The organism is Brevundimonas sp. TWP2-3-4b1 (assembly GCF_049897665.1).
GTDB lineage: Bacteria > Pseudomonadota > Alphaproteobacteria > Caulobacterales > Caulobacteraceae > Brevundimonas > Brevundimonas subvibrioides_B.
In genome coordinates this window covers 1-54,759 of sequence record NZ_JAFCWQ010000018.1, presented here as the reverse complement: position 1 = coordinate 54,759, position 54,759 = coordinate 1, and the positions used below count along the sequence as shown (strand labels likewise).

Annotated in this window: 60 protein-coding genes (1 of these 60 only partly in view); 41 read left to right on the top strand and 19 right to left on the bottom strand. The window is 68.2% G+C overall.

The window, feature by feature from the left end; all coding sequences use genetic code 11:
• Together ACP7A5_RS13430 and ACP7A5_RS13425 are read left to right on the top strand one after the other, a co-directional pair.
• On the top strand, positions 1–1,721 hold the 3' portion of the coding sequence (locus tag ACP7A5_RS13430) for a DEAD/DEAH box helicase (protein ID WP_426042379.1). It extends 424 nt beyond the left edge of the window; only the last 1,721 of its 2,145 coding nucleotides appear in the window; the start codon falls outside the window, past its left edge; it ends in the stop codon at positions 1,719–1,721.
• Between the two features lie 246 nt (positions 1,722–1,967).
• Positions 1,968–3,056, top strand: coding sequence for an ABC transporter ATP-binding protein (locus tag ACP7A5_RS13425; RefSeq protein ID WP_426042378.1), 1,089 nt, complete (start codon positions 1,968–1,970; stop codon positions 3,054–3,056).
• Positions 3,057–3,224: 168 nt separating this feature from the next.
• Here the strand turns inward: ACP7A5_RS13425 and cysS are convergent, their stop codons facing one another.
• On the bottom strand, positions 3,225–4,634 hold the full coding sequence (gene cysS, locus ACP7A5_RS13420) for a cysteine--tRNA ligase (protein ID WP_426042377.1): 1,410 nt from the start codon (positions 4,632–4,634) through the stop codon (positions 3,225–3,227).
• Between the two features lie 156 nt (positions 4,635–4,790).
• Here cysS and folE point away from each other — a divergent pair, with 156 nt between their 5' ends.
• The 9 genes from folE (at position 4,791) to ACP7A5_RS13375 (ending at position 10,872) form a co-directional block, all read left to right on the top strand.
• Positions 4,791–5,405, top strand: coding sequence for a GTP cyclohydrolase I FolE (gene folE, locus ACP7A5_RS13415; RefSeq protein ID WP_303694410.1), 615 nt, complete (start codon positions 4,791–4,793; stop codon positions 5,403–5,405).
• A 275-nt stretch (positions 5,406–5,680) separates the two neighbouring features.
• The gene (locus tag ACP7A5_RS13410) at positions 5,681–6,121 is read left to right on the top strand and encodes a biopolymer transporter ExbD (RefSeq protein WP_426042401.1); all 441 of its coding nucleotides are present in this window, start codon (positions 5,681–5,683) and stop codon (positions 6,119–6,121) included.
• A gap of 201 nt (positions 6,122–6,322) precedes the next feature.
• The gene (locus ACP7A5_RS13405; RefSeq protein ID WP_426042376.1) at positions 6,323–7,156 is read left to right on the top strand and encodes an aldo/keto reductase; all 834 of its coding nucleotides are present in this window, start codon (positions 6,323–6,325) and stop codon (positions 7,154–7,156) included.
• A gap of 39 nt (positions 7,157–7,195) precedes the next feature.
• Positions 7,196–7,444, top strand: coding sequence for an XRE family transcriptional regulator (locus tag ACP7A5_RS13400; RefSeq protein WP_426042375.1), 249 nt, complete (start codon positions 7,196–7,198; stop codon positions 7,442–7,444).
• Positions 7,444–8,109, top strand: coding sequence for a Pr6Pr family membrane protein (locus ACP7A5_RS13395; RefSeq protein ID WP_426042374.1), 666 nt, complete (start codon positions 7,444–7,446; stop codon positions 8,107–8,109). The genes ACP7A5_RS13400 and ACP7A5_RS13395 overlap by 1 nt, the downstream gene beginning before the upstream one ends.
• Positions 8,110–8,143: 34 nt before the next feature.
• Entirely contained in the window at positions 8,144–9,673 is a 1,530-nt protein-coding gene (locus ACP7A5_RS13390) for a UbiD family decarboxylase (protein ID WP_426042373.1), read from the top strand.
• Between the two features lie 34 nt (positions 9,674–9,707).
• Positions 9,708–9,983 (top strand): hypothetical protein, encoded by a 276-nt coding sequence (locus ACP7A5_RS13385; protein ID WP_426042372.1) that lies wholly within the window; start codon positions 9,708–9,710, stop codon positions 9,981–9,983.
• Between the two features lie 78 nt (positions 9,984–10,061).
• Positions 10,062–10,319, top strand: coding sequence for a hypothetical protein (locus ACP7A5_RS13380; RefSeq protein WP_426042371.1), 258 nt, complete (start codon positions 10,062–10,064; stop codon positions 10,317–10,319).
• A 1-nt stretch (position 10,320) separates the two neighbouring features.
• Positions 10,321–10,872, top strand: a complete 552-nt coding sequence (locus ACP7A5_RS13375) for a hypothetical protein (protein WP_426042370.1) — start codon at positions 10,321–10,323, stop codon at positions 10,870–10,872.
• Between the two features lie 4 nt (positions 10,873–10,876).
• Here the strand turns inward: ACP7A5_RS13375 and ACP7A5_RS13370 are convergent, their stop codons facing one another.
• Positions 10,877–11,833 (bottom strand): helix-turn-helix transcriptional regulator, encoded by a 957-nt coding sequence (locus tag ACP7A5_RS13370; protein ID WP_426042369.1) that lies wholly within the window; start codon positions 11,831–11,833, stop codon positions 10,877–10,879.
• A 101-nt stretch (positions 11,834–11,934) separates the two neighbouring features.
• Between ACP7A5_RS13370 and ACP7A5_RS13365 the strand changes: the two genes are divergently transcribed.
• The 10 genes from ACP7A5_RS13365 (at position 11,935) to ACP7A5_RS13320 (ending at position 18,907) form a co-directional block, all read left to right on the top strand.
• Entirely contained in the window at positions 11,935–12,414 is a 480-nt protein-coding gene (locus ACP7A5_RS13365; RefSeq protein WP_426042368.1) for a DUF1579 domain-containing protein, read from the top strand.
• A 210-nt stretch (positions 12,415–12,624) separates the two neighbouring features.
• Entirely contained in the window at positions 12,625–12,960 is a 336-nt protein-coding gene (locus ACP7A5_RS13360) for a hypothetical protein (RefSeq protein ID WP_426042367.1), read from the top strand.
• 68 nt (positions 12,961–13,028) lie between these two features.
• A complete protein-coding gene (locus tag ACP7A5_RS13355; RefSeq protein WP_425990051.1) occupies positions 13,029–13,649 on the top strand; it encodes a hypothetical protein in 621 nt (206 codons plus the stop codon).
• A gap of 40 nt (positions 13,650–13,689) precedes the next feature.
• Positions 13,690–15,513, top strand: coding sequence for a M14 family metallopeptidase (locus ACP7A5_RS13350; protein ID WP_426042366.1), 1,824 nt, complete (start codon positions 13,690–13,692; stop codon positions 15,511–15,513).
• Between the two features lie 5 nt (positions 15,514–15,518).
• Positions 15,519–15,932 (top strand): MAPEG family protein, encoded by a 414-nt coding sequence (locus tag ACP7A5_RS13345; RefSeq protein ID WP_426042365.1) that lies wholly within the window; start codon positions 15,519–15,521, stop codon positions 15,930–15,932.
• Positions 15,933–15,971: 39 nt separating this feature from the next.
• Complete coding sequence (locus ACP7A5_RS13340; RefSeq protein WP_426042364.1) at positions 15,972–17,318, top strand: TldD/PmbA family protein; 1,347 nt, start codon at positions 15,972–15,974, stop codon at positions 17,316–17,318.
• A complete protein-coding gene (locus ACP7A5_RS13335; protein WP_426042363.1) occupies positions 17,315–18,109 on the top strand; it encodes a 3'(2'),5'-bisphosphate nucleotidase CysQ in 795 nt (264 codons plus the stop codon). The genes ACP7A5_RS13340 and ACP7A5_RS13335 overlap by 4 nt, the downstream gene beginning before the upstream one ends.
• Before the next feature lie 25 nt (positions 18,110–18,134).
• Positions 18,135–18,380, top strand: coding sequence for a DUF4170 domain-containing protein (locus ACP7A5_RS13330; RefSeq protein WP_426042362.1), 246 nt, complete (start codon positions 18,135–18,137; stop codon positions 18,378–18,380).
• A 75-nt stretch (positions 18,381–18,455) separates the two neighbouring features.
• Positions 18,456–18,698: a hypothetical protein gene (locus tag ACP7A5_RS13325; RefSeq protein ID WP_426042361.1), complete on the top strand. Its 243-nt coding sequence runs from the start codon at positions 18,456–18,458 to the stop codon at positions 18,696–18,698.
• The gene (locus ACP7A5_RS13320) at positions 18,695–18,907 is read left to right on the top strand and encodes a hypothetical protein (RefSeq protein ID WP_426042360.1); all 213 of its coding nucleotides are present in this window, start codon (positions 18,695–18,697) and stop codon (positions 18,905–18,907) included. The genes ACP7A5_RS13325 and ACP7A5_RS13320 overlap by 4 nt, the downstream gene beginning before the upstream one ends.
• A 16-nt stretch (positions 18,908–18,923) precedes the next feature.
• On the opposite strand, the gene ACP7A5_RS13315 is transcribed toward ACP7A5_RS13320, so the two are convergent.
• A complete protein-coding gene (locus ACP7A5_RS13315; RefSeq protein WP_426042400.1) occupies positions 18,924–19,589 on the bottom strand; it encodes a fused DSP-PTPase phosphatase/NAD kinase-like protein in 666 nt (221 codons plus the stop codon).
• Positions 19,590–19,684: 95 nt separating this feature from the next.
• On the opposite strand from ACP7A5_RS13315, the gene ACP7A5_RS13310 reads away from it, so the two are divergent.
• Genes ACP7A5_RS13310 through lpxK form a run of 5 tightly spaced genes read left to right on the top strand, consistent with a single transcriptional unit; the run spans position 19,685 to position 25,101 of the window.
• Positions 19,685–20,251 carry a hypothetical protein gene (locus ACP7A5_RS13310; protein ID WP_426042359.1) on the top strand — a complete coding sequence of 189 codons (567 nt, stop codon included), beginning with the start codon at positions 19,685–19,687 and terminating at the stop codon, positions 20,249–20,251.
• Between the two features lie 39 nt (positions 20,252–20,290).
• The gene (locus ACP7A5_RS13305) at positions 20,291–22,120 is read left to right on the top strand and encodes an ABC transporter ATP-binding protein (protein ID WP_426042358.1); all 1,830 of its coding nucleotides are present in this window, start codon (positions 20,291–20,293) and stop codon (positions 22,118–22,120) included.
• 1 nt (position 22,121) lies between these two features.
• A complete protein-coding gene (locus ACP7A5_RS13300) occupies positions 22,122–22,808 on the top strand; it encodes a lysophospholipid acyltransferase family protein (protein ID WP_426042357.1) in 687 nt (228 codons plus the stop codon).
• The gene (locus tag ACP7A5_RS13295) at positions 22,805–24,097 is read left to right on the top strand and encodes a 3-deoxy-D-manno-octulosonic acid transferase (protein ID WP_426042356.1); all 1,293 of its coding nucleotides are present in this window, start codon (positions 22,805–22,807) and stop codon (positions 24,095–24,097) included. Before ACP7A5_RS13300 ends, ACP7A5_RS13295 begins: the two co-directional genes overlap by 4 nt.
• Positions 24,094–25,101, top strand: a complete 1,008-nt coding sequence (gene lpxK, locus ACP7A5_RS13290; RefSeq protein ID WP_426042355.1) for a tetraacyldisaccharide 4'-kinase — start codon at positions 24,094–24,096, stop codon at positions 25,099–25,101. The genes ACP7A5_RS13295 and lpxK overlap by 4 nt, the downstream gene beginning before the upstream one ends.
• On the opposite strand, the gene ACP7A5_RS13285 is transcribed toward lpxK, so the two are convergent.
• Positions 25,086–26,405, bottom strand: coding sequence for an amidohydrolase family protein (locus tag ACP7A5_RS13285; RefSeq protein WP_426042354.1), 1,320 nt, complete (start codon positions 26,403–26,405; stop codon positions 25,086–25,088). The two genes, lpxK and ACP7A5_RS13285, sit on opposite strands and share 16 nt — an antisense overlap.
• Positions 26,406–26,575: 170 nt before the next feature.
• Between ACP7A5_RS13285 and ACP7A5_RS13280 the strand changes: the two genes are divergently transcribed.
• The gene (locus ACP7A5_RS13280) at positions 26,576–27,208 is read left to right on the top strand and encodes a murein L,D-transpeptidase catalytic domain-containing protein (RefSeq protein WP_426042353.1); all 633 of its coding nucleotides are present in this window, start codon (positions 26,576–26,578) and stop codon (positions 27,206–27,208) included.
• 3 nt (positions 27,209–27,211) lie between these two features.
• On the opposite strand, the gene purD is transcribed toward ACP7A5_RS13280, so the two are convergent.
• Both purD and ACP7A5_RS13270 read right to left on the bottom strand, forming a co-directional pair.
• Positions 27,212–28,489, bottom strand: coding sequence for a phosphoribosylamine--glycine ligase (purD, locus tag ACP7A5_RS13275; protein WP_426042352.1), 1,278 nt, complete (start codon positions 28,487–28,489; stop codon positions 27,212–27,214).
• A 47-nt stretch (positions 28,490–28,536) separates the two neighbouring features.
• Positions 28,537–28,695 (bottom strand): hypothetical protein, encoded by a 159-nt coding sequence (locus tag ACP7A5_RS13270; protein ID WP_426042351.1) that lies wholly within the window; start codon positions 28,693–28,695, stop codon positions 28,537–28,539.
• Between the two features lie 61 nt (positions 28,696–28,756).
• Here ACP7A5_RS13270 and xseA point away from each other — a divergent pair, with 61 nt between their 5' ends.
• The 4 genes from xseA (at position 28,757) to ACP7A5_RS13250 (ending at position 32,224) form a co-directional block, all read left to right on the top strand.
• Positions 28,757–30,364, top strand: coding sequence for an exodeoxyribonuclease VII large subunit (gene xseA, locus ACP7A5_RS13265; RefSeq protein ID WP_426042350.1), 1,608 nt, complete (start codon positions 28,757–28,759; stop codon positions 30,362–30,364).
• A gap of 187 nt (positions 30,365–30,551) precedes the next feature.
• A complete protein-coding gene (locus ACP7A5_RS13260) occupies positions 30,552–30,746 on the top strand; it encodes a DUF2093 domain-containing protein (RefSeq protein WP_426042399.1) in 195 nt (64 codons plus the stop codon).
• Positions 30,743–31,603 carry a M23 family metallopeptidase gene (locus ACP7A5_RS13255; RefSeq protein WP_426042349.1) on the top strand — a complete coding sequence of 287 codons (861 nt, stop codon included), beginning with the start codon at positions 30,743–30,745 and terminating at the stop codon, positions 31,601–31,603. The genes ACP7A5_RS13260 and ACP7A5_RS13255 overlap by 4 nt, the downstream gene beginning before the upstream one ends.
• A gap of 87 nt (positions 31,604–31,690) precedes the next feature.
• Complete coding sequence (locus ACP7A5_RS13250) at positions 31,691–32,224, top strand: response regulator (protein WP_426042348.1); 534 nt, start codon at positions 31,691–31,693, stop codon at positions 32,222–32,224.
• Between the two features lie 250 nt (positions 32,225–32,474).
• On the opposite strand, the gene ACP7A5_RS13245 is transcribed toward ACP7A5_RS13250, so the two are convergent.
• Together ACP7A5_RS13245 and ACP7A5_RS13240 are read right to left on the bottom strand one after the other, a co-directional pair.
• Entirely contained in the window at positions 32,475–33,422 is a 948-nt protein-coding gene (locus ACP7A5_RS13245; RefSeq protein ID WP_426042347.1) for a lysophospholipid acyltransferase family protein, read from the bottom strand.
• Positions 33,412–34,182 carry an SDR family NAD(P)-dependent oxidoreductase gene (locus ACP7A5_RS13240; RefSeq protein WP_426042346.1) on the bottom strand — a complete coding sequence of 257 codons (771 nt, stop codon included), beginning with the start codon at positions 34,180–34,182 and terminating at the stop codon, positions 33,412–33,414. Before ACP7A5_RS13240 ends, ACP7A5_RS13245 begins: the two co-directional genes overlap by 11 nt.
• Before the next feature lie 109 nt (positions 34,183–34,291).
• Between ACP7A5_RS13240 and ACP7A5_RS13235 the strand changes: the two genes are divergently transcribed.
• The gene (locus tag ACP7A5_RS13235; RefSeq protein ID WP_426042345.1) at positions 34,292–35,566 is read left to right on the top strand and encodes an EAL domain-containing protein; all 1,275 of its coding nucleotides are present in this window, start codon (positions 34,292–34,294) and stop codon (positions 35,564–35,566) included.
• A 122-nt stretch (positions 35,567–35,688) separates the two neighbouring features.
• On the top strand, positions 35,689–36,420 hold the full coding sequence (locus ACP7A5_RS13230) for a hypothetical protein (protein ID WP_426042344.1): 732 nt from the start codon (positions 35,689–35,691) through the stop codon (positions 36,418–36,420).
• 48 nt (positions 36,421–36,468) lie between these two features.
• Here the strand turns inward: ACP7A5_RS13230 and ACP7A5_RS13225 are convergent, their stop codons facing one another.
• From ACP7A5_RS13225 to lspA, 3 genes are all read right to left on the bottom strand, one after another.
• Positions 36,469–36,918: a PaaI family thioesterase gene (locus ACP7A5_RS13225; protein ID WP_426042343.1), complete on the bottom strand. Its 450-nt coding sequence runs from the start codon at positions 36,916–36,918 to the stop codon at positions 36,469–36,471.
• Positions 36,919–37,119: 201 nt separating this feature from the next.
• Positions 37,120–37,686: a DUF3035 domain-containing protein gene (locus tag ACP7A5_RS13220; RefSeq protein ID WP_426039241.1), complete on the bottom strand. Its 567-nt coding sequence runs from the start codon at positions 37,684–37,686 to the stop codon at positions 37,120–37,122.
• Between the two features lie 58 nt (positions 37,687–37,744).
• Positions 37,745–38,272 carry a signal peptidase II gene (gene lspA, locus ACP7A5_RS13215; RefSeq protein ID WP_426042342.1) on the bottom strand — a complete coding sequence of 176 codons (528 nt, stop codon included), beginning with the start codon at positions 38,270–38,272 and terminating at the stop codon, positions 37,745–37,747.
• Positions 38,273–38,351: 79 nt separating this feature from the next.
• Here lspA and ACP7A5_RS13210 point away from each other — a divergent pair, with 79 nt between their 5' ends.
• From ACP7A5_RS13210 to ribF, 3 genes are read left to right on the top strand one after another with little or no spacing between them, the layout of a single operon-like run.
• Positions 38,352–39,221, top strand: coding sequence for a TIGR01459 family HAD-type hydrolase (locus ACP7A5_RS13210; RefSeq protein ID WP_426042341.1), 870 nt, complete (start codon positions 38,352–38,354; stop codon positions 39,219–39,221).
• Between the two features lie 41 nt (positions 39,222–39,262).
• Complete coding sequence (locus ACP7A5_RS13205; RefSeq protein ID WP_426042398.1) at positions 39,263–39,715, top strand: MaoC family dehydratase; 453 nt, start codon at positions 39,263–39,265, stop codon at positions 39,713–39,715.
• A 13-nt stretch (positions 39,716–39,728) separates the two neighbouring features.
• Positions 39,729–40,706: a riboflavin biosynthesis protein RibF gene (gene ribF, locus ACP7A5_RS13200; protein WP_426042340.1), complete on the top strand. Its 978-nt coding sequence runs from the start codon at positions 39,729–39,731 to the stop codon at positions 40,704–40,706.
• Here ribF and ACP7A5_RS13195 read toward each other — a convergent pair.
• From ACP7A5_RS13195 to ACP7A5_RS13175, 5 genes are read right to left on the bottom strand one after another with little or no spacing between them, the layout of a single operon-like run.
• Positions 40,694–41,329, bottom strand: a complete 636-nt coding sequence (locus tag ACP7A5_RS13195; protein ID WP_426042339.1) for a zeta toxin family protein — start codon at positions 41,327–41,329, stop codon at positions 40,694–40,696. The genes ribF and ACP7A5_RS13195 overlap by 13 nt on opposite strands.
• Positions 41,307–41,549: a hypothetical protein gene (locus ACP7A5_RS13190; RefSeq protein WP_426042338.1), complete on the bottom strand. Its 243-nt coding sequence runs from the start codon at positions 41,547–41,549 to the stop codon at positions 41,307–41,309. Before ACP7A5_RS13190 ends, ACP7A5_RS13195 begins: the two co-directional genes overlap by 23 nt.
• A gap of 42 nt (positions 41,550–41,591) precedes the next feature.
• Positions 41,592–42,161: a DUF3828 domain-containing protein gene (locus tag ACP7A5_RS13185; protein ID WP_426042337.1), complete on the bottom strand. Its 570-nt coding sequence runs from the start codon at positions 42,159–42,161 to the stop codon at positions 41,592–41,594.
• Positions 42,161–42,748, bottom strand: a complete 588-nt coding sequence (locus tag ACP7A5_RS13180) for a DUF3828 domain-containing protein (RefSeq protein WP_426042336.1) — start codon at positions 42,746–42,748, stop codon at positions 42,161–42,163. Before ACP7A5_RS13180 ends, ACP7A5_RS13185 begins: the two co-directional genes overlap by 1 nt.
• Entirely contained in the window at positions 42,745–43,305 is a 561-nt protein-coding gene (locus ACP7A5_RS13175) for a DUF3828 domain-containing protein (protein ID WP_426042335.1), read from the bottom strand. Before ACP7A5_RS13175 ends, ACP7A5_RS13180 begins: the two co-directional genes overlap by 4 nt.
• A 227-nt stretch (positions 43,306–43,532) precedes the next feature.
• Between ACP7A5_RS13175 and ileS the strand changes: the two genes are divergently transcribed.
• The gene (ileS, locus tag ACP7A5_RS13170; RefSeq protein ID WP_426042334.1) at positions 43,533–46,463 is read left to right on the top strand and encodes an isoleucine--tRNA ligase; all 2,931 of its coding nucleotides are present in this window, start codon (positions 43,533–43,535) and stop codon (positions 46,461–46,463) included.
• A 384-nt stretch (positions 46,464–46,847) separates the two neighbouring features.
• Here ileS and ACP7A5_RS13165 read toward each other — a convergent pair whose 3' ends face one another.
• The gene (locus tag ACP7A5_RS13165; RefSeq protein WP_426042333.1) at positions 46,848–47,774 is read right to left on the bottom strand and encodes a hypothetical protein; all 927 of its coding nucleotides are present in this window, start codon (positions 47,772–47,774) and stop codon (positions 46,848–46,850) included.
• Positions 47,775–48,048: 274 nt separating this feature from the next.
• On the opposite strand from ACP7A5_RS13165, the gene ACP7A5_RS13160 reads away from it, so the two are divergent.
• The 3 genes from ACP7A5_RS13160 to ACP7A5_RS13150 all read left to right on the top strand — a co-directional run bounded on the left by ACP7A5_RS13160 (position 48,049) and on the right by ACP7A5_RS13150 (position 51,342).
• Entirely contained in the window at positions 48,049–48,507 is a 459-nt protein-coding gene (locus tag ACP7A5_RS13160) for a RidA family protein (protein WP_426042332.1), read from the top strand.
• Positions 48,504–49,661 carry a GNAT family N-acetyltransferase gene (locus tag ACP7A5_RS13155; RefSeq protein WP_426042331.1) on the top strand — a complete coding sequence of 386 codons (1,158 nt, stop codon included), beginning with the start codon at positions 48,504–48,506 and terminating at the stop codon, positions 49,659–49,661. The genes ACP7A5_RS13160 and ACP7A5_RS13155 overlap by 4 nt, the downstream gene beginning before the upstream one ends.
• 61 nt (positions 49,662–49,722) lie before the next feature.
• Complete coding sequence (locus ACP7A5_RS13150; RefSeq protein WP_426042330.1) at positions 49,723–51,342, top strand: M20/M25/M40 family metallo-hydrolase; 1,620 nt, start codon at positions 49,723–49,725, stop codon at positions 51,340–51,342.
• Here the strand turns inward: ACP7A5_RS13150 and ACP7A5_RS13145 are convergent.
• On the bottom strand, positions 51,227–51,955 hold the full coding sequence (locus ACP7A5_RS13145; RefSeq protein WP_426042329.1) for a DUF4287 domain-containing protein: 729 nt from the start codon (positions 51,953–51,955) through the stop codon (positions 51,227–51,229). The genes ACP7A5_RS13150 and ACP7A5_RS13145 overlap by 116 nt on opposite strands.
• Positions 51,956–52,017: 62 nt before the next feature.
• Complete coding sequence (locus ACP7A5_RS13140) at positions 52,018–52,368, bottom strand: hypothetical protein (protein WP_426039226.1); 351 nt, start codon at positions 52,366–52,368, stop codon at positions 52,018–52,020.
• A gap of 120 nt (positions 52,369–52,488) precedes the next feature.
• Between ACP7A5_RS13140 and mutL the strand changes: the two genes are divergently transcribed.
• Entirely contained in the window at positions 52,489–54,330 is a 1,842-nt protein-coding gene (gene mutL, locus ACP7A5_RS13135) for a DNA mismatch repair endonuclease MutL (protein ID WP_426042328.1), read from the top strand.
• Positions 54,331–54,759: the final 429 nt, after the last annotated feature.

The window sequence follows — 54,759 nt, the reverse complement described above, 5'->3', positions numbered from 1 at the left end:
TGGAACGCGGCGCCCTCGACCTGTCGGAAGCCCGCGCCGTGGTGCTGGATGAGGCCGACGAGATGCTGGACATGGGCTTCCAGGAAGACCTGACCTTCATTCTCGACGCGGCGCCGCCCGAGCGCCGGACCCTGCTGTTCTCGGCCACCCTGGCCCGCGACATCGTCCAGCTGGCCAAGACCTATCAGCGCGACGCCGTGCGCATCGACACGGTCGCCGGCAACAAGTCGCACGCCGACATCGAGTACAAGGCCATCCGCGTCGCCCCCAACGAGATCGAACTCGGCGTCGTCAATGTGCTGCGCTATTTCGAGGCCCCCGGCGCCCTGGTGTTCGCCAACACCCGCGAGCGGGTGAAGCATTTGACCTCGTCGCTGCGCGAACGCGGCTTCTCCGTCGTCGGCCTGTCGGGCGAACTGACCCAGAGCCAGCGCTCCGAAGCCCTGCAGGCCCTGCGTGACGGCCACGCCCGCGTCTGCGTCGCCACCGACGTCGCCGCGCGCGGTCTCGACCTGCCTGACCTGGGCCTGGTCATCCACGCCGAGATCCCGGTCAACAAGGCCGGCCTGCTGCACCGTTCGGGCCGAACAGGCCGCGCCGGCAAGAAGGGCGTTTCCGTCCTGCTGGTCTCCTATACGCGCCGTCGCAAGGTCGAGCTGATGCTGCAGTCGGCCTCGATCGTCGCCGAGTGGTCGGGTCCTCCGAGCGCCGAGATGATCATGGAGAAGGATCGCGAGCGCCTGCTGGCCGATCCCGCCCTGACCGCCCCGGTCGAGGACGAGGAGGCCCTGGAGCTGGGTCGTCTGCTGCTGGAGCGCACCACGCCCGAACAGGTCGCCGCCTCCCTGATCCGCCTCTATCGCCAGAAGCTGCCGGCCCCGGAAGAGGTCTATGACGACGAGCGTATGAAGCGCGCCCAGGTCAGCGGCGTGAACGATCGGGGTCAGGCCGACGGCCCGCTGCGCGACTTCGCGCGCGGCGGCGACATGGTCTGGTTCCGCATCAACATCGGTCGCGACAAGAACGCCGACCCGAAATGGCTGTTGCCGACCCTGTGCCGCCTCGGCCACGTGACCAAGGGCGACATCGGCTCGATCAAGATCTTCGACCGCGAGACCAAGTTCGAGATCACCACGGCCGCCGAAGCCAAGTTCCGCGCCGCCATCGCGGCCGGGACCGAGGACGGCGTGACCGTCAACGACGCCGTGGCCCCGGGTCCGAAGGAACGTCCCGCCAGCCGCTGGGACAAGAAGCCAGCCGGCGATGATGGTGATCGTCCGGAGCGGAAGCCCTGGGCCAACAAGAGCGAGGGCGGTGATCGCGCGCCGCGTGCGGACAAGCCGGCCTGGAAGCCCCGCGAGGATGGCGACAAGCCTGCCTGGAAGCCGCGCGAGGACAAGCCGGCCGGCGAGAAGAAGCCCTGGGTCAAGCGCGAGACGGCTCCGGCCGCCGCCGCCGAGGGTGAACGGCCCAAATGGGTCAAGCGCACGTCCGATGCGCCGACGCCCGAGGGCAAGAAGCCGTGGGTGAAGAAGCCCCAAGCCGACCGTCCGAAGACCGCCTGGGCGCCCGCTTCCGACGCCGCTCCGGCCGCGCCCGGGGACAAGCCCTGGAAGGGCAAGCCCAAGGGCGGCGACCGTCCCTGGGCCGCCAGGGACGCCCACGGCAAGCCGGCCGGCGAGAAGAAGCCCTTCAAGGGCAAGAAGAAGCCAAACGGCTGACCTGTTTCCTGATCCCCTTGCGGGAAAAGGTGGCCGAGCGAAGCGAGGTCGGATGAGGGGTTACACTGACCTCCACCGATCTGCCCTCGGCCCGCCACTTCAAACGCCCGCGTGACCCCTCATCCGTCAGCCTGCGGCTGCCACCTTCTCCCGCGAGGGGAGAAGGATCGTGACCGAAACTCCTTCTCCGCCTCCGCGTAACCGCTTACAGTCCCGGCAAGAGACGACCCCGGGACAGGAGACACGATGGCCGACGTCGCACTCAGCGGCATTCGCAAGAGCTTCGGCGCGACGGAGGTTCTGAAGGGTGTCGACCTGACCATCGCCGACGGCGAGTTCGTGGTCTTCGTGGGTCCGTCCGGCTGTGGCAAGTCGACCCTGCTGCGCGTCATCGCCGGTCTGGAAGAGGCCGACGCGGGCGAGGTCTCGATCGGCGGGCGGGGGGTCAACGCCCTGTCGCCGTCCGACCGGGGCATCGCCATGGTGTTCCAGTCCTACGCCCTCTATCCGCACATGAGCGTGCGCCAGAACATGGCCTTCGGCCTCAGCCTGGCGAAGACGGACAAGGCCGAAATCGAGCGCCGGGTCATGGCCGCGGCCGAAACCCTGAACATCGTCGACTTGCTGGACCGCAAGCCCAGGGCCCTGTCCGGCGGCCAGCGCCAGCGCGTCGCCATCGGTCGCGCCATCGTGCGCGAGCCCCAGGTCTTCCTGTTCGACGAGCCGCTGTCGAACCTCGACGCCGCCTTGCGCGTGCGCATGCGCTACGAGTTCGCCTCGCTGCACGAGCGGCTGAAGACGACCATGATCTATGTCACCCACGACCAGGTCGAGGCCATGACCCTGGCCGACCGGATCGTGGTCCTGAACGGCGGGGTGATCGAACAGGTCGGGGCGCCGATGGCACTCTACGAACACCCCCGCACCCGCTTCGTCGCCGAGTTCATCGGCAGCCCGAAGATGAACCTGATCCCGGCCGAGGTTGTCGACGCGTCGGCGGCAGGCGCGACCGTGCGGACGGCGGCGGGCGAGACGGTGCACGTCACCGTTGACGCGGCCCCGGCCAGGACCGGTCAGTCGGTCATGCTGGGCGTGCGACCGGAGCATCTGACGCTGTCAGGCCCCGGCGACGCGATCCGGGGGAAGGCCGCCTTCGTCGAGACCCTGGGCAATGCGACCTATGCCTATGTCTCTCAGGCCGGTGCGCCCGAGACCCTGACGGTGCAACTGTCCGGCGACATCCGTCCTGTGGTCGGCGAGGCATTGACGCTGCACATCGACCCGGCGCGCGCGCACCTGTTCGACGCGAACGGAGCGGCGTTCAGGCGGCTGTGATTGCCTTCTCCCCTTGCGGGAGAAGCTGGCGAGCGGAGCGAGGTCGGATGAGGGGTCAGGCTCACGTCGAAGGTCAGCGCGGGATCAGCCTGTTCCGGCCGCCGGTGTGACCCCTTATCCGTCAGCCTTCGGCGGCCACCTTCTCCCGCAAGGGGAGAAGGAAACCCGCTACTCCTTCAGCCGCCAGGTCGCACCGGTCGGACCGTCCATCACCACGACGTTCAGCGCCGTCAGCCGGTCGCGGATGCGGTCCGCCTCGGGCCAGTTCTTTTCGGCGCGCGCGGTGACCCGTTCGGCCAGAAGCCCCTCTACCTCGGCCTTCAGCGACTCGTCGGCGCCGCCTTCGAACCACTGGTCCGGGCTGGACAGGAGCACGCCCATGATCCGGCCGCAGGCGGCCAGTTCGGCCTTGGCGATTCCCACCCCATGGTGATCTCCGGCCGTCATCGCCCGCTCGATCTCGCTGGACAGGGCGAACATCGTCGCCATGGCCCCCGGCGTGTTGAGGTCGTCGGAGATGGCCTCAAGGAACTCGGGCGACGGCATGTCGCCCAGCGGCGCGATCGCCTCGGCGCGACGCAGGGCCCCGTACAGCCGGTCCAGGTTCTTGCGCGACTGATCCAGCAGCGACTGGTTCCAGTCCAGCGGCTGACGATAGTGGGCCGACAGAAGCGCCCAGCGCACCACCTCGCCCGGGATCGCCTGCACCAGGTCGTGCAGCAACAGGACGTTGCCGACCGATTTGGACATCTTCTCCGCATCGACGGTCAGGAAGCCGTTGTGCATCCAGTAACGGCTGTACTCCTCGTGCGAGGCTTCGCGATGCGCGTGACCATGGGCGCAGACGCCCTGGGCGATCTCGTTCTCATGGTGGGGGAAGACCAGGTCGATTCCACCGCCGTGGATGTCGATCGGCAGGCCCAGGGTCTTCTCGATCATGGCCGAGCATTCGATGTGCCAGCCTGGACGGCCCTCGCTCCACGGGCTCGGCCACGAGGGCCCGTCGGCCTTGGCCGGCTTCCACAGCACAAAGTCGTGCGGGTTCTTCTTGTAGGGCGCGACCTCGACCCGGGCGCCGGCGATCATGTCATCAAGGTTCCGCCCCGAGAGCGCGCCGTAGGCCGGATAGGAGGACACGTCGAACAGCACATGGCCCTCGGCGACATAGCCGCAGCCTGCGTCCACGATCTCGCCGATCTGTTTGATGATCGCGTCCATGTGGTCGGTAACGTGGGGCGCGATGTCCGGCGGCGACACGTTGAGCAGGGCCATATCGGCCAGATAGGCGGCCTCGTAGCGGGCCGTGACCTCGCCGATCGGCACGCCCTCTTTGGCGGCCTTCTGGTTGATCTTGTCGTCCACGTCGGTGACGTTGCGGGCGTAGATCACGCTCTCGCCCCCGTATTCTCGCCGCAGCAGCCGGACGAGGACGTCGAACACCACGGGCGGGCGAGCGTTGCCGATGTGGGCGTAGTCGTAAACCGTCGGGCCGCAGACGTAGAGCGTCACCCGTTCCGGGTCCCGGGGGGCGAAGGCGCGCTTCTCGCGGCGCAGGGTGTCGTGCAGGTACAGTGTCATTTGATCGCGGTGCAGTCGGTTTTCTTGCGGGACGGGCCCTGCGTCCCATATAGCCGTGTCGACGCGGCGAATAGCCGACGTCATCGAAAAGGGAGAGCGACGCGCGTCAAACCGGAACCTTCGTTCCGGCGCTACTGGTCGCTTAGAAAACACTTCATGGACGCCAACGCCTCCAGACCGACCCTCGTCGGCAACGATCATCTGTCCCGCCCGACCCGCGAGGAGGCCCTGGCCGCCGTGCGCACCCTGATCGCATGGTCGGGTGACAATCCGGATCGGGAAGGCCTGCTGGACACGCCCAAACGGGTGGTCGACGCCTATGGCGAATGGTTCGAGGGCTATGCGGCCGACCCGGCCAAGGAGCTGAGCCGCACGTTCGAGGACGTGCAGGGCTATGACGACATGGTGCTGCTTCGCGAGATCGAGGTCGAGAGCCACTGCGAGCACCACATGGCCCCGTTCCTGGGCAAGGCCTATGTCGCCTATCTGCCGACCGAAAAGGTCGTGGGCATCTCAAAGATCGCCCGCGTGGTCGAGATCTTCTCCAAGCGTCTGCAGACGCAGGAGACCCTGACCCAGGAGATCGCCAAGGCGCTGGAGGACAACCTCAACCCGGCCGGCGTCGCCGTCCTGATCGACGCCGAGCACCAGTGCATGACGACCCGCGGCGTGCATCACCGCCATGTCTCGACCATCACCACCCGCTTCACGGGCGCCTTCAAGTCGGACCCGGCCTTGATCGAACGCTTCCTGAAGCTGGCCAAGGGCTAGAACGCCTTCCCCGTCGGGGAGGAGGACTGCGAAGCGGTGGAGGAGGCCGGCCGCAAACACCGAATTCGCGGTGAGCCCCCCGTCTCTTCGCTGCCCTTCGAGCCAGCTCCCCCAATAGGGGAGGATTATTGCGCGCGGCACGCGAAAACCGCCTCCAGGGAACCGACTTCCTTCCGAGACCGCTTTACAAGCCTCGCGGCAGACGCCAAGAAACCGTCCGAACCGTAACGCGTCGCTCGCGCCCCGCTGGCCGAGCCTCCATGGAGAAACAACGCATGGGCTCCAAGCTCGCAGGTCCCGCCGGACAAGGTGGCAAGACCATCTCCCAGAACGCGGACATCAACGTCACGCCGTTCGTCGACATCATGCTGGTGCTGCTGATCATCTTCATGGTCGCCGCACCTCTCGCCACCGTCTCCATCCGCCTCGACCTGCCGCCGGCGACGCCGCCGACCGGCGAAGAGCCCAAGGAACCGGTCTACATCACGATCCAGGACACGGGCTCGATCTTCATCGCCGAGCAGCAGACCACGATCGATACCCTGGCCGTGGACGTCTGCGCCGCCCTGGGCGGCGGCTCGCCTGCCTGCCAGGAGGAGCGCGTGTTCGTCCGCGCCGAGCCGGAAGTCCGCTACAACGCCTTCATGGAAGTCATGAATGACCTGCAGAAGAACGGCTTCTACAAGGTCGGCCTGCTGAACGAAGACATCGAATAGGCCTCACGCCTTTTCAAACCGATCAGGGCCGCGTCTCGCAAGGGACGCGGCCTTTTTCATCTGCGCCATCCGCGGCTGGGGTCGGAGCCATGACACCCGAAGACCGTGTCGAAGACCGACTTTTACATCGCCTGAAGGGTGGCGTCCCGATCCAGGCCCCCCATATCCGACCTCCCCGATACTTGGCCGGAGCCTTCCCCGATGTCCGAACAACTGTCCCTGACCATCGACGGACTTAGCATTCCCCAGCTCGGCTTCGGCACCTGGCAACTTGAGCCCGCCGACGCGCGCCGAATGGTGGCGGAAGCCCTGCGCATCGGCTACCGCCACATCGATACGGCCTGGATCTACGAGAACGAGGCGGCCGTCGGCGACGGCATCCGCGATTCGGGGGTCGCGCGCGAAGACATCTGGCTGACCACCAAGATCTGGGTCGCCCACTTCGAGCATGACGCCCTGTTGCGTCAGGCCGAGGAATCGGCCGCGAGCCTCGGCTTCACCCCCGACCTTCTGCTGCTGCACTGGCCCAAGACCACCCCGACCTTCACCGAGACCCTCGGCGCGCTGAACGCCGCGAAGGACGCTGGTCTGACCCGGTCGATCGGCCTCTCAAACTTCCCGTCCGGTCAATTCCAAGAGGCTCAGCGCCTGTCGCCTGCCCGGCTGATCACCAACCAGGTCGAATACCATCCCTATCTGTCGCTGAAGAGCCTGCGCGCCACGGCGGATGACCTCGGCTCCTCGATCACCGCCTGGTCACCGCTCGCCCAAGGCAAGATCGCGGACGATGCCGTGATCGGCGAGATCGCTCGCGCCCACGGCAAGTCCAACGGCCAGGTCACCTTGCGCTGGCTGGTGCAGCAGGGCGTCATCGCCATCCCGCGCACGCAGAAGCCCGAACGCGCCGCCGAGAATTTCGACATTTGGGATTTCGAGCTCGCCGACGAGGAGATGGCCCGCATCCACGCCCTCGCCCGCCCCGACGGCCGCCTCGGCGACTGGCTCGACAAGGACTTCAAATGGGACAAGGATTGAGCCCGGACGCGCCAGCATCGGCGCGCGAGGAGGCGACCCATGGGCTCTGTTCTCGGTTTCCCCGGCATCGATCCGGGTGACGCAGCAGTCGGGGCCCGCCTGAAACGCTGGCGCGAACAGCGCGGCGTAGATGTCGATGCCGTCGCCGAGGCCCTGAAGATGACCCCCCAGGAAGAGCGCCTCGCCGAGGCCGGCCGCGCCCATCTGACCTCGCTCCAGATTGCCGCCGCCACCAACCGCCTGCGCTTGCCGATGTGGGCCCTGGTCTCCGACACCCCGGCCTACTGATGCTCCACGGGATGCACGGCGCCGCGCGTGGCTGGCGTATCCTGTTCGCCATTGTCGGCTGGGTCGGGCTCCTCGCCCAGTACGCGCTGTCGCTGGACGCGGGGACGCGGTCCGTTTTCGGCTCGACCGTCGTCTTCTTCAGCTATTTCACGGTGCTGACCAATCTGCTGGTCGCCCTGGCCCTGACCGCTCCGGCCCTGTTCCCCGACAGTCGCATCGGCCGCTGGACGGCCAGCGAGGGGGTCCGCGCCGCCGTGGCCATGTATATCGCCGTCGTCGGCCTGATCTATCACACCCTTCTGGACGCGACCTGGAACCCTCAGGGGCTGCTGGTCTACGTCAATCAGGTGCTGCACACCGTCATGCCGATCGCCTTCGTGCTCGACTGGCTGCTGTTCGTGCCCAAGGGGCGGCTGCGCTGGATCGACCCGGTGAAGTGGCTCGCCTACCCCCTTCTCTACGGCCTCTGGACGGTGATCCACGGCCAGTTGGTCGGCTGGTATCCCTACTGGTTCATCGATATCGGCGCGCTCGGCTGGGCTCGGGCGGGCGTGAACTTCACCGCCTTGCTGGCCTTCTTCCTCGTTCTCGGGCTGATCGTCGCGGCGATGGACCGCGGCCTGAGCGCCCTTGGCAAGGGTGACAGTTCCGTCACGCCGTCCTAGGCAGGCGCCCTGACCGCCCAGCCGAAAGCGACCGATGGCCTACAAATCCCTGCGCGACTTCATGGCCCAGCTGGAGGCCTGCGGCGAACTGGTCCGCGTGTCCGAGCCGGTCTCGACCGTGCTGGAGATGACCGAGATCCAGACCCGGCTGCTGAGGAACGGCGGCCCGGCCGTCCTGTTCGAAAAGCCGGTCATGCCCGACGGCTCGATCAGCCCGATCCCGGCGCTGGCCAATCTGTTCGGCACGGTCAAACGCGTGGCCATGGGAGTGACGCTCGACAAGAAATCCCGGACCACCGCCGCCGAACTGCGTGAGGTCGGCGAACTGCTGGCCTTCCTCAAGAACCCGACCCCGCCGCGGGGCCTGTCCGACGCCATGGAGATGCTGCCGCTGGCCCAGTCGGTGCTCGCCATGCGGCCCAAGGTGGTCAAGTCCGCACCCGTCCAGGACATCGTCCTGAAGGGCGACCAGATCGACCTCGGCAAGCTGCCGATCCAGACCTGCTGGCCCGGCGAGCCGGCCCCCCTGATCACCTGGGGTCTGGTGGTCACCAAGGGGCCCTCGGACGATCGCGAGGACGATTTCAACCTGGGCATCTACCGCATGCAGGTGCTGGGCAAGGACCGCGCCATCATGCGCTGGCTCGCCCACCGGGGCGGAGCGCAACACTATGCCCGCCACAAGAAGGCCCGCCCGACCGAGCCCCTGCCCTGCGCCGTCGTGCTGGGAGCCGACCCCGGCACCATCCTGGCCGCCGTCACCCCCGTGCCCGACACCCTGTCGGAATACCAGTTCGCCGGTCTGATGCGCGGGGCCAAGGCCGAGCTGGTCGCCTGCAAGACCGTGCCCCTGATGGTCCCGGCCCAGGCCGAGATCGTGCTGGAGGGCCATGTGCTGCTGAACGAGCACGCCCCCGAGGGCCCCTACGGAGACCACACCGGCTACTACAACTCGGTCGAGACCTTCCCGGTGTTCCAGGTCAGCGCCATCACCATGCGCCGCGACCCGATCTATCTGACCACCTTCACCGGCCGCCCGCCGGACGAGCCCTCGGTGCTCGGCGAGGCGTTGAACGAGGTCTTCATCCCCCTGCTGCGGGCGCAGTTCCCGGAGATCACCGACTTCTGGCTGCCGCCAGAAGGATGCAGCTATCGCATTGCCGTGGTGTCGATGAAGAAGGCCTATCCGGGCCATGCCAAGCGGGTGATGCTGGGCGTCTGGAGCTATCTGCGACAGTTCATGTACACAAAATGGGTCATCGTCGTGGACGACGACATCGATGCCCGCGACTGGAAACAGGTCATGTGGGCCCTGGCCACCAAGATGGACCCGGCCCGCGACATCACCCTGATCGAGAACACCCCCATCGACTACCTCGACTTCGCCAGCCCCGAGAGCGGCCTGGGCTCCAAGATCGGCCTCGACGCCACCGACAAATGGCCGCCCGAGACCAAACGCGAATGGGGCGAGGAAATCCGCATGGACGCCGAGGTCGTGGAGCGGGTCTCGGATATGTGGGACCGGCTCGGATTGCCGGGTGACGGAACACCGATCTGGAAATAGGGTGGCCGCCTGATCGCGCCGGGGAGGGCCGGTATTGGGCGCGTTCGAGATCTTTTTCAGCTTCTACGCCCTGATTCTCGGCCTCGCCGTGGTCGAGGTGCTGTCCGGCGTCCTGAAGGTGGTGCGGGCCGAGGATCGCCCCAGGATCGGACTTCTGACGCCCTTGCTGACGATCTGGGTCCTGCTCGACCTCGCGAACTTCTGGGGCGGCGCCCAGTACAACACCCGGGACGGAATCGTCGGCTACCCCAAGATACTGTTGAGCCTGATCGTCGCCTGCATCTATTACGTCGCCGCAGGTCTGATCTAGCCGGACAAGGTCGGCGAAACCGACGATCTCGATGATCACTACGACCGCCGCAAGCCACTCATCCTTGGCGGGATCGCCATGGCCAACACCATCGGAAACCTGTTTCTTCCGCTTGTCGGACCGGATCGGGACACGTTCCTAGCGTTGGTATCCGCCAATCCCGGCATGACCCTAGTATTTTTGGTGGTTACTCTCTTCCCGCTGGTCCCTATTTTGGTCCGCAACCGCCGGATCAACGCCATCCTGCTGCTGGTGATGATCGCCTGGTATCTCGCAGGCGGTCTGGACCTGTTCATCCTGCTCGGTCTGGCGCCGGGTACGCCCGAGACGGTTTGAGATGAACGCGTTCGAATTTTTCTTCAACTTCTACGGCCTGATCATGGGCCTAGCCGTGGCCAACGCCGCCGGCGGGTTCGGGGCCATGTGGCGAGACCGGCACGATCTGCAGATCGGATGGTGCGTGCCCCTGCTCAGCGCGCTGATCCTGTTCAGCGCCGTCGGAGTGTGGCTGGCGGCCTGGAGCGGCGCCGAAACGCAAATCATCAATCAGATTCAGCTGTTCGCCGCCCTGGGCGTCGCCGTGCCCTACGTCTTCATCAGCGTCGGCATGTTCCCGCGGGATGCGAGCGGGGGTCGGCTTGATGCGCACTACATATCCCATTCCCGCTCGCTTATCGGAGCGGTGATGGTCAGTCGCCTGACGGCGTTGCTGATGAACCTCTCCGAGGGCGACCAGCCCGGCCTGTTCGACCTCGCGACGAGCCTCGTTCCCCAGTGGACGGTGCTCATCGTGCTGTTCTTCTGGCGGAACCTGCGTGCGCACCAGATCGGCCTGGCCCTGCTGGCGGCTCACAGCCTGTGGCGCGTCTCTCTCTGGAGTCCCTCGTAAGCCGTCAGTCCGAATAGAGCGCCGCCAACTGTTCAGCCATTCGGCGCATCGCCGACCTCAGGTCAGGCGGGGCCAATACCTCGGCCTCGGCTCCCAGCCGCAAGAAGTCGCTCGTGGCGTGGGCGACCGACTCAATCGGAGCGGTCACCTCGACCCAAGCGTCGGCGGCGGGCATCTCCGTCGCCGCCACGATCGCCGCATAGGCCGAGCCCAGCCGCCTCAGCCGCCGCAAGCCATCGGCCGTCAGTCGCAATCGCGCCTCGCCGGTGAACACTTCCGCCTCGAATCGCGCCGAGGCCGCCGCCCACCAGGCCGCGAGGTCGAAGCCCTCCGGCCGCTCGAACCCGTCCTCGGCGACCTCCAGCGTCAGGATGTTCGACACGCGATAGGTCCGGGGCCACGCCTTCGCCTCGCCCGCCGGCCGCGCCCCCAGATACCAGACGCCGCCCTTCAGGATCAGGCCCAGAGGCTCCAGCGTCCGGTCCACCGGCCCGCTCCAGCGCTCGTAACGCACGGAGATCCGCCGCTGACTCCAGACGGCCTGGGCCAATTCGGGCAGGCGTTCCCCGCCCGTCTCGCCTTGGTACCAGCCCGAGGGATCGAGGTGGAACCGCCCGGCCATCCGCTCGGCCGCCGCCTGACGCTCTGGCGGCAGGGCGGCCAGTAGTTTCAACTGCATCGTCATCAGGGCCTCGGAGAAGCCCATCGCCGCCGCCGGTCCGGCCAGCCCGCCGAGGAAGAGGGTCTCGGCCTCGGCGTCGGTCAGCCCTGTCAGCCGGGTGCGGTAGCCGTCCAGCAACTGGAACCCGCCCTCGCGGCCCCGGTCGGCATAGACGGGCGCCCCGGCCGCGCTCAGCTGGTCGATGTCGCGATAGATGGTCCGCACCGAGACCTCGAACTCGGCCGCCAGGGCGCTCGCCGTCGTCCGTCCCCGGGTCTGGAGGATCAGCAGGATCGACAACAACCGGCTCTGGCGCATCTCGTGACACTAGCGAATTAATCCTGACATCCAATGACAGGTTATCCGGCCTATCCCTGCGTCATCGCCGCAGGAGTTCCAAAATGACCGTCGCCTACCCGCCCGCCGTCCACGACTTCGATTTCATCCACGGTCACTGGACCATCGCCAACCGGCGGCTGAAGACGCGCGGCGTCGGCGCGGACGACTGGGATGCCTTCGCCTCCACCGCCTTCTGCGAGCCGCGCCTCGACGGCCTGGTCAACGTTGAACAGATTGCCTGCCCGGATCGAGGCTGGATCGGCATGTCCCTGCGCAGCTTCGATCTGGAGCGGGGCGTCTGGTCCATCTGGTGGATCAGCAGCCTCAACGGCCAGCTCCAGCCGCCGGTCAGCGGGCGGTTTGAGGATGGCGGCTGCGTGCTGGAGGGGCCTGACAGCGACGGCGATCGCCCTATCCTCGCCCGCTATATCTGGTCCGACATCACGGCCGAGACCGCGCGCTGGACCCAGATCTTCTCCTATGACGAGGGCGCGACCTGGGAAGCCAACTGGATCATGGACTTCACGAGGGCGGTTCAATGACTCCGCGGTCATTGAACAGCGCCAGTACACGCTCCACGCCGGCCGCCGGGACGACCTGATCATCCTGTTCGAGCGCGAGTTCGCGGAGTCCCGGAGGGCCGATCTCCGACATGCTGCACCGCAACACAAAATGTGTCCGGATTGCGCTTTTCGCATGACAGTGGCGTAACCTTGCGCATAGCATCACGGCTTCACTGTCGGAGCTGCTTCATGAAGTTCGCCGCGTTCGCCCTCGCCATCGCCTTCGCCGCCCCGATAGCCGCCGCCATTCCCGCTCCGGCGGACGCCCAGGTTCTGGCCGGCCGCAACGGCGATACCCGCCGTCTGCGCGAGGCCACCCGCCCCGCCCTGACCGCGCGGGAGGAAGACCGGCTTTTCGCCGCCGAAGAAGCCACCTTCGAGTTGCAGCAACAGATCGAGACCATCGAGGCCAACGCCGCCGCCACTCCGGAAGAGACGGCCAGCCTCGCGGGCCTGCGCCGCCGACTGGCCGATGAGCAGGGCACTGTCGACCGCCTCACGCGCAAGCGCGACCGTCGCGGCTGATCGTCGGGCGGGGGTGACCGCCCCCGTCGCCTTCGCTAGCGTCCCTCCCGCAAAGGTCGGGGGACTCGGTGAGCGCGTTTGAATTCTTCTTCAGCTTCTATGGCCTTCTGCTAGGCCTGTCGGTGGCCGAGCTGGTCGGAGGATTCTCGCGCGTGCTGCACGAGCGTCAGCGCGTACGCTTCGGCTGGCTGACGCCGCTGCTGGCCCTGTTCGTGGCCATGGACGTGGCGACCTTCTGGAGCCAGGCCTGGACCATCTTTCGGGGCGCGCCGTTCAACCTGGCCCTGCTGTTCGTCGGCCTCGTCGTGGCCGCCACCTTCTACGTCGCCGCCAGCGTGACCTTCCCGCGCGTGACGGCCGAAGGGGTCGAGGAGCGGATCGATCTGGACACCCATTTCTGGGCGCATCGGCGCCTGATCTTTACCTGCATCCTCGCGGCCAATCTGATCGTCGTGACCATCTTCATCTGCCTCATGCTGGCGGATGCGGGCTTCGCCTCCCTGTCCTCGCCGCGGTTATGGATCGGCTTCGCTGTCTTCAGCCTGGGGACAGCGACGGCGGCCTTCGCACCCTGGCGTCGCGTCGCCGTCGGCGCCCTGATCGTCCTGGTCGCCTACAGCATGTTCAATGTGGCGCGGTCAGGCGTGGCCCTGATCGCGGCCGGCGGATGGTCGCTGCCGACCGGATGACAGCTTGCCAGCAACGACCTCGGAGCAGATGAAACGACCCATGCGCACCGTCCTCATCCTGACCGCCCTCGCGGTCCTCGCGTCGAGTCCCGCCATGTCCCAGTCACGACCCAATACCGCCCCCTGGGACCAGCCCTTCCTGCCGCCGGCGCTGGAGTGGAACGGAGCCAGCCGGGCGCTGATCGCCGAGGCCTCCAACCCCTGGATCACCGATTTCGAGCGCGATCCGGCGCACGACTTCAGCCCCGACTACGCGGCCACCCGCGCCTGGTTCGACCGGCTGGACGCGGCGTCCGATCTGATTCGCATCGAACAGTTCGGCGTCTCGCCGGAGGGCCGCCCGATCTACGCCGTGATCGCCTCCAGAGACGGCGCGACCCTCGATCCGTCGAAGCCCGTCCTGCTGGCCCAGGCCGGCATCCATCCCGGAGAGATCGACGGCAAGGACGCGGGCATGATGCTGCTGCGCGACATCGCCTTCGGGGCAAAGGGCGACCTGCTGGACCGCGCCAATCTGGTCCTGATCCCCATCCTGTCGGTCGACGGCCACGAGCGCGCCTCACCCTACAGCCGCCCGAACCAGCGTGGCCCCCGCATCCAGGGCTGGCGCAACACGGGCACCAACCAGAACCTCAACCGCGACTTCCTGAAGCTGGACCAGCCGGAGATGCGGGCCCTGCGGACCTACATCAACGGTCTCGAGCCCGACCTCTACCTCGACATCCACGTCACCGACGGGATGGATTACCAGTACGACGTGACCTACGGCTTCAATGGCGAGTTCGACGCCTTCAGCCGCTCGCCCTCCAGCGCCCGCTGGCTCGACACCGTGTTCAAGCCCGCCATGAACGCCGCGCTTGAGGACCAGGGCCATATCCCCGGCCCGCTGGTCTTCGGCATCGACGACCAGAACCCGCGCGCCGGCCTGAACGACGGAGGGCTGGGCGAACGGTTTTCGAACGGCTGGGGCGACGCGGCCCACGTCCCGACCATCCTGATCGAGAACCACAGTCTGAAGCCTTACGAGCAGCGTGTCCTGGGGACCTACGTCTTCCTCGAGGCCAGCCTGCGCCTGCTCGCCGACAACGTCACGCCCCTGCGGGCCGCCATCGCCGCCGACCGAGCGCTGCGTCCCGCCGAGGTGCTCGCCAACTTTGAATCCGACCCCGTCCCGCACCAGACCCGCGCCTTCAAGGGCGTGCTCTACGAAACCTGGGACAGCCCGGCCTCCGGTCGCCAGGAGGTTCGCTGGCTGGGCCGCCCGGACCCCGAGTTGTGGCAGCTGCCCTACTACGGCTCACGCCCCGGCATCCGCCTGCATCGCCCAACGGCCTACTGGGTCCCCGCCTATCGCACCGACCTGATCGAGCGGCTGCGGATCCACGGCCTGACCATGGAGACGCTCGCCGCGCCTCGCACCGTGTCGGTCGAGATGCTGCACCTCGACAACCCGATCCTCGCGCCGCGACCCAATGAAGGCCATGTCCAGGCGACCGTCACCGAGGTCACGCCCGAGCGTCGCGACTGGACCTTCGCCCCCGGCTCGGTCCGGGTGCCGACAGACCAGCCGCTGGGCGACATCGCCGTCCTGCTGCTGGAGCCCCAGTCGAGCGAGAGCTTCTTCGCCTGGGGCCTGTTCCCGGAAATCCTCAGTCGCGTCGAATATATCGAGGGCTACGCCATCGCGCCCCTGGCCGAGGCCATGATGGCGGCCGATCCGGCGCTGAAGGCCGCGTTCGAGGCCAAGGTCGCCGCCGAGCCCGCCTTCGCCGTCAATGGCGACGCCAGATTGGCGTGGTTCTACGAGCGAACCCCGTTCTATGATGACCACTACCGACTCTATCCGGTCGGACGGGAGGACTAGAACCCATGGCCGACATGACCGCCGCACAAGCCGCCGCTCTCTGGAGCGGCCTGATGATCCTGTTGCTCGTGATCCTGTCAGTTCAGGTGATCATGGCGCGTCAGAAGCATCGGGTGGTTCTGGGCGACGGCGGCAATCCGGCCGTAGCCCTCGCCTGCCGCGTCTTCGGCAATGCAGCCGAGTACATTCCTGTCGGGATTGGAGCGCTCGCCGTCCTGACCCTGCTCGGCTTGCCGGCCTACGCCGTCCACGCCGTTGGCGGAGCCCTGTTCCTGGGCCGACTGCTGCACGCCACGGGCCTTGCCGCCGACAAACCTACACCCGGCCGTCTCGCGGGCATGGTGCTTACCTTCCTGTCCCTGATCACGGCCGCCGGAATGCTGATCGTCCACGCCTTCATTCACGGCCAGCCCTTCTAGGCCCGTTGCGGGGGCGGTCCGGGTTCGCCATATCGGGCCATGCCTGACAGCCTTTCCGCTACTGATCTCCTGCAAGACGTCGTCGCCGCCGCCCTTCGGGCCGGGGCCGACGCCGCCGAGGCCGCCACCGCCGAACGCGCCTCCCTCTCCGTCGGCGTCCGCAACGGCGCCCTCGAGGATGTGGAGCGCGAGGAGAGCCGCGACCTGGGCCTGCGGGTCTTCATCGGCCGGCGTCAGGCGACCGTCTCTGCCTCGGACCTCAGCGCCGCGACTCGCGCCCGCCTGATAGAGCGCGCCGTCGCCATGGCCCGGCTGGCCCCGGAAGACCCCTGGGCCGCCCTTGTCCCCGTCGCCGGACTGGCCCGAGGCCCCTTCCCGGACCTGCAGCTGTCGGATCCGTCAGAGCGCACCGCCGCCGAACTGGAACAGGTCGCCCGTGAAGCCGAGGCCGTCGCCCTCGCCGTCCCCGGTGTCTCGAGGTCCGAAGGCGGCCACGCCAGCACGGCCTCCAGCCGCTGGCGCCTGGTCACCTCCGAAGGTTTCGACGGCGCCTATGCCGCGACCGGGTTCTCGCTCGGCGTCGGTGTCATCGCCGGGAAGGACGGCGCCATGGAGCGCGGCGGCGAGAGCCGTTCGACCCGCTGGCTCGCCGACCTGCCCGGCCCCGACGGCATCGGCGCCGAGGCCGGCCGCCGTGCGGTCGAGAAGATCGGCCCGCGCAAGATCGCCTCGACCACCGCACCGGTGATCTTCGAGCGCCGCGTCGCCGCCCAGGTGTTGTCACCCCTGCTGGGCGCCATCTCCGGCCCCTCGATCGCGCGCGGCCAGTCCTTCCTGAAGGACCGGATGGGCGAACAGGTTCTGCCCAGGGGCCTCAGCCTGATCGACGACCCGTTCCGCATCCGGGGCATGGCCTCCACCCCGTTCGACGATGAAGGCTCGCCGGTCGAGCGTCGCAACCTGGTCGACGACGGCGTCCTGACCACTTGGCTGCTGAACTCATCGGCAGCCGCCCAACTGGGCCTGAAGACCACCGGTCACGCCTCAAGAGGCCTCGTCGGCCCGGCGGGCGTGCAGACCCACAACCTGCACCTCAGCCCCGGCGACGTCGACCTGCAGGGTCTGATGGGCCAGGCGGGAGCCGGTCTGGTCGTCACCAGCATGTTCGGCCCGTCGCTGAACGCGAATACCGGCGACTGGTCCGCCGGGGTGTCCGGCTACTGGTTCGAGAACGGCGAGCGGGCGTATCCGGTCAGCGAGATCACCGTCGCCGGAAACCTGGCCGATCTGTGGATGCGCCTTGTGCCCGGATCGGACCTGGAGTTCCGCGGCGGATTCAACAGCCCGTCGCTGCTGATCGACTGCGTCGCCATCGCCGGCAAATGATCGATCTCGCCGCCGATCTCGCCCTGATTCTCGACGCCGCCCGCGCCGCCGGCGCCCTTGCCGAGGCCGAACGCGATCGCGGCCTGAAGATCACCCACAAGGACGGCGGCTCCCCGGTCACCAACGCCGACCTCGCCGTCGATGACATGCTGAAGGCGACCCTGCTGGCCGCCCGCCCCGACTACGGCTGGCTGTCGGAAGAGACCGTCGACACGGCCGAGCGCCTGTCGCGCCGCCGCCTGTTCGTCGTCGACCCCATCGACGGCACCGTCGCCTTCATGAAGAACCAGCCCTGGTGGTGCGTGCCCATCGCCGTGGTCGAGGACGGCCGGCCCGTGGCCGCCGTCATCCATGTCCCTGCAACCGGCGAGACCTATGAGGCGACACTGGACAGCGGCGCCCGTCTCAACGGTCGCCCCATCTCGGCCTCCGACGTGGATGCCCTGGACGACGCCGCCGTCCTCGCCGACGCCCGGCTGATGGAAGGGCCGCACTGGCCCGAGCCGTGGCCGCCGATGCGCTACGAGAAGCGGAACGCCCTGGCCTACCGCATGGCTCTGGTCGCCTCCGGGGCCTTCGACGCGGCCATCGCCCTGACGCCCAAATGGGACTGGGACGTCTGCGCCGGGGCCCTCATCGCCGCCGAGGCCGGGGCGAGCGTCTCTGATCACCACGGCCAGCCGTGGCTGTTCAACCGCCCGGACCCGCGCCAGGCCAGCCTCGTCTGCTCCGCGCCAGCCCTGCACCCGTTGATCCTGCGGCGCACAACGCCTATCCCGCTGGCGACCTGATCCCCGCTCCTCCCGGACACGCCCCATGACCGACGCCCCCAACGCCGCCGATCCCCAACTGCTTCACCTCGTGATCGGCGGAGAGCTGCGCCACCTCGACGCCCCGGTCTTCCGCGACCTGGCCAAGGTCGAGTTCGTCGGCGCCTTTCCGAACTACGCCGAGGCCAAGGCCGCCTGGAAGGCCCGGGCCCAGGCCACCGTCGACAACGCCCACATGCGCTTCTTCATCCTGCACGCGCACCGCATGATCGACCCGCGCGGCGAGGCCTGATCGTCGCACCGGGAACCGCAGCCGGGACGCGAGCGCTCTTACCGGGTAGGTTGGCGTCAACTGAGGAGCGCTCACATGATCCCGACCCTGATCGTTCTGACCCTGCTGGCGCTGGGCGTAGGCATCGTCGCCTTCGCCACCCGTCGTCCGGCGACCCGAGAGGACATCGTCGTCGACCAGGACACCGCCTGGAACGACCCCGTCACCCCGGCCAACGCCGCCGAGGCCGATCCCTTCGCCAATGCCCCGGCGCCGACGCCGCCCGTGACCGTCGAACCGGTCCCGGCCGACGCCATTCCTGCGGAGCGGCCATCGTGAACCTGTTCGGCACAACGCTCGATGGGGCCCAGATCGCCGCCCTTGTCGGCCTCCTGGCCACCCTGGCCCTATGGCTGATCGTGCTCGGTCGAGAGCGCGGCTACGCTCGCTGGTTCCGCCAGTGGGAGACCGACCGCAAGGCCCGGCTCGACGCGGAAAACGGCGTCACGCCCGAACAGAAGCGCAAGCCGACCGGCCCCTGGGGCTAGGGCCGGGAGGCCGGGGCTACTCCCGCCTCAGCAGCTTTTCGGTCAGCAACGTGCCCCACCAGTTGGCGCGGAATGCCCTGCGCATCGCCTCGGGGTCATAGGCGTCGGACTCGACCCATTCCATGAAATCGACCCCCGTCGGTTCGACCTCGTTCACATAGGCCTCAAGGAAGTGGTCCAGCACGCCGGTCAACCCCTCGCGGCTGTGCAGGTATTTCTTCGACAGCTCGGTCATCGCCTTCGAGATCGGCTCGCCCAGATGGAAGTGGCGATAGAAGACCGCCATCAGCCCGGCCCGGTCCGCCCCCGACTTGCAGTGGATCAGCACCGGGTATTCGATGCTCCGGAACAGGTCCCTCGCGCGGCGGACCCGGTCCTTGCCCGGCGGATCGCGCGAATCGAGCGGCGCATCGATCAGTGTCAGGCCCAGCCGTTCGCACGCCGCCTTCTCCAGCCAGTAGTAGCCCTCGTCCCGCTCGCCGCGCAGGTTGATGACGGTCCTGATCCCCCGCTTCGCCCAACCCTCCAGCTGTCGCGGCGACGGCTGGTTGGTCCGCACCAGATCGGGCCCCATCCAGTGGGCGTTCGAAAACGCCAGACGCAGGAAGGCGTGGTCGTTCCAGAAGAAGTCCCGCTCCGCCGCCTTGCGACCGGCCTCCGTGCTCACATCAAATCGGCTCATCGCGTCAGACATAGTGGGGGCGACAGCGCGCGTCATCCCGTGCATCGTTCTGCCGTAGCATCGCCGACCTGGCGTCGCGCCTGATCGGTGAACCCATGATCCTGTCCCGCCTTCTCCCGACCCCGCTGGTCGCGCTCGCCCTGATGGCCTGCAGCGCTGAGCCGGCTGCCGGGCCTGCGTCCGCTCCCGCCGCGACGACCGCCGATTCGGCTGCGCCTGTGGCCGCAGCGGCGGCCGTCCAGGCCTCGCCGGTCACGGACCCGGCGGTGGACCGGGCGGTTCAGGCGGCCGAAGGCGACGGCGACACCCTTACCTACGTCGCGCGCGGCATCGGCGACGGGGACGACCGCATCACCCTCGTCTATCTGTTCCCCAGCCACTGCGGCAACGCGGGCTGCACCCTGCTGGTCTATGGCGGGGAAGGCGACAACCTGGTTCCGCTCGGCCGCACGACCATAGTGGAGACCCCGATCCGGGTCCTGTCGACCTCCAGCAACGGCCGCCCGGACCTGGGCGTGATGACCGGCGAGGGCGAGGCCCTGCTGGCCTTCGACGGCCAGACCTATCCCGCCAACCCGACCGTGGCGCCCGCCCGGATCGTCACCGACGCTCAGGGCACGGCGATGATCACCGACGCCGACCTGCCGCCGCCTGCCGAGTGATCCCTTGACTTGCGGGGCAGGTCGTCCGACCTCGGGCGGATGACTTCGCCCGTTCCGACCGTTTCGCAGGAGGACGCCGCCTCGCGTCCCCTGATCGGCCGCATCTGGCGCGACTACCTGTCCCGCCGCAAGGCCGTGCTGGTCCTGTCGATGATCTGCGCCGCGATCGCGGGCCTCAGCGCCGCCACGGTGCTGCAACTGCTCCAGCCCGCCATCGACGGCATGTTCCTGGGCAATCCGGTGAAGGTGGCCGGCCTGTTCGTCGTCGCCCCCCAGCATGCGTTGGTCGCCATCCCGGCGATTATCGTCGGCATCGGCCTGATCTGGACGGCGGCCTCGCTCGGCCAGGCCGCACTCGTCAATCGCCTGGGGCACGGCATCGTCGGCGACATCCAGGTGCGGCTGTTCGGATCCATGATCCGCGCCGACCTTGCCCGCCTGCGCAGCCAGCATTCCGGAGCCTTCGTTTCCAGCGTCCTATTCGACGCCAACCTGGTGCGGGAGGCCTTCACCAGCGGCGTGGTCAACTACACCCAGCACGGCCTGACCCTGATCGCGGTGCTGATCTTCATGGCCTGGTCGGACTGGCGGCTGACGGCCATCGTCCTGCTCGGCGCGCCGCTGATCGCCTTCGTCATCCAGCGTTTCGGCAAGCGGATGCGCAAGGCCACGACCGGCGCCATGGTCGAGACCGAGAACCTCTCCACCGCCCTGATGGAGAACCTCGACGGCGTCCGCCTGATCAAGATCGAGAACCGCGAGGCGGCCGAGCAGGCGCGGGTGGCCGAGGTCGTCGGCCGTCGTCAGCGCCACGTCATCAAGTCCGCCGATTCCAGAGCCTTCGCCGGCCCCTTCTCCAACCTCGTCGCCATGTTGGTCGTCGCCGCCGTCATGGCCTACGCCGGCTGGCAGGCGCGCAACGACCAGATGACGGTCGGCGCCTTCGCGGCCTATGTCGGCCTCCTCATGGCGGCCGGCCAATCCCTGCGTCAGGTGACCAATCTGCAGACCGTCGTCGCCGAAGGCCTGACCGCCGCGCGTCGCCTGTTCGGCGCCCTGGACATCGCCCCGGAGATCCGCGAGGCCGCTTCGCCCAAGGCCCTGCTGCCCGGCCCCGCGACGATCGCCTTCGACGAGGTGTCGTTCAGCTACGGCGCCGCCTCGCCCACAATCACGGAGGTCTCCCTGACCGTCGCGCCGGGAGAGACCGTCGCCCTGGTCGGTCCGTCCGGCGGCGGCAAGTCGACCCTGCTCAGCCTGCTGCCGCGCTTCTATGACGTGACCTCGGGCAAGGTGACGATCAACGGCGCCGACCTGCGCGAGCTCAGCCTGCCGGACCTGCGCGCCCGGATCGCCCTGGTGACCCAGGAACCCTTCCTGTTCGACGACACGATCGCCGCCAACATCGCCTATGCGCGGCCCGACGCCACGCCCGACCAGATCGCCGAGGCCGCCAGGTCCGCCGCTGCCCACGACTTCATCACCGCCCTGCCCCAAGGATACCAGACCCGCGCCGGCGAAGGCGGCATGCGGCTGTCGGGCGGCCAGCGTCAGCGCATCGCCATCGCCCGCGCCTTCCTCAAGGACGCGCCCATCCTGTTGCTCGACGAAGCCACCTCGGCCCTCGACACCGAGAGCGAAGCCCTTGTTCAGGCTGCGCTGGAACGGCTCATGGCAGGGCGATCAACATTGATGATTGCTCACAGACTGTCCACGGTCCGGCATGCGACGCGCATCGTGGTGCTGGAGGCCGGTCGCATCGTCGAGAGCGGCACCCACGCGAGCCTCGTCAGGAAGGGCGGACTCTACAGCCGGCTGGCGAAACAGCAGTCGCTCGACGGGACCCCTGCCGTCGCCACGGTCGCGTGACGTGAGGCCGCTCCGCAATCCCCTCATCCAGACCATCCTGTCGTTCGTGCTCGCCGGTTGGATGAAGCTCTGCTTCGCCACGATCCGCTGGACCTGGGAGGGCCGCGAGCATGCCGAAAAGGTCTGGGCCGACGGCGGCGGCGTCATCTGCGCCTTCTGGCATTCGCGCATTGGTCTCAGTCCCGCGTGCTGGCCGCTCGACCTGGCTCAACCCGCCAAGGCCCTGATTTCACTCAGCCCGGACGGCCAGTTCATCGCCAAAGCCGTGGCCTTGCAAGGCTTCCCGGCAGTGCGCGGCTCCTCCGCCAACAAGGACAAGGCTGACGCGGCCAAGGGCGGCTCCCGCGCGCTCCGCGACGGCCTGAAACAGCTCAAGGTCGGCGCTCTGGCCATCACCCCCGACGGCCCGCGCGGCCCAACGCGGGTCATGGCCGAGGGCCTGCCCCTGATGGCGCGGATGTCCGGCGCTCCGGCCCTGTTCATCGGCATGAGCTGCCATCCAGCCATCCGCCTGAACAGCTGGGATCGCGCCATCCTGCCCCTGCCCTTCGGTCGCGGCGCCATCGTCTATGACATCGCCCGTTACCCCGAGGGCGCCGAACTCTCTGACGTCACCGGTCCCTGGGCGGAAAGGCTGACCGCCGTAGAGGCCCGCGCCGACGCCATCACCGGGCTGGAGCGGCTGTGACCCTCCCTCTGCTCGCCTACCGCCTGCTGACCCGCATGCTGGAACCCCTGGCCCCGCGCCTGCTCGACGCCCGCGTCAAACAGGGCAAGGAAGACGCCGTCCGCGTCGACGAACGCCTCGGCGTTCCTGGCGTCGCCCGCCCTGACGGCGACCTGGTCTGGCTGCACGGCGTCAGCGTCGGCGAGACCCTGTCGCTGTTGCCCGTCGTCGAGCGGATCGTGAAGGCCCGCCCCGACCTGACCGTCCTCGTCACCTCCGGCACGGTAACCTCGGCAGAGTTGCTGGCCCGCCGCCTGCCTCCGGGCGTGATCCACCAGTTCGCGCCCGTGGACGTCCCCGGCGGGGTCGCCGCCTTCCTCGACCACTGGCGGCCCTCAGTTGGCGTCTTCGTCGAGTCCGAGCTCTGGCCCAACCTGATCCTCGCCGCCCGCGACCGGAAGATTTTGCTGGCCCTCGTCAGCGCCCGCATCACCGAAAAGACCGCCGCCGGCTGGGCCCGTTTCCCGAAATCGGCTCACGCGCTCCTCTCCGCCTTCTCCGTCGTCATGCCCCAGGACGATGTTTCAGCCGCCCGGTTGCACCGCCTGGGCGCCCGCGTCGGCGGCCAGGTGAATCTGAAGCTTTCCGGCGCCGCCCTGCCCCATGACGCCTCGGCCTTCACCGCCCTCAGCGCCGCCATCGGCGACCGCCCTGTGATCGTCGCCGCCTCGACCCACGAGGGCGAGGAGATCGCCATCGTCCGCGCCCTCGACCATCTCGCCGAGCGCCTGTGCCTGATCCTCGTCCCCCGCCACCCCGAGCGCGGACCCGAGATCGCCACCGCCCTGACCCGCGACGGCTACCGCTTCGCCCTGCGATCGCGTGGCGCCCAGCCGAACGCCGAGACGGACATCTATGTCGCCGACACCCTGGGCGAGCTCGGCCTGTTCCTGCGCCTCGCCGATGTGGTGGTCATGGGCGGCTCATTCGGCTCCTTCCTCGGTCGCGAGCCCTGGGGCGGGCACAATCCGCTGGAGCCCGCGCGTCTGGCCAGGCCCGCAGTCGCCGGTCCCGACGCCTCCAACTGGCAGGCCGTCACCGCCGATCTCGTCGCCGCCGGAGGCCTGGAACTCGTCGCCACGCCCGGCGACCTGCCCGGCGTCGTCGCGCCCTTGCTGAACGATCCCGCCGCCGCCCGAGCCATGGGTGAGCGCGCGCGCCGGGCCGCCGCCGATGTCGGCGCCGGTCTCGACCGCCTGTGGGAGGCGCTTCAGCCGCTTCTGCCGCCGTCGTCCCGGCCGCGCCGATGAAGCTTTCCACCCCTCGCTGGTGGTATCAGCGCGACGGCCGCCACGGCCGCGTCGCCCGCACCCTGCTGAAGCCCGTTTCGTGGGTATGGGCCGCAGCCACCGCCCGCCGCATCGCCCGCGCCGCGCCCGTCGATGTCGGTGTCCCCGTCATCTCGATCGGCAACCTCACCGTCGGCGGCTCCGGCAAGACCCCGGTCGCCCGCGAAGTCCTGCGTCTGGTTCGTCGGCAGGGCGTCGACGCCCACGCCCTGTCGCGCGGCTACGGCGGCAAGCTCACCGGCCCGCTCCGCGTCGATCCGGCCAACCACACCGCCGCCGACGTCGGCGACGAGCCCCTGATGCTGTCCGGCGAGGCCCCCGCCTGGATCTCCGTCGACCGTGTCACCGGCGCCCGCGCAGCGGTCGAGGCCGGCGCCCGGGCCCTCGTGCTCGACGATGCTCACCAGAACCCGACCCTGACGAAGACCCTCAGCCTGATCGTCGTCGACGGCGAGACTCGCGAGGACGAGTGGCCCTTCGGCGATGGCTCGGTCTTCCCCTCAGGTCCGATGCGGGAACCGCTGGCCGCCGGTCTCGCCCGCGCCGACGCGGTCGTCGTCCTGCTGCCCGGCGACAGCCCGCCCGCCGATCCTGAACTGCTGGCCGTATTCGGAGCCCTGCCGACCTTCATCGCCCGGCTGGAGCCCGGCCGCGCGCCGCCACCCGGCCCCCAGGTCGGGTTCGCGGGCATCGCCAAGCCGTGGAAGGTCGAGCGCGCCCTGATCGCCGCCGGATGCGAGCTCGTAGACTTCGCGCCGTTCCCGGACCATGCGGAATACCGGCCGGAAGATCTTGCCTTCCTCGCCGACCGCGCCGCCGTCTTCGACGCCGGTCTGGTCACAACCGAAAAAGACTGGGTCCGCCTGCCTCCCGACTGGCGGACCCGTGTGGTCTCATGGCCTGTCGCCGCCCGGTTCGAGGACGAGGCGGCGTTCTCGGCCTTCCTGGCTCACTCGGCGCGGTAGACCACGCCGCCCTTCATCACGAAGGCCATATGCTCCAGCGTCGTGACGTCGGTCAGGGGATCACCCTCGACCGCCACGATGTCCGCCGGACGGCCCGGCGCGATCAGCCCGGCCTGGTCGGCGATCCTCAGATGCTCGGCCGCCACCACCGTCGCCGCCTGGATGGCTTCCAGCGGTGTCATCCCCGCCTGCACCAGAAGCGCGAACTCCTGCGCATTGTCTCCATGCGCCGAAACCCCAGTGTCGGTGCCGAACGCGATCCGGACGCCGCCCTCGTGCGCGCGCCGGGCCATGTCCAGCATCTTCGGCCCTGCCTCCAGCGCTTTCGCCGTCTGGGCGGGCGTGAAGAAGTTGGTCGGACTGGCCGCCACCCGCGCCACGAAGTCTCCGGCCAGCAGGGTCGGCACCAGATAGACGCCCTCACGGCGGAACAGCCGGATCGACTCGTCGTCCAGATAGGTGCCGTGCTCGATCGAGTCCCCGCCGGCCCGCAGGAAGGCGTTGATCCCGTCGGCGCCATGGGCGTGTGCCGTCACCTGGCGCCCCATCCGGTGCGCCACCTCGACGATGGCGGCCAGCTCAGCGTCTGTGAACTGCTGGGCCAGGCCCGCCGCCGTGTTGGACAAAACCCCGCCGGTGGCGGTGATCTTGATGATATCGGCGCCCGACCGCACCTGGGTCCGCACGGCCCTCATGCAGTCCTCCGGTCCCGAGCAGACGCTCTCGGACGACAGCAGGTGCATGATGTCGTCGCGATAGCCGTTGATGTCTCCGTGGCCGCCGTGGATCGACACCGACGACCCGGAGGCGATGACCCGCGGTCCCGGCACGTCCCCGCGCCGGATTCCGTCCCTCAACGCGAAGACCGCGTCGTTGTCGCCGCCCAGATCCGCCACGGTGGTGAAACCGGCCATCAGGGTCTTCCGCGCGAAGCCGGCGCCGATCATGGCGCTGTCGGCCGCGTCGCGCGTCACCGCGTCCAGCCGCCCGGTCGGGCTCTGCTGAGAGGTCAGGTGAACATGGCTGTCGATCAGGCCCGGCAGAACGAAGGAATCGCGCAGATCGACGACGTTCGGCCCCTCGCCGACGAAGCCGTCGCGGATTTCTGTGATCTGGTTCCCTACGATCACGAGAGTTTTATCGCGCAACACAACACCGCTCTCGGGGTCCGCCAGAAGCCGCCCTGCCTGAACGAACGTCGTCTCCCCGTTCGCGGGAAAAGCCTGTGAGGCGGGGCTCTGCTGCGCCTGCGAAGGCCCTGCGAGCGTGAAAACAGCGGCGACCGCGATTGCGACGAACTTCATAAACCTCTCCCTGATACTGTGCGTCACCATACGCGCCGGTGGCTTTCGGCCAAGGCTCCGGTTGAACCCGGCGGCGTATTTTGGGAAACAAGCTATGACTTCGGCATAACCGCTACGAAGGGCGTCGCATGCGGCTATCGAGACGGGGATTGATACTGGGGGGTTCGGCGATGCTCGCCGGCTGCGCCACCGCACCCGTCGCGCAGATGCCGATCGTCCTGGCCGCCGCCCCTCCGCCGCCGCCCCTCGCGCCCATTCCGCAGATCACCCCGCCGGCGCTGGACCCCGGCCGCCTCGTGCGCCCCGAGTTGATGAGCCGGGCCATGGCCGCGCTGGACGTGCACAGCCACAGGATCACCCTGCGCGACCGCATGTATCTGGTCGACTTCCAGAAATTCTCCGGCGACGCTCGCATGTTCGAGGTCGATCTGATCAGCGGCCGCGTCACCGCTTTCCGCACCTGCCACGGCCGCGGCTCGGACCCGGAGCACTCCGGCTTCGCCCGAACCTTCTCCAACACCCCGGAAAGCTACATGTCCTCGGTCGGCGCCTACGCCACCGCCGGCGCGGGTTGGGGCGCTCAGCAGGGCCCGAACGTCCTGCTCGACGGGCTTGAGTATTCGAACAACATGGCCCGCGACCGCGCCATCATCGTTCACGGCGCCGACTATGCGGATCCGGAGTTCCTCGCCCGCGAAGGCAAGCTGGGCCGCAGCTACGGCTGCTTCTCCACCGCCCACACCGATCTGCCGATGCTGCGCGAACGTATGGGCGAGGGCCGCCTGCTGTTCGCCTACGCCTAGAGGCTACTCGCGCTCCAGCGCGCGCCAGCCGATGTCGGTCCTGCAGAACCCGCCGGGCCAGTCGATCCTGCGCACCGCCGCATAGGCCCGCTCGCGCGCTTCGGCGATGTCGTCCCCCTCAGCGCAGACGCTCAGCACACGCCCGCCGGCCGCGACCAGGGTCCCGTCCTCGCGACGCTGCGTCCCCGCGTGGAAGACCTGCACGTGCGGGCCGAAGTCCTGCTCCGCGCCCCGGATGATCGAGCCCTCCAGAGGGCTGTCGGGGTAACCCTTGGCCGCCATGACCACGCAGATCACTGTCTGCGGCTTGAACTCCGGCTCCGGCAGGCGCGACACGTCCCCGCGCGCGCAGGCCAGCAGATAAGGGACGATGTCCCCCGCCATGCGCATCATCAGGACCTGGCATTCCGGGTCGCCGAAGCGGGCGTTGAACTCGACGACTTTGGGACCTTCATCGGTCGACATCAGCCCGACGTAGAGCACGCCCTTGTAGGGCGCGCCCTCGGCAGACATGGCCTCCAGCGTCGGCTGCACGATCCGGCGGTCGGCGGTCATCACCATCGCCTCGACGAACACCGGCGCCGGCGAATAGGCGCCCATGCCGCCCGTGTTGGGCCCCAGATCCCCGTCAAAGGCCCGCTTGTGATCCTGGGCCCCGCCGAACAGGACGGCGCGTTTGCCGTCGCACAGGGCGAACAGGGATCCCTCCTCGCCCTCCATGAACTCCTCGATCACGACGCGCGAACCGGCCGAGCCGAATCGCCCGCCCAGCATCCGCTCGATCTCCGCCTCGGCGTCGCGACGGTCGGGGCTGATCGCCACCCCCTTGCCCGCCGCCAGACCGTCCGCCTTGATGACATAGGGGGGTTTGAACACCGACAACGCAGCCTTGGCGTCCTTGACCCGATCATAGACGCCGTAATGCGCCGTCGGGATCTCGTGCCGCTCCAGGAAGGCCTTGGAGAAGGCCTTGGACGTCTCCAGCTGCGCCGCCTTGGCGCTGGGTCCAAAACAGGGAATGCCGGCGGCGTTCAGCAGGTCCGCGAGACCGGCCGCGAGGGCAACTTCCGGCCCGACGACCACAAGACCGACCTTCAGCTCACGCGCCAGCCGGGCCAGGCCCTCGGCGTCGTCGGCGCGGATGTCCGGCACGCATTGGGCGACCTTGGCGATGCCGGGATTTCCGGGCGCGCAGAACAGGCGGTCGACCAGCGGCGATTGCCGCATTTTCCAGGCCAGGGCGTGCTCGCGCCCTCCCGATCCGACCAGCAGGATATCCATCCGCGCGGAATGGCCGCGCGGGCCACTCTGGTCAAGGCCGCAGACTGTCAGAGCAGGGCGGAAACCACATAGACCACGGCGGCGAGCATGAAGATCAACACCAGGATCACCCAGACGCCGACCGCCGAGTCGCCGCTGCGGCGCGAAAGCTCGCGCTCGTTCGGGTTCTCCTCGTCCCGATGGGGAATGCAATCCTGGTCGTTCATCCGTCGATATAGGCAGAATGCAGCGGTTTCCGCACCCCCCCGGCGACGCTACAGTCGCACCATGACCGACGACTACGTCTTCGCAGGCCCCGCTGACGCCGAGCCGGCCGCCGCCCAAAGCCAGGGCGTGGGCGACAACAATCCGCCCCTGTCGATTTCCGAGCTGTCCTTCGCCCTGAAGCGCACGCTGGAGGACCGGTTCGGCCACGTCCGGCTGCGAGGCGAGGTGTCCAAGGTCAATCGCCACGCCTCCGGCCACATCTATCTGACGCTGAAGGACGACAAGTCGGCTATCGACGGCGTGGTCTGGAAAGGCTCTGCGCGCGGCCTCGGCGTCCAGCCTGAGACAGGCCTCGAGGTCATCGTCACCGGCAAGATCACCTCCTACCCGGCGCGGTCGTCGTACCAGATCGTGATCGAATCGATGGAGGCGGCCGGCGCCGGCGCCCTCCTGGCCCAACTCGAACGGCTGAAGGTCAAACTGTCGGGCGAGGGCCTGTTCGATCCGGCCCGCAAGACGCCCATCCCCCTCTATCCGCGCACGATCGGCGTTATCACCAGCCCGACCGGCGCCGTCATTCGCGACATCCTGCACCGGATCGCCGAGCGCTGGCCCTGCCGGGTCATCGTCTGGCCGGTCGTGGTCCAGGGCGACGCCGCCTGCGGCCAGGTCGGAAACGCCATTCGCGGCTTCGACGCCATGACCAGGGACGGCGCCATCCCCCGCCCCGACCTGCTGATCGTGGCGCGGGGCGGCGGCTCGGTCGAGGACCTGTGGTGCTTCAACGACGAGGGCCTGGCGCGCATCGTGGCGGCGGCGACCATCCCGATCATCTCGGCCGTGGGGCACGAGACGGACACCACCCTGATCGACTTCGTCTCGGATCGGCGCGCCCCGACCCCGACGGGCGCCGCCGAACTGGCCACGCCAGTGCTGGCCGACCTGCGCGCCTTCGTCACCGATCTGGAGCGCCGTCTGGATCGTTCCGGCGCCCGGCTGCTGGAGGACCGCCGCATTCGCCTGCGCTCCGTGGCGCGCGGCCTGCCCGCCCGACCGGAGGAACTGGTCGCCCTGGCCCAGCAGCGTCTCGACCACGCCTCCAGCCGCCTCGCCTCGGGCCTCGGCCGCAACACCGAACTGCATCACCGCCGCCTTGTCGTGATCGGCAGCCGTTTCGCGCCGGCCCTTCTGAAACGCGCTATCGAGCAACGGGAGGCACGGCTTGAGGGGCAAGCCGCCCGTCTGATCTCAGGACTGCGCGCCAACACCTCCGGCCATGAACGTCGCCTGCTGCTTGTCTCGGGTCGCTTGAATCCAGAGTCGATCGTCAACCGGCAGAAGCGTCGCGAGCTTGGCATGCAGAACCTGGCGTCACGCCTTGAGCGCGTCCGACCGCAGACTATCGAGCGCGCCGAGACCCGCCTCGCCGCCCTCGCCCGCGCCCTGGCCAGCCTCGACCCGAAGCGCCCCAAACCCGGCTTTGCGCGCGTCGACGACGAGACCGGCGCGATGGTCTCGTCCGCCGCCGCCCTGTCGCCGGGGCAGGCCGTGACACTGGTCTTCCCCGATGGCTCCAAGGGGGCGCATATCGAGGGCGACGGCGCGGTGAGGGCGAAGCCGGTTCCGAAGGCGAAAGCGGCCCCGGCGAGCCAGGGCGACCTCTTCTGACGACAATCTCCTCCCTGTTCGCTCCCTCGCGAATCGGGCGGTGGATGCGAGCCCTTCGCGAGCAGACGGACGGCTTCTGGAGGTCGCCATGCCCCCCTCCGCGTCCTCCGCCTGGCTACGGATCCACCTGCCCATCGCTGCGCGACGGGGAGGAGACGACGGACGGATCTCCCGCTATCCTGTCGCCATGACCTCCGTCCCCTCCCCCGCGACCCTCCACTACGGCGACGGCGAGTTCGCCGTACTCAAGCCCGGCCCCTTCGTCCTGTGCGCCGTCTCCGGACGGCCGATCCCGCTCGAGATCCTGCGTTACTGGTCCGTGGAGCATCAGGAACCCTATTTCGGTCCGGCCGAAGCCCTGTCCCGGATGGTCGATCAGTGACGCCTTCGCGGCGCGGCCTGATCCTGGGCGCCGGCGCCGCCACCCTCTCGGGGCCAGCCTTCGCCGATCCGTCCGACGGTCTCGCCCTGACCGGCCGTTTCGTCCAGGGCGGGTTCGCCATGGGGCGGGCGGAGCCGCGGGCCATGGTCTTCATTGACGGAGAAGCCCTGACCACCGCCTCCGCGGCCGGCCTGTTCATCGTCGGCTTCGACCGGGACGCCCCGCCGTCGGCCCAGCTGGAGGTGCGCGGCCAGGGCCGCGTCGCCCGCCGCACCCTGTCGATCGCGCCCGGGACCTTCCCCTCAACCCGCATCAACGGCCTGCCCCCGTCGACGGTGGAGCCCTCGGACCCGATGCTGCTCGCCCGGATCCAGGAAGAGATCGTGCTGAAGACCGAGGGCTTCGCGAGCCGCGTTGACGCCGACGACTTCCGTTCCGGCTTCACCTGGCCGCTGGACAGCTATCGGGTGACCAGTCTGTGGGGTTCCCAGCGCGTTCTGAACGGCACGCCCGCCCGGCCGCACTACGGCATAGACCTGGCCGCACCCGCCGGTTCTCCGATCCGGGCGCCGGCGGACGGCGTCGTCACCTTCGCCCGCGCCGGCATGCATTTCGAAGGCGGCCTGACCCTGATCGACCACGGTCAGGGCCTGATCACGGCCTACCTGCACCAGTCGCGCATCGACGTCCTGCCGACCCAGCGAATCACCCGCGGCGACGTCATCGGACGGGTCGGAATGACGGGCCGCGCCACCGGGCCGCATCTGTGCTGGCGCATGAAATGGCGCGATCGGAACTGTGATCCGTCTCTGATGATCGGTGAATCGGCTCCGGAAACGGCTTACACGAGCGGCTAAGCTTTCATTCCGCGTGGACCTTGCTGATCTTTCCCCGTAGAATTAATAATTAGACCGCCGTCGGGGCGGCCTCGGCCCGATCACCAAATGTCCGCCCTTCAATCGCTCAACGTCCTGCTGGTCGACGACAACCAGCACATGCGAGCCATCACGTCCGCCATTCTCCAGTCCGCTGGAATCCGCAATATCCGCGAGGTGTCCGATGGCGCCATGGCGCTCGACGTTGTGCGCGACCATCAGATCGATCTCGCCATCGTCGACTTCAACATGTTCCCTCTGGACGGAGTGGAGTTCACCCGCCTGGTCCGAAACAGCCCCGACAGCGCCAACCCCTATCTGCCGATCATCATGATGACCGGCCATTCGGAGAAGCATCGTGTGGTTGAGGCCCGCGACGCCGGGGTGACGGAGTTCGTTGTCAAGCCGATCACCGCCAAGGCCGTGTTCGATCGCATCCAGGCCGTCATCATGCGCCCGCGCCCCTATGTGAAGACCGACGACTACTTTGGCCCGGACCGTCGGCGGACCTCGAGTGTCGCAAGCTACAAGGGTCCGCGCCGTCGTTCGACCGACGTTGCGGAAGACGCCTCCACGAACACCGACGGTTCCGGCAAGGTCTGACGCCTCGGTTCGGGGCCCTGTCGCGTTTCAGTTCCGCGATCTTGCGAGTCTCTTTGCATCTCAGCCGATAGTCAAAACGGCAAATAAACCGAAGTGGCGCGATACGCAGACAGCGCGCCAATATTCGCCACCATCGCGAAATCGTATTGCCGGAAGTAGTTCATCCGTCTGACCGTCGCTCTTGAATTAAGCTTGGCCCTGCCACCCCAAAGCTATTCGGTCGAACCCGCATCAAGACGTCAGCGCGCTGTTACTCGGCGTCTTCCAACTCCCGATAAACCCGGTCCGGCCACCGCTTGTGGACCCAGAACCAGTCCACCGGATGCTCTCGCACCCGCTCCTCGACGAAGCGCGTGATAGCCTGCACCCCCCGCACGATGTCGCCCGTCCGGTCGCCGGTCCTGGCCAGTTCGATCGGCGCGTGCGCCGTGACCCGGAACCGTACGCCCGGCAGCCGCACCACCGACATCGGCTGCAGCACCGTGCCGAACCGCAGCGCCAGCCGACTCGGCCCCGGCGCCGCGTTCACCGGCTGGCCGAAGAAGGTCACTTCCGGCCCTTCCGAAAATTTCTGGTCATTCATCAGGGCGACGCTCTCGCCGCGCGCCATCCCGGCCAGCAGCTCACGCGCCCCGTCCCCGCCCTTGGGGGCGAACAGCTTCACCCCGTACCGGGCCCGCGCCGCGATGATCTGGGCGTCGACATAGGGGTTGTTGGCCGCCCGATAGGTCACCTGCACCGGCACGCCCGAGGCAACCAGAACCGCGGCCATCGTCTCGATATTCGCCATGTGCCCGGACACGAAGACCACCGGCTTGCCCGAGGCCCGGATCGCCTCGAGCCGTTCGGCCCCGACGATGTCGATCCGCCCCGACGCCGGGGTCAACCGGTCCATCACCGCCGTCTCGGCGAAGGTTCGCCCCGTCTGTTCCCACTGTTCCAGGGCCAGCCGTCGCCGCTCCTCCTCGCCTATCTCGGGGAAGGCGATCCGCAGGTTCCGCAGCACCGTCTTCTGCGTCCCCGTGAGGGGGCCGAGCGTCCGCAGCACCCAGCCGCCGAAGTTCGACGCCGCTTCCAGGCCGATCAGCCGCATCAGGCCGATGAAGCCGGCGAACAGCGCCGCCTCCAGCCGCCAGATCAGGTCCTGACGAAGACCCGGGCCCCCGGCGCCCCGGCCCTTGCTGGCCTCACCAGGCAATCGTCAGCCCGCCGTCCACCACCAGGGTCTGGCCGTTCACATACGAGCCCGCCTTCGAGCACAGATAGACGGCCGTGCCCGCGATCTCGTCCGGCTGGCCGATGCGCTTCATCGGGTTCGGCTCGACGGTCACTTTCAGGACCTCCTCATTCTCCCACAGATAGCGGGCGAAGTCGGTCTGGATCAGGCCCGGCGCGATACAGTTGACCCGCACGTTCGACGGCCCCCACTCGACGGCCAGGTTCCGCGCCAGCTGCATGTCCGCCGCCTTCGACACATTGTAGGCGCCGATCAGGGCGTTGCCGCGCAGGCCGCCGATGGACGAGATAATCACGATCGCCCCGTCCTTCCGTTCCAGCATCTGCGGGGCGACCATCTGGGTCAGCCAGTGGTTGGCCAGCACATTGTTGTGGAAGATTTTCTCGAACTGCTCGTCGGCGATCCCCGCCATCGGCCCGGCATAGGGGTTGGACGCCGCGTTGCAGACCAGGATGTCGATCTGGCCCCAGGCGGCGTTGGTCTCGTCGACCAGCCGCTGCAGGTCTTCCTTGGAGGCGATATTGGCCGGGATCGCCATCGCACGGCCCTCCCCGTACCTGCCGTTGATCTCCTGCACGACCTCCTCGCAGGGGCCGGCCTTGCGCGACGAGATGACCACCCTGGCCCCGTGCTCGGCCATCCGCTCGGCGATGGCCTTGCCGATGCCCTTGGACGAGCCGGTGATGACGGCGACCTTGCCGGTCAGATCGAACAGTTCCATGCGTATCCCCTGTTTCGGCGTGGTTTCTTTGGCCCACACCCTAGCTGTTTCGTCCTGATACCCCGATACTCGGGCGATTCCATCCGGGAAGTCGGACTTCACCGTTCCCATGCGCGCACTGACCAACGGCTTCCTGTTCTTCGGCTACGTCTTCCTGGCGATGACGGTCGGCGCCTTCCTGTGGCGCGCCGGCCTCGGCATCGGCCCGGGCGTGGCCGCGACGCTCGGCGTGCTGGGCGTCCTGACGGCGATCCACGCTATCTTCACCGGCATCGGTGAACGCAAGGCCCTGCGCACCGAGATCGGCCAGGTCCGCGAGGCCCACCGTTTGCTCGCCGACGCGCTGGAGCAGACCCAGACCGCGCTCGGCGACCTCGCCACCGCCATCGAGGCCGGCGCCCTGTCGCGCACCGATGAACTCACCGGCGAAGTCCGCATGCTGGAAGACCTGATCCAGCAAATGAGCGTCTCCATCGACCAGCGCCTGTCGGTCACCCCCATGGTCGCTCCCGACAGTGTCGAGGCCCGCCGTCACTACCAGTCGAACCTGCTGCTCAAGACCGTCCACGACGCTCTCTCGGAGAACCGCGTCGACCTCTATCTCCAGCCCGTCGTCACCCTGCCCCAGCGCCGCACGGTCTTCTACGAGAGCTTCACCCGTCTGCGCGACTCGACGGACCGGGTCATGATGCCGGCCGAATACCTGTCGATCGCCGAGGGCGAGGGTCTGGTGCCGGCCATCGACAACCTGCTGCTGTTCCGCTGCGCCCAGATCGTGCGCCGCCTGGCCCGTCAGGACCGCAAGGTCGGCGTCTTCTGCAACGTCGCCCTGTCGTCCCTCGGCGACGAGACCTTCTTCCCGCAGTTCCTGGAGTTCCTCAGCGAAAACCGCGACCTGAACCAGGCCCTGATCTTCGAACTGGGTCAGGCGACTTTCGACGCCCGCGGCGCGGTCGAGGCCCGCAACATGGCCAAGCTGGCCGACCTCGGCTTCCGCTTCTCGATCGACAAGGTTCAGACCCTGGACCTCGATTTCAACGACCTTCAGCGGTCCGACGTCCGCTTCGTCAAGGTGGCCGCCGACCTGCTGATCGAACAGCTTCTGGATCTGGACGGCGGCTCGCCGATCCCGTCCCTGCGCGACATCCAGGCCGCCGACTTCGCCCAGCTGACCCGCCGCTACGGCATCGAGGTCATTGCCGAGAAGTGCGAGTCGGAACGCCAGATCGTGGACATTCTCGAGCTCGACATCTCCATGGGCCAGGGCCACCTGTTCGGCGAGCCGCGCGCCATCAAGGAAGCTGTCCTCGCAGAGACCGACCCGCCCGCCGACTTCGTGCGGTCGACGCTGATCAGCGCAGAGAAGCGTCGGCGGTACGCCTGACTTTGGTCCGGTGAGGGGACGTTTCGTCGCACCACGGGAGCCATGGCAAGCGCCGCTACGAACGTGCAGTGTGCGAGCCGAAACGGGGGTCGAACGCCGATCTCCCGACGCCCGGATGCACCATGACACCGATCAGAAACCTGGCCCTCATTCCTGCCGTGCTGGCGATGCTCGGCGCATGCTCTGCCCCCGAGCCCACACCCCCCGTTGAAGAGGCGACCGTCGCCGCCCCCAGCACCGTTCGGGTGCGCGGCACGGTCCAGTCCCTGGCGGGCGATACGATGACGGTTCAGACCTGGGACGGCCGGACGGTCTCTGTCCCCGTCGCAGCGGACACCCGGTTTATCTGGGTCGTATCGTCAAGCCTCTCGACACTCCAGGACGGCGATTTCGTCGGCACCGCTACAACGGGTCCGAAGACGGCCCTTCGAGCGGTCGAACTGGTGATCTTCCCCGAACCGATGCGCGGCGCCGGCGAGGGCCACTATGCCTGGGACACGCCGGGCGTTGTCGCATCAAGGGGCGCCACCCCGGCCGCGTCGAGCGCCATGACCAACGGCACGGTCGCAAGTCAGAGCGCCATGACCAACGGCGCCGTCGAGAGCCAAAGCATGATGACCAACGGGACGGTCGCCAGCAGCGAGTCTTCGTCCGGCGGCCGCATGCTGACCATTTCCTACGAGGGCGGCACGGCCAACGTCACCATTCCCGAGGGGACGCCGATCGTACGGTTCGAACCTACCGAACGGGCGTCATTGGCGGTCGGACAGAAGGTCTATGCCGTCATACCGGCGGGTGCGACCACGGCCGGGTTCCTGGCGATGGGCAAGGACGGCGTCGTTCCGCCGATGTAGCCCGCCATCCGCGCTGTTCGGGTCGGCAACGACCATGGTCCGGGCTGGCTACTTCGTCTCCATCACCAGACAGGTGGAGGTCGCGGTCGCATAGAGTTTGCCATCCACCCCCTTCAGGTCCGCCTCGGCGAAGCCTGCGCGCCGTCCGATCTGCACGATCCGCCCCTCGGCCTTCACCGTCACGCCCTCGGTCAGGGCGCGGTGGAAGACCGTCTTGATCTCCAGCGTCGTATAGACCTGTCCCGGCCTCAGCATCGAATGCACCGCGCAGGCGCAGGCCGAGTCCAGCAGGGTCGCCATCCAGCCGCCGTGCACCGTGCCGATGGGATTGTAGACCGCCCGCGTCGGCGTCCCCTCGAACACCACCCGGCCTTCCTCGACCTCGGTCAGCCGATAGTCGAGGGTCTTCGCGATCGGCGCGGCGTTGTCGTCGACCTGGAACCCGAGCCTCAGTTGTTCGACCCCGGACAGGTGGCTCAGTGAGCGAAGATCAGTCATGCGAAGGGTCCCGGGGAGAAGTCCGTCTGCAATAAGGACTGTCCAGCGGATTACGCAAGCCAATCCTCCCCCGCTGGGGGAGGTGGCGCGGCGCATCTTCGCGCCGTGACGGAGGGGGTCGGCCACACATGCCGGCGTCTGGGTCAGCCCCCTCCACCGCGAAAACGCGGTCCCCCTCCCCCGATGGGGGAGGAATAGGTCCTACAGACCCGGCAGTTTGAACCCGCCCGAGCGGCGCGGCGCGATCACGATCGAGTTCTGCGTGCCCGTCAGCGCCTGCAGGCGTGCGTTCTCGCTGGCGGCGTCGATGGTCACCGCCCCCTGGGCTGTCTGGGTCTGGGTCGGGGCCTGAGAGGCCGAGTCGTCGCGGCGCCAGAACAGGATGCGGTTGGCGAAGCTCTCTTCCTTGTGCGCCAGGTCTCCGAACTCGTCGTCGATGACATAGCGGGCCAGCGGGTCGGCGCGGTCGGCGCCGGCGGCGACCACCAGGGCCTGTTCGCCCGGGGTGCGCGTGATCGCCTGACGCTGGCCCAGCAGGATCTGGCGGGCGGCGCTTTCGGGGGCCAGTTCCTGCGGGCGTGGCTGGCCCGGCGCAGGCGGACGCAGCCCGTATTCCGGCGGCACGGTCAGAGGGGCCGAGGCCACGGTCAGGAACTCGTCCGGCACGACCTTGGTCAGGCCGATGGACTGGCGCAGGCCGCCACAGGCGGTCAGGGCGACGGCCGAGACGGCGATGGCGGACACGGTCAGGATACGGGCAGTTCGCATGGGTCGGTTCGGCTCCGGCGCAAAACCTGCGCTCTGGACAGCAGGAAAGAGCGGGTGATTACGCCTTTTCGTGGGCCGCGCCAACGGCCTGCTTCCGCTCCGACACCACACTGTCGATAATCAGCAGCAGAACGCCGATGGTGATAGCGCTGTCGGCGATGTTGAAAACCCACGGAAACACGCCGGTCCCCGAGAAATCGATGAAGTCCACGACATAGCCGTACTGGATCCGGTCGATGGCATTGCCGATCGCCCCGCCAATGACCAGGCCGATGGCTGCGACCAGGGTGCGGCGCTCCGCCTTCAGCGCCCACCACGCCAGCGCGCCCGCCACGATGATCGAGAAGACGCTCAACGCCCAGCGCGCTTCACCGCCTCCGAACAGGCCGAAGCTCACACCGGTGTTGCGGACCATGGTGATGTTCAGGATGCCCGGGATCACCTCGGCGAACAGATAGCCGGAGGGGATCATGGCCGGGTCAGACACATCGGCGGATCCAAGAACCCACGCCTTGGTCAATTGGTCCATCACGATGACGAACAGGGCGAAGCCATAGGCCGCCCGGGCGATGCGAGGGATTTTCATGCGCGTCCGGTTAGCAGGACATGGTCGCGCCGCCAAACCCTCGCTTCACCCTTTCGACCTGACACGTTAGTCACGCGCCATGACCCAGCCCCACGCCCTCCCCAGCCTCAGCGCCGTCGCCGCCGACTACGACATCCTGCTGTGTGACGTCTGGGGCGTGATCCACAACGGCCGCGAAAGCTGGCCCGAGGCCTGCGAGGCCCTGACGAAGTTCAATGAACAGGGCGGCCACGTCGTGCTGATCTCCAACTCGCCGCGCCCGGCCTCCGACGTCATCGCCCAGCTCGACGGCCTCGGCGTGCCCCGCGACAGCTGGAAGGCCTTCGTCACCTCGGGCGACGCCACCCGGATGGAACTGGCCCGCCGTGCGCCCGGCCCGGCCCTGATCATCGGTCCCGCCCGCGACGACATCCTCTACGAAGGCCTGGACCTCCAGCGCGCGACCAGCGTCGCCGACGCCGCCTTCCTGTCGGTCACCGGCATGATCGACGACGAGACCGAGACGCCCCAGCACTATGTCGAACAGCTGTCCGAGGCCGCCGCCCGCGATCTGGAGCTGATCTGCGCCAACCCCGACCGCATCGTCCAGCGGGGCGACAGGATCATCTACTGCGGCGGCGCCCTCGCCGATGTCTACGAATCGCTCGGCGGCCGGGTCACCATGGCCGGCAAGCCCTACGGCCCCATCTACGCCCTGTCCCTCGCCGAGGCGGAAAGCCTCATGGGTCGCCCGGTCGACCGCTCCCGCGTCCTCTGTATCGGCGACGGCGTCATCACCGACGTTCTCGGCGCCAACCAGCAGGCGCTCGACTGCCTGTTCATCGCCCAGGGCATCCACGGGGACGCTGCGCGTGGCGACGACGGCCGGATCGATCTGGTCCGGGCTCAGGCCCTGCTGACCGCCGAAACCGCCTACGCGCGCTACGCCGCCCTGGACCTGAAGTGGTAGTTCTCGCCAAATCGGCGAAGCGCGTCTAACACCGCCACATGATTACCGGACCTCACCCCTCGGGCGGCTACATCCTCGAAGAACTCGAGCCCGGCATGGTGGCGGTCAAGGACGTGACCATCACAGAGGACCGCATCCAGCAGTTCGCCGAGGCCTCGGACGATTTCAACCCTGTCCACATGGACGAGGCATTCGCTTCGAAGACGGCCTATCGCGGGCGGATCGCCCACGGCCTGCTTTCGGCCTCGTTCGGTTCGGCCGTCGTCGGCACCATTCTGCCCGGGGCCGGCGCCATCTACCTCAGCCAGTCTCTTGCCTTCCACAAGCCGGTCCGGATCGGCGACGTGGTGACCGCGAAGATCACCGTGGCCTCCGTCGATCCCGAATCGGCCCGCGTCATCCTGCGCACCGAAGGCTATGTCGGCGACGAGATGATCATGGAGGGCGAGGCCACGGTGCGCGTGCCCCGCCGCCGCCGTCCCGCCAAGGCCTGATCGAGGCCAGGCCGTGCCCATCGACATCATCCGCGACTGGCGCGACCTGCCCGCCTCGCAGCGAGGCGCCGCCGCCGCGCTCGGCGCCTTCGATGGCGTCCATAAGGGCCATCAGGCCGTTATCGCCTCGGCCCGCATCGCGGCCGACCGCCTCGGCGCGCCCCTGGCCGTCGTCAGCTTCGACCCGCATCCACGCCGCTGGTTTCAGCCCGACGCCGCCCCCTTCCGCCTGATGACGCCCGGCCAGATGGCCCGTGCGCTGGAGCCTCTGGGGGTGAGCCGCCTCTACCTCCTGCCCTTCGACGTCGGCATGGCCGCCATGTCGGACGAGGCCTTCGCCGTCGACGTGCTTGCCGGCCGGCCTCAGGCAGCGCAAGGCGCGGCACGCCGCAAGGATGGCCTGGGTCTGGCCCACGCCTCGGTCGGCTTCGACTTCACCTACGGCAAGGGCCGCACCGGTTCGCCCGACTCGCTGGCCCGCATCGGCCGCCAGTTAGGCTTCTCGGTCGCGGTCACCGAACGGATCGACGACACCGGCGGCCTGAAACTGTCGTCCAGCGCCGTGCGCGAGGCCCTGAACGCCGGCGACATGGCCCGCGCCGCCGCCATCCTGAGTCGGCCCTTCGCCATCGAGGGCGAGGTCGTCCACGGCGACAAGCGCGGCCGCACCATCGGCGTCCCGACCGCCAACGTCCGCCTCAGCGACTACATGCGCCCCGCATACGGGGTCTATGCCACCCGCACTCGCCTGCCCGACGGCCGCGTCATCGACGGCGTCGCCAACCTGGGCGTCCGCCCCATGTTCGAGATCGCCGAGCCCCTGCTCGAGGTCTGGCTGTTCGACTTCGCGGAGGACCTCTACGGCGAGACGGTCGAGACCGAGCTCGTCGCCCTGCTGCGCGGCGAAATGAATTTCGACGGACTCGACGCCCTCAAGGTCCAGATCGACGCGGATGCTGCGGCGGCGCGAACGGTGCTTCAGTCGTCGTAGATATCGCGGAAGCCGGGATCGTGCCCATCCACGGCGTCGATCATCTCGTCGGGCAGCCGGTCGTAAAGCACCATCTCCTGCCCGCGTCTGGCCAGCACGCGGCGCGGCGTCGCGTCTGAGTTGTCGTAGACATCGACCCGGTCGGCATGGGTGAAGAACCATCCGAACTGCTGGAACGAACGAAGGCGGCGGCTGCGAATCTTGTCTTCCGGGACGTCATGCCCGCCCTTCTGAACTCGCGTGCGGACCCGTTTGATGTTGAGTTCGACGCTGTCGAGGAAGACGTAGATCAGGTTGATCGAGAACCCCCGGCTACGGGCATGTTCAACCAGTTTCCGGTACTTGTCGGTGGACAGGACGGTTTCCACCCCGATCGTCTGGTGCGTGTCGATCGAGGCGTAGAGCCACCTCTCGATGCGTTCCACAGACAGCCTGTTGGCGGCTGTCGCCTCCACGCCTTCCGTCGCTGCGATCCGTGCGGTCAAAAGGTCCGGATTGATGATCCACACTGACCCGACGAGTTCATCAACGGTCGCGGCCCCATAGGCGCTGCTCTTTCCCGACCCATTGGGTCCGGCGATGATCCAGAGCGACGGCGGGTTAGTCGTCGGCGCCGACGCCATCGGCCGATCCGAACAGCCGCTTGTTGTCGCGACGCGCCGCCTCGACGTTCTTGGTGAAGACATACAGGAAGTCCTCCCCGAAGGTCGCGCTGTTCGCGTCGATGGAACGGACGGTCACCTTCTCGCCGTTGGCGGCGGTGATCCGGCGCAGGGTGACGCCCTTCGGCTTCTTGCCGGCGCGGCGGCCTGTCTCGGAGCGGACCATCGTAATGTCGGTCATGACCTCAATATCGGCCCTCGCCCGCCCTTTGACAACCTTCCCTCACCCCGCCGCCTCGGCCACCGCCATCAGTGTGTCGTGCAGCGAATCCGTCCCGTCCACGATGTCGTCGACCTTCCAGTTCGGCCCTTCGCGGACCAGCTTGAGCTTGAGGGTCTTCGGCTCTCCCATGTTGGTGAAGGCGACATTCGCTTCGGCGGTGTTGGCGTCCGCCTGGGCGACCGCCGTGGCTGTGACGACGAAATCGCCCTGGTCCTGGCAGACGCAGAAGGGGTCGTAGTTCAGGGTCGGAACCTCGCCGTTTGCGGCCCGGAAATCGGCGCCGATCAGGGCGTTCATCGTGCGCGAGAACATCGGGTCCTGCCCCGGCGCCGGCTGCTCGCCTTGCGGCCCGCCGTTGACGTACTGGGCGTAGATCGTCCGAACGAGGGCCTCGGGCCCCTCGCCGGCGGCCGCATAGACCTGGTCGCGCGACACCGGTCCAGTCGCAGCCGTCGCACCGGCAGTTGCGGAGGCCGACGCCGTAGCATCGCCGTCCGGCGCCCTGGCCGCCTCGGGTGAACAGGCCATCAGCGCCGAGGCGGCGCAAACAAGGCTCAGGGTCCGGGTCATCAGTTGGCTCCTGCGGCGTTTTCAGCCCGCCGTTCGGCGATCCAGCGGGTCATGTCCTGAACCAGCGGCGGTTGCGGGAATTCCTGCGTCTGATCGTGCTGGATGTCGTCGATTTTCCAGCCTTCCCCTTCGCGCACAAGGTTGAAAGTCTGGCGCACCGTCGACACCGGTTGGGCCAGGGTCCATTCCAGCAGAACGGTCGCGTCTGCCCTGTCGGCGCCAGTCGGCGTCACGGTTACGGTCCTCAGCATCATGCCGCCGTCATCCTGGCAGGCGCAGATCGGGTTCGCTTCGAAATAGGCGTACTCGCCCGGATTCCCCAGCGCCTCGGTCTCGGCGATCAGGCCCCCCGTCCGTGCGGACCAGATCGTGGGTTCCTCGACTTCGGGCGCGTCCGGATCCTCGTTCCGCACGGCCGTTCCGCCCTGCTCGGTCAGGTAGAAGGACCGAACGAAGGCCTCGGGCGTCTGTTCGGCTGTTGCGGCGGCGGCCGGCGCCGTATCCGTCGGCTGGCCGGGAGGGGCGCACGCAGCCAGGACAAACGCGAGGGCGGCGAGCGCCAGCCCCGTATAAAAGGTGCGGCTCATTGGTCTTCCTCCGGCATGGCCTTGATCTCGGCGGTCGAGGCGATCAGCCCCTCGACCATATTGGGCTCGCCCGCCAGCATATGGCCGGCGCCCCAGACGATGTCGTCGACCGCCCAGCCGCCATCCTCGCGGACCAGCTTCAGCGTCTGGCGCACCGTCTCCGGCGGTTCGCCGTTGACGAACACCACAGCGGCGTCGGCGCTGTCCGGCCCCGTCCGGGTGACGACCAGCGAGGTCACCTGCAGCTTCAGCCAGTCCTGGCAGGCGCAGATCGGATCGGCGCCGAGATAGCCCACGCCCTGGGCCGCCTCGAAATTTTCATCCCAAAGCGCCTTGGTCCGCGCGGACCAGACCGCGTCGGTCCGGCCCGACTGGACGTTGGGATCGTCGTGATAGGACGCATAGAGCTCGCGCACGAAGGCCTCCGCCCCTTCCGCCTGAGCCGGCGTCGCCGCCGCCGCCGCCGCCGCCGCGCTCTCGGCCGGTTTCGCCTCGCAGGCCGCCAGCGGCGCGCCGATCAGCACAGCGCAAACCACGCTCGCCAGTTTAATGCGCATCGATGTTCCCCTCCACGGTCTCCCCGCTTGAAAGCGACGTTACCGCAAGCCTGCGCTTTTCCCAGCCCCCGCGCCCTGATAGGAACCGACGATGGACGCGCGCCGGATCATTCTGATCGAGATTAGCCGCCCGGCGTAGCGCCGACGGGGCTTCACCGCCTCCGCGCCCGCCGGGATCGCCAGCCGACCTCACCCCGACGCCCACACGCTTGCCCGAGACTGATCCCATGGCCGACGACGCCCAGACCCCCGATTCTCCGACCGCCCGCGACTACCGCGAGACCGTCTTCCTGCCCGAGACGCCCTTCCCCATGCGCGGCGGCCTTCCGCAAAAGGAGCCGCTGATCCTGGAACAGTGGGGCGACCTCTATTCGACCCTGCGCGCGGAACGGCAAAAGCAGAACGCCCCGCTCTACGTGCTCCACGACGGCCCGCCCTACGCCAACGGCGACATCCACATCGGCCACGCCCTGAACAAGACGCTGAAGGACTTTGTGGTCCGTTCGCGCTTCCTGCTCGGCTACGACGTCGACTTCGTGCCCGGCTGGGACTGCCACGGCCTGCCGATCGAGTGGAAGATCGAGGAACAGTACCGCGCCAGGGGCCGCCGCAAGGACGAGGTCTCAAAGGCCGAGTTCCGCGCCGCCTGTCGCACCTACGCCGCCGGCTGGATCGAGGTGCAGAAGGCCCAGTTCCTGCGCCTCGGCATCACCGGCGACTTCGAGAACCGCTACGCCACGATGGACTATTCGGCCGAGGCCTCCATCGTGAAGGAATTCCACAAGTTCAAGAACTCCGGCCAGCTCTATCGCGGCTCCAAGCCCGTCATGTGGTCGCCGGTCGAGCGTACCGCCCTGGCCGACGCCGAGATCGAATACCACGACCACGTCTCGCCCACGATCTGGGTCAAGTTCCCGGTCATCGCCGCGACCGACGACCACCCCGACGACCTGCTGGCCTTCCGTCACCAGACGCCGTCGATCGTCATCTGGACCACCACCCCCTGGACCATCCCGGCCAACCGCGCGATCAGCTACGGCCCCGAAATCGCCTATGGCCTGTATGAGGTCCAGTCGATGGAGACGGGCCTGGAGTTCGAGCCATGGGCCAAGCCGGGCGACCGTCTGGTCCTGGCCGACAAGCTGGCCGAGGAGGTCTTCAAGGCGGCGAAGATCGCGACCTGGACCCGGCTGGACGACATCAACCCGTCCGGCCTCGTCGCCGCCCACCCGCTGGCGGAGTTGGACGACGGCTATCGCTTCAACGTGCCCCTGCTCGACGGCGACCACGTCACCGACGACGCGGGCACGGGCTTCGTCCACACGGCGCCCGGCCACGGCGCCGACGACTTCGAGGTCTGGAAGGCCCACGGCCATCATGAGGTGCCCGACACGGTCGACCCGGACGGGGCCTACTACCCCTCCGTCCCCCTGTTCGCCGGCCTCAAGGTGCTGGAGACCGAGGGCAAGAAGACCGGCAAGTTCGGCAGCGCCAACCCCGCCGTCATGGACAGGCTGATCGAGGCAGGGACCCTTTTGGCGCGCGGCCGGCTGGAACACTCCTACCCCCACTCCTGGCGCTCCAAGGCCCCGGTCATCTTCCGCAACACGCCCCAGTGGTTCATCCGCATGGACCAGGCGCTGGACCACGCCGACGGGGCGACCCTGCGCGAGACGGCGCTCGCCTCCATCGACCAGACCGACTTCCACCCGACCGCCGGCAAGAACCGCATCCGCTCGATGGTCGAGGGTCGCCCAGACTGGCTGGTCAGCCGCCAGCGCGCCTGGGGCACGCCTCTGGCCATGTTCGTCGACAAGCACACGGGCCAGCCGCTGCACGATCCTGAGGTCGACGCCCGCATCGTCGCCGCGATCGAGGAAGGCGGCGCCGACGCCTGGTACACCCGGCCCGACACCGACTTCCTCGGCCTGCACGACCCGGCCAACTACGAGAAGATCGAGGACATCCTCGACGTCTGGTTCGATTCCGGCTGCACCCATGCCTTCACGCTGGAGACCCGCGACCCCGCCCACGGATACGTCGGCGACCGCCCCAGCCACTGGCCCGCGAACCTCTATCTCGAGGGCTCGGACCAGCATCGCGGCTGGTTCCAGTCCAACCTGCTCGAAGGCTCCGGCACCCGCGGCCGCGCCCCCTATGACGCCGTCCTGACCCACGGCTTCACCCAGGACGAGAACGGGGAGAAGATGTCCAAGTCCAGGGGCAACACCACCGACCCCGCCGTCATCATCAAGGAATCCGGCGCGGACATCCTGCGCCTGTGGGTCGCCTTGGTGGACTATGCCGAGGACCAGCGGATCGGAAAGCAGATCCTCCAGACCACGGTCGACGCCTATCGCAAGCTTCGGAACACCATCCGCTACCTGCTGGGCGCCCTGGCCGATTTCGACGAGGCCGAACGCGTCGACTACGCGGACATGCCGCCGCTGGAACGGTTCGTCCTGCACCGACTGTGGGAGCTCGACCTCCAGGTGCGCGGCGCCTACGAGACCTATCGTTTCCAGGACGTCGTCCGCCCGGTGCTGGAGTTCTGCGCCGGCGACCTGTCGGCCCTGTATTTCGACATCCGCAAGGACAGCCTCTACTGCGACCGCCCCGACACCATCCGTCGTCGCGCGGCGCGCACGGTGATGCATGAGGTGTTCATCCGCCTGACCGCCTGGCTGGCCCCGCTGACGCCCTTCACCATGGAAGAGGCCTGGACCACGCTTTACCCGGACGCGGGGACGAACTGCGCGCGGGTTATCCCGGAGACGCCCGATCAGTGGCGGAACCCGGAAGAGGCGGCGCGCTGGGCTTCGGTGCAGTCGGTGCTGGAGGTCGTCAATGACGCTCTCGAGGGCGCCCGTCGCGAGAAGACGATCGGTGGGGCGCTCGACGCCTGGCCGACAGTCACCGGGCCGGCCGGCGCCTTCGCGGCCTTTGCGGACCTGGACGCCGCCGAGGTGTTCCGCACCTCAGGCGCCGAATTGGCGGAAGGCGGCGACACCATCACGGTCTCCATCGCGCTGGCGGACTACCCCAAATGCGCCCGCTCCTGGCGCCGCGTCCCCGAGGTCGGCTCCGACCCGCAATACCCCGACCTCTCCGCCCGCGACGCCGACGCCGTGCGGTGGTGGGACAGCAAGCACGGCTGAGGGCGCCCCTCTCCCCTTGCGGGAGAGGGAGACCGCGCACGGCGGCGGAGCCGTCGTCCTCGCGCGGTCGGGTGAGGGGTGACACCGGCGGCGGGAATGAGCGGATCGAGCTCAGACCTTCGAGGTCGGCGTAACCCCTCATCCGACTTCGCTTCGCTCAGCCACCTTCTCCCGCAAGGGGAGAAGGAAAACGTCCCATACCCATCAACGGACGCCCGAATTCGCCGAACGAATTCAACGCCCGGCTCTAACGAAAGGCCTTTTACCCATCACGGTGCGAAACGGCCGTAAACTGTCGCGCTCATTCAAGGAAGCGCACAGCACACCCCCAACCCGCGCGACTCTGTCGACCCTGTCGACTCTGTTTTTGGAGTCGCGCAGCCTTCAGGCCGCCTCGGCCATCGCCATCGCGGCCTTGCGCTGTTCCGCCCACGGAATCAGCGTCGATTTCGGCCAGGCCACCAGCCACGAGCTCGGCGTATATTCGCCGCTGTCGATCAGCGCCTTCCGCGTCGGCGAGGACGCGCTGGCCCGTTCCGAATGGATCGGCGCCGGGCCCTGATGGATGATGAAGGCCCCGCCCTTGAGCGGATTCAGCCTCAGATAGGCCAGACGCGGGCTGATGGTCTCCAGCGGCGGATCGTAGAACCAGCTCGAGCCGATCATCCCGGCCAGCTCGGGCCGTGTCTTGCAGATCGCCGCGGCCGTCGCCCACGCCCGGTCCCAGCCGGCCTCGTTGAAATCGGCCAGCTGGCGGCTTTCGGTGTGGACCTCGAGCCAGGGCTTCTTCCAGCCCTGGGCCCGCACATAGGAAACCAGCTGCGACCAGCCATGGCCCTCGCGCCCGTTCCGCACCACCTGGCCGGGCCCCATGGGCGACGACAGGTCGATGGTCTGGGTCAGGGCGCCCGGCACGCTGAGCACCAGGGCCATCCGCACGTCCTTGGCCCAGTGATCCGGGTCATAGGCCGCATCCGTATCGGCGGCCGCCGTCAGAAACTCGGCCATCTTGTCCATCCAGTAGGGATAGAGCTCCATGACCTCGCCCGGCAGGGCCGCCTGTTTCGCCCGCCCGGGCAGCTCCAGCGCCCAGGTTGCGACCAGGGCCCGGCGCATCGCGTCGGTGGCGTCATCGCCCATCGCCTTGTCCGCCGCGTGCGCCGGGAGGTCGAAGTTCCAGTGCGAGGCCGAGGCGACGGCCGGATCCACGGCCTCGACCGAGGCGATATCGACCCGCGTCCGCTCTTCGGCGGTAAGGCGGGCCCGGATGGCCTTGAAGGCCTCGATCTGGTTTTGGGTCAGCGTTTCCATGCGCCGATACTGGCACACGCCGGTTGGCGAAGACTTAAAGCCGCCAGTCTCCTCCCCATTCGCCGCTTGGCGAATGGGGAGGTGGATGCGAGCTCTTCGCGAGCAGACGGAGGGGTTCTGGACAGCGGCAAGTACCCCTCCCGTCGTCGGGCCATATTCGGCCCTTCCTCCACTCCGCTGCGCTCCGAGCCACCTCCCCATCGCTACGCGACAGGGAGGAGACGTGAAGTCCGACAGCAGCTAAACCCCGCGCAACACCTATATGGAGCCCGACATGTCCATCACCGCCCGCCTCGCCGAACTCGGCATCGACCTGCCCCAGCCCGCCGCGGCCGTGGCCAACTACGTCCCGTTCGTGCGCACCGGCAACCTGGTCCACATCTCGGGCCAGCTGTCGAACGACGCCTCGGGCGGCCTCAAGGGCACCGTCGGCGAGGACGTCACCCCGGAACAGGCCAACGCCGGCGCCCGCCTCTGCGGCATCAACCTTCTGGCCCAGCTGAACGCCGCGCTCGACGGCGACCTCGACCGCGTCGTCCGCGTCATCAAACTGGGCGGCTTCGTCCAGGCGGGCCCCGGCTTCACCGCCATTCCGGCCGTCATCAACGGCTGCTCGGACCTGATGGCCGAGGTGTTCGGCGACGCCGGACGTCACGCTCGCTCGGCCGTCGGCGTCTACCAGCTGCCGCTCGGCTTCGCCGTCGAGGTGGACGCCATCGTCGAGGTGCGGTGAGCCCGCAGCCCGAGTTCACACTCCACGTCCATGACAGCCTCGCGGCCAGCGGTCGCGAGGCCTGGGACGCCTGCGCCGCCCCGACCGGCGATCCCTTCGTCTCGTTCGACTTCCTGCACGCCTGCGAGGCCTCCGGAAGCGCCGTCGCCAGTCAAGGCTGGGGGCCGCGGCACCTGACCCTGATGGGGCCCGACGACACCGTCCTCGGCTGTATGCCCCTCTATCTGAAAGGCCACAGCCAGGGCGAATACGTCTTCGACCACGCCTGGGCCGACGCCTACCAGCGCGCCGGCGGCCGCTACTATCCCAAGCTGCTGGGAGCCGTCCCCTTCACCCCCGCCACCGGCCCCCGCTTCCTGCACGCTCCGGGCACGGACGAGGCGACTGTCCGCGCCGCACTGATCCAGGGCGCCCTGACCCTGACCGAGCGGCTGGGCGTGTCGTCCCTGCATGTGAACTTCCCGACACAGCCAGAATGGTCGGCCATGGGCGAGGCCGGGATGCTGCGTCGCCAGGACATGCAGTTCATCTGGAGGAACGAGGGCTACCAGACCTTCGACGACTTCCTCGCCGCCCTGTCGTCCAACCGCCGCAAGACCATCCGCCGCGAGCGCCGCGACGCCCGGGCCGGCCTGGACATCCGCGTCCTGACCGGCGCCGACCTCACGGAGGCCCACTGGGACGCCTTCTTCGAATTCTATCAGGACACCGGCGCCCGCAAATGGGGCCGCCCCTATCTGACCCGCGAGTATTTCAGCCTGATCGGCCAGACGATGGCCGACCGCATCGCCCTGGTCATGGCCTTCCGCGACGGCGCGCCCATCGCCGGCGCCCTGAACTTCATCGGCCGCGACGCTCTCTACGGCCGCCAGTGGGGGGCGCTGGAAGAGGTCCCCTTCCTGCATTTCGAGCTCTGCTACTATCAGGCGATCGAGTTCGCGATCGCCCACGGCCTGTCCCGCGTCGAGGCAGGGGCCCAGGGCGAGCACAAGATGGCGCGCGGATATCTGCCCTCGCCCGTCTACTCGGCCCACTACATCGCCGACCCGGCCCTGCGCGGCCCCGTGGCCCAGTATCTCGTGCAGGAAAGCGCGGGAGTGGAGGCCGAGATCGCGGCGATGACGGCGGAATACTCGCCCTATCGGACCGCCTGATTGCCATGGGTCGCCTTGGCGCGTCATATCCCGAAACCCTGATTTCCGTCCTGGAGCGCCCATGTCCCGTCTGCTGATCCTTTTGGCCTCGGCCGCCCTCGCTCCTCCGCTCGCCGCCGCTCCCGCCTCGGCCCAGTCCGTCGATCGCGTCGCCGTCAACGGCATCCTCGACCAGGGGCTGAATCACTCGCAGGTGATGCAGACCGCCGCCCACCTGACCGACAACATCGGCGGCCGCCTGACCAACTCCCCGGCCATGCGCGAGGCGGAGACCTGGACCCAGCAGCAGTTCCGCGACTGGGGCCTGTCCAACGTCCGCACCGAGGGCTTCGAGTTCGGTCGCGGCTGGTCGATCGTGCGCTCCAGCGCCCGGATGACCGAGCCGCGCGTCATCGACCTGCGCGCCATTCCCATCGCCTGGACGCCCGGCACCAATGGAACGATCAGCGCCGCTGTCGTCGTCGCCCCCATGACGAGGGTCGCCGACTTCGAACGCTTCCGGGGTCAGCTGCGCGGCAAGATCGTCATGGTCACCCAGCCCAACACCGGTTCGGAGCCCGCCGAGGCGCCCTTCCGACGCCTGACCGTCGAACAGCTCCGCAGCGGCAACGTCTATGTCCAGCCCCAGTATTCCCCTGCCGCCATCGAACGTCAGCTGGACGCCCCGAACTTCGCCGTCGCCCTGGACGACTTCCTCGCCGGGGAAGGCGCCCTCGCCTTGGTCCGCATGTCCGCCCGCGACGGCGGTCTGCTGCACGGGACCGGCTCCGGCTTCCGCGTCGGCCAGACACCCAGGGTTCCCGGCATGGAGCTGGCTGCCGAGGACTATCGCCGCCTCGCCCGCCTAGCCCGCACCGACACCCCGCCGACCCTGGAGCTGATGAGCGAGGTCCAGTTCCACGACGACGACATCAACGCCTACAACGTTCTCGCCGATATTCCGGGTACGGACCGTTCGGGTGAATACGTCATGGCCGGCGCCCACCTCGACAGCTGGGTCGCCTCCGACGGCGCCAGCGACAACGCCGCCGGCAGCGCCGTGGTCATGGAGGCCGCCCGAATCCTGATGCAGCTGGGTGTCCGTCCGAAACGCACCATCCGCTTCGCCCTGTGGAATGGCGAGGAGCAGGGCCTGTGGGGCTCTCTGGCCTATGTCGATCAGCATCTGGCGACGCGCGCCCCCTCGACCGACCCAAGGCTGGCCGGTCAGCCGAACAACCGCACCTGGCGCAACCGTTGGCCGATCCAGCCGCGCGAGGGCCATGGCGACCTGACCGCCTATTTCAACATCGACAACGGGTCGGGCCGGATCCGCGGCATCAATGCCGAGGGCAATGTCGCGGCCGCGCCCATCTTCCAGGAGTGGCTGGCCCCGTTCGCCAGCCTGGGCGCCTCGACCGTCTCCCTGCGCACCTCGGGCGGCACCGACCACGTCTATATGCAGACCGTCGGCATCCCGGGCTACCAGTTCATCCAGGACCCGCTCGACTACGACAGCCGCATCCACCACACCTCGGTCGACAGCTACGACCACCTGAAGCCGGACGACCTGCGTCAGGCGGCGGTCATCCTGGCCAGCTTCCTCCTGAACGCCGCCAACCGCGATCAGCCCCTGCCCCGGATGCCGGTCCCGACCCAGCCGACCCCGAGCGATCCGTTCGAATACCTGCCGGCGGAGTGATCTTGATGAGGCGGAGGTTTCGGCTTCCGCCTGATCCCCGCTCGGCCGCCGCCGCGAACAGTCGTGCAATCTCGCCGTCCACGGCTGCGGGATCGTCCAGCTCGACCGTGGCGCTCAGCCGTTCGGACCAGCTTTCCTTGCGCGCCGCGGGCGACAGGCGCGCCGAGGCTTCGGGTTCCAGCTTCAACCCCAGCAAGGCCCGCCCGCTCTTCTGCGGTCGCATGGCCGCGAACTGCACGGCGCGACTGAACGCGGTGTAGCCCTTCCGTTGGCCGGAAATGACACCCTCAACCCCGGAGGCGACCGCCTCGACGGCCTCGAGGATGGCCAGAGACCCGGCCGCCTTCCACAGAGCCGCACGCAATTCCGCCGGCTCATCCCAGCCGGGACCGCCGCCCGGGTTGAAGGCGCCGAGAATGTGGGAGCCGTGGTTCTGGCCCACCCCATGCTCGGCCCTCAGCCACGCCAGCTGGGCGCGCGGAGCCGTCTCGGGGCAGGTCTTCATGATCTCAACCCAGGCCTCCAGCGTTCGGCCGCTCCAGGTCTCGAAATTCGCGTTCACCGTGGCGAACCATTTCTGCTGACGCTCGGTCAGCTGGGGGCCGGGCTTCATCCGCTTATCCCACAATTGGAAATGGCCGGGACTTTCGCCCCGGCCGTCGCCGACAGTCAGTTTCAGCCGCCGTCGTTGAGGTTCAGCGACTCGCCGTTGATGGCGCAGAAGTCGACACCCATGACGATCAGGTCGGGGGTGTCGTCATCGAACACGACCTTGATGTCGTATTCGCAATCTTCGAGGCCGTCGTCGATGGTGACCTGGACGCTGTCGCCGCTGCCGACGACCTGGTCGCCCAGGATGTCTTCTTCCCAGTCGTTAGTCGACGGGATGGAGATGAACAGCTGGACGACGACCTCGCTGGTGCCGTTGTTAAGGGTGAAGTCCAGCGGGCCGGTCTGGGCCGAGGCGCTGGAGGCGACGAAGGTGAAGGCGAGCGCAGCGGCCGCCGACAGGAGTTTGATGGTCATGAACAGGTCTCCCCAGGCCCGATGCGGACCCTGGCGCCTATGGCTACACCGGTTTTCGCAGCGAGCAAGCCACGCAATCTGACGACCTCGCGCGCATTCGGCGCTAGGATCGCGACTCCCATGCCCATCCGCCGCCTCCCGCCCGAGACCGTCAACCGCATCGCCGCCGGCGAGGTGGTCGAACGGCCGTCCAGCGCCATCAAGGAGCTGGTTGAGAACGCCCTCGACGCCGGGGCGACCCGGATCGAGATCCAGGCCGACGGCGGGGGCCTGTCGCGGATCCTGATCGCCGACGACGGCCACGGCATGGCCCCGGACCAGCTGGCCCTCGCCGTCGAACGCCATGCGACCTCCAAGCTGGAGCCCGACGACGCGGGCGACGTCGACCTGTTGCGTATCTCGACCCTGGGCTTCCGCGGCGAGGCCCTGCCCTCCATCGGCTCGGTCGCCCGCCTGACCATCACCAGCCGCGCGAAAGACGGCGACGCCCACCAGATCACGGTCGAGGGCGGCGACCAGCGCCCGGTCGCCCCCGCCAGCTTCCCCGGCCCCCACGGCGCCCGGGTCGAGGTCCGCGACCTGTTCTACGCCACCCCGGCCCGGCTCAAGTTCATGAAGTCCGAGCGCTCCGAGGCCATGGCCATCTCGGAAGAGATCAAGCGCCAGGCCATGGCGCATGAGGGCGTCGCCTTCACCCTCGCCCTCGACGGCAAGACCACCCTGCGCCTGCCCGCGGAACATCCCGGCGATGAGGGCCGGCTGAAGCGGCTCGCCGCCCTGCTGGGCCGTGACTTCGAGGCCAATGCCCTGCTGATCGACCAGTCCCGCGAGGGCATACGGCTGTCGGGCTATGCCGGCCTGCCGACCTATTCGCGCGGCAACGGCGGGCACCAGTATCTGTTCGTCAACGGCCGCCCGGTGCGCGACCGCCTGCTGCAGGGGGCCCTGCGCGGGGCCTATGCCGACTTCCTGGCGCGGGACCGGCATCCCGCGGCGGTGCTGTTCCTCGAGATCGATCCGCTGTTCGTCGATGTGAACGTCCACCCGGCCAAGGCGGAGGTCCGGTTCCGCGATCCGGCCCTGGTGCGCGGTCTGATCGTCGGGGCGTTGAGGCACGCCCTCCACGCCGCCGGCCACCGTGCCTCGACGACCGTCGCCGACAATGTGCTGGCCGGGTTCACGGCGCACACGGGCCCGGCCTGGAGTCCGTCGTCTCCAACCGCCCGGGGCTTCAGCGGCTGGACCGGCTGGGAGCGGCCTGTCGCCGCCAATCAGGACATCCCGGGCCTGTCGGAGATGTCCGTCCGCGTCGAGGCCCCGCCCGCCGACTTCCAGCACTGGCCCGAACAGTCCGGCGCGCCCAACCCCGCCGATCCGATCGACCAGCCGCTGGGGGCCGCCCGGGCCCAGGTCCATGGGACCTATATCGTCGCCCAGACCCGCGACGGCATCGTCGTGGTCGACCAGCACGCGGCCCACGAACGGCTCGTCTACGAACGGATGAAGGCCCAGATGGCCGAGGGCTCGGTCATCCGCCAGGCCCTGCTGACGCCCGAGGTCGTCGAGCTGGACCCCGCCGAGGCCGACCGCGTCCTGGCCCGCGCCGATGAGTTGGCGGAACTGGGCCTGATCGTCGAACCCTTCGGCGGCGGGGCCGTGCTGGTGCGCGAGACGCCGGCCCTGCTGGGCGACACCGACGTCCAGGGGCTGATCCGCGACATCGCCGACGACCTGGCCGAACACGGCGCGGCCCTGGCCCTGTCGGAACGGCTGGGGGAGGTCTGCGGCACCATGGCCTGCCACGGCTCGGTCCGCGCCGGCCGCGTCCTGTCGGCGCCCGAGATGAACGCCCTGCTCCGCCAGATGGAGGCCACGCCCCACTCCGGTCAGTGCAACCACGGCCGCCCGACCTATGTGGAGCTGAAGCTCAACGACCTTGAGAAGTTGTTCGGAAGACGTTGAAAACGCTTGTTCGGCCCTCGGCGGCCGGGGAATTGGACTCTGAAAAACACCGTTCAAAGAGTCCAATGAGTCCATTCAGTCCGATGCGCCCGCCAGCGCTGGCGATGGTCGATCCTTTCCGGACTGCCTCACTACACACCAGTATGGGGCCGTTTCGGAGGGTGATGGGTAAAAGGCCTCTCGTTAGAGCCGGGTCTTGATTTCAAAGGTGGATTCGGACGATCCGTTGATGGGTATGGAGCATTGACCCTCTCCCCTTGCGGGAGAGGGCTTGAGCGCCTGCGAGCATCGCGAGCGGACTTGCGCGAAAGGGTGAGCAACTGTGTTCGTCATCGGGTTGCGGTTCTCCATTCGGAGCGGTCGCGGACGATGGCGTTAAGCAGGGTCATGAGCTTGTTGATGAGGGCGACGAGGATGACCTTGCCGGGT

Coding starts and splice junctions, on each gene's coding strand:
- ACP7A5_RS13425 (WP_426042378.1), top strand. CDS start 1,968: ATGGCCGACGTCGCACTCAGCGGCATTCGCAAGAGCTTCGGCGCGACG.
- cysS (WP_426042377.1), bottom strand. CDS start 4,634: ATGACACTGTACCTGCACGACACCCTGCGCCGCGAGAAGCGCGCCTTC.
- folE (WP_303694410.1), top strand. CDS start 4,791: ATGGACGCCAACGCCTCCAGACCGACCCTCGTCGGCAACGATCATCTG.
- ACP7A5_RS13410 (WP_426042401.1), top strand. CDS start 5,681: ATGGGCTCCAAGCTCGCAGGTCCCGCCGGACAAGGTGGCAAGACCATC.
- ACP7A5_RS13405 (WP_426042376.1), top strand. CDS start 6,323: ATGTCCGAACAACTGTCCCTGACCATCGACGGACTTAGCATTCCCCAG.
- ACP7A5_RS13400 (WP_426042375.1), top strand. CDS start 7,196: ATGGGCTCTGTTCTCGGTTTCCCCGGCATCGATCCGGGTGACGCAGCA.
- ACP7A5_RS13395 (WP_426042374.1), top strand. CDS start 7,444: ATGCTCCACGGGATGCACGGCGCCGCGCGTGGCTGGCGTATCCTGTTC.
- ACP7A5_RS13390 (WP_426042373.1), top strand. CDS start 8,144: ATGGCCTACAAATCCCTGCGCGACTTCATGGCCCAGCTGGAGGCCTGC.
- ACP7A5_RS13380 (WP_426042371.1), top strand. CDS start 10,062: ATGGCCAACACCATCGGAAACCTGTTTCTTCCGCTTGTCGGACCGGAT.
- ACP7A5_RS13375 (WP_426042370.1), top strand. CDS start 10,321: ATGAACGCGTTCGAATTTTTCTTCAACTTCTACGGCCTGATCATGGGC.
- ACP7A5_RS13365 (WP_426042368.1), top strand. CDS start 11,935: ATGACCGTCGCCTACCCGCCCGCCGTCCACGACTTCGATTTCATCCAC.
- ACP7A5_RS13360 (WP_426042367.1), top strand. CDS start 12,625: ATGAAGTTCGCCGCGTTCGCCCTCGCCATCGCCTTCGCCGCCCCGATA.
- ACP7A5_RS13350 (WP_426042366.1), top strand. CDS start 13,690: ATGCGCACCGTCCTCATCCTGACCGCCCTCGCGGTCCTCGCGTCGAGT.
- ACP7A5_RS13345 (WP_426042365.1), top strand. CDS start 15,519: ATGGCCGACATGACCGCCGCACAAGCCGCCGCTCTCTGGAGCGGCCTG.
- ACP7A5_RS13340 (WP_426042364.1), top strand. CDS start 15,972: ATGCCTGACAGCCTTTCCGCTACTGATCTCCTGCAAGACGTCGTCGCC.
- ACP7A5_RS13335 (WP_426042363.1), top strand. CDS start 17,315: ATGATCGATCTCGCCGCCGATCTCGCCCTGATTCTCGACGCCGCCCGC.
- ACP7A5_RS13330 (WP_426042362.1), top strand. CDS start 18,135: ATGACCGACGCCCCCAACGCCGCCGATCCCCAACTGCTTCACCTCGTG.
- ACP7A5_RS13325 (WP_426042361.1), top strand. CDS start 18,456: ATGATCCCGACCCTGATCGTTCTGACCCTGCTGGCGCTGGGCGTAGGC.
- ACP7A5_RS13315 (WP_426042400.1), bottom strand. CDS start 19,589: ATGAGCCGATTTGATGTGAGCACGGAGGCCGGTCGCAAGGCGGCGGAG.
- ACP7A5_RS13310 (WP_426042359.1), top strand. CDS start 19,685: ATGATCCTGTCCCGCCTTCTCCCGACCCCGCTGGTCGCGCTCGCCCTG.
- ACP7A5_RS13305 (WP_426042358.1), top strand. CDS start 20,291: ATGACTTCGCCCGTTCCGACCGTTTCGCAGGAGGACGCCGCCTCGCGT.
- lpxK (WP_426042355.1), top strand. CDS start 24,094: ATGAAGCTTTCCACCCCTCGCTGGTGGTATCAGCGCGACGGCCGCCAC.
- ACP7A5_RS13285 (WP_426042354.1), bottom strand. CDS start 26,405: ATGAAGTTCGTCGCAATCGCGGTCGCCGCTGTTTTCACGCTCGCAGGG.
- ACP7A5_RS13280 (WP_426042353.1), top strand. CDS start 26,576: ATGCTCGCCGGCTGCGCCACCGCACCCGTCGCGCAGATGCCGATCGTC.
- purD (WP_426042352.1), bottom strand. CDS start 28,489: ATGGATATCCTGCTGGTCGGATCGGGAGGGCGCGAGCACGCCCTGGCC.
- ACP7A5_RS13270 (WP_426042351.1), bottom strand. CDS start 28,695: ATGAACGACCAGGATTGCATTCCCCATCGGGACGAGGAGAACCCGAAC.
- xseA (WP_426042350.1), top strand. CDS start 28,757: ATGACCGACGACTACGTCTTCGCAGGCCCCGCTGACGCCGAGCCGGCC.
- ACP7A5_RS13260 (WP_426042399.1), top strand. CDS start 30,552: ATGACCTCCGTCCCCTCCCCCGCGACCCTCCACTACGGCGACGGCGAG.
- ACP7A5_RS13250 (WP_426042348.1), top strand. CDS start 31,691: ATGTCCGCCCTTCAATCGCTCAACGTCCTGCTGGTCGACGACAACCAG.
- ACP7A5_RS13240 (WP_426042346.1), bottom strand. CDS start 34,182: ATGGAACTGTTCGATCTGACCGGCAAGGTCGCCGTCATCACCGGCTCG.
- ACP7A5_RS13235 (WP_426042345.1), top strand. CDS start 34,292: ATGCGCGCACTGACCAACGGCTTCCTGTTCTTCGGCTACGTCTTCCTG.
- ACP7A5_RS13230 (WP_426042344.1), top strand. CDS start 35,689: ATGACACCGATCAGAAACCTGGCCCTCATTCCTGCCGTGCTGGCGATG.
- ACP7A5_RS13225 (WP_426042343.1), bottom strand. CDS start 36,918: ATGACTGATCTTCGCTCACTGAGCCACCTGTCCGGGGTCGAACAACTG.
- ACP7A5_RS13220 (WP_426039241.1), bottom strand. CDS start 37,686: ATGCGAACTGCCCGTATCCTGACCGTGTCCGCCATCGCCGTCTCGGCC.
- lspA (WP_426042342.1), bottom strand. CDS start 38,272: ATGAAAATCCCTCGCATCGCCCGGGCGGCCTATGGCTTCGCCCTGTTC.
- ACP7A5_RS13210 (WP_426042341.1), top strand. CDS start 38,352: ATGACCCAGCCCCACGCCCTCCCCAGCCTCAGCGCCGTCGCCGCCGAC.
- ACP7A5_RS13195 (WP_426042339.1), bottom strand. CDS start 41,329: ATGGCGTCGGCGCCGACGACTAACCCGCCGTCGCTCTGGATCATCGCC.
- ACP7A5_RS13190 (WP_426042338.1), bottom strand. CDS start 41,549: ATGACCGACATTACGATGGTCCGCTCCGAGACAGGCCGCCGCGCCGGC.
- ACP7A5_RS13185 (WP_426042337.1), bottom strand. CDS start 42,161: ATGACCCGGACCCTGAGCCTTGTTTGCGCCGCCTCGGCGCTGATGGCC.
- ACP7A5_RS13180 (WP_426042336.1), bottom strand. CDS start 42,748: ATGAGCCGCACCTTTTATACGGGGCTGGCGCTCGCCGCCCTCGCGTTT.
- ACP7A5_RS13175 (WP_426042335.1), bottom strand. CDS start 43,305: ATGCGCATTAAACTGGCGAGCGTGGTTTGCGCTGTGCTGATCGGCGCG.
- ileS (WP_426042334.1), top strand. CDS start 43,533: ATGGCCGACGACGCCCAGACCCCCGATTCTCCGACCGCCCGCGACTAC.
- ACP7A5_RS13165 (WP_426042333.1), bottom strand. CDS start 47,774: ATGGAAACGCTGACCCAAAACCAGATCGAGGCCTTCAAGGCCATCCGG.
- ACP7A5_RS13160 (WP_426042332.1), top strand. CDS start 48,049: ATGTCCATCACCGCCCGCCTCGCCGAACTCGGCATCGACCTGCCCCAG.
- ACP7A5_RS13150 (WP_426042330.1), top strand. CDS start 49,723: ATGTCCCGTCTGCTGATCCTTTTGGCCTCGGCCGCCCTCGCTCCTCCG.
- ACP7A5_RS13145 (WP_426042329.1), bottom strand. CDS start 51,955: ATGAAGCCCGGCCCCCAGCTGACCGAGCGTCAGCAGAAATGGTTCGCC.
- ACP7A5_RS13140 (WP_426039226.1), bottom strand. CDS start 52,368: ATGACCATCAAACTCCTGTCGGCGGCCGCTGCGCTCGCCTTCACCTTC.
- mutL (WP_426042328.1), top strand. CDS start 52,489: ATGCCCATCCGCCGCCTCCCGCCCGAGACCGTCAACCGCATCGCCGCC.